The sequence below is a fragment of the Paenibacillus kribbensis genome (genome assembly GCF_002240415.1).
Lineage (GTDB): Bacteria > Bacillota > Bacilli > Paenibacillales > Paenibacillaceae > Paenibacillus > Paenibacillus kribbensis.
This window is the reverse complement of sequence record NZ_CP020028.1, coordinates 3,980,389-4,038,059: the sequence shown is the minus strand read 5'-3', so window position 1 is coordinate 4,038,059 and position 57,671 is coordinate 3,980,389. Positions and strand designations below refer to the sequence as shown.

Sequence of the window (57,671 nt, the reverse complement as noted above, 5' to 3'; positions counted from 1 at the left end):
CCATGAAGGAAACGGCAGCCGAGACAGGTGTTGCACTGGTTGATCTTAGCCGCTTGAGTGTAGAATATTACAATACACTTGGCCTGGAAGGAACACTCCCGCTATTTTTACATGTGGAGCCAGGGGTGTATCCTGCATTTCCTGATGGGGTGAAGGATGATACGCATTTTCAGGAGTATGGCGCGGAGCAAATAGCCCGACTGGTAGCTCAGGGCATTCGCGGGCTGAATATTCCTTTAGCCTCTTATGTGCGGACGGAGGATTCGCAATAAAACGCTATTTCCATCCATGATATACTTAGAAAATAAACTGGCCCTACCCAAGGATAGCATTGTTTACGGCTTGGGTAGGGCTTTAACGTTTTTAGAGTAAGAATACGGACGCAACAGGTGCAGTTACGGGAGGCTTGGCGGGGATTTATTAATACTTTAGTGCTTTTATTTGTCAGATTCAATCTTGGAATGGTAGTATAAGGGTAGATATTACTCTATTTGGGATTCTATTAATCTAAATCATATTTCTTTGAATGCCGATATATGGGAATGAGGCGAGAACATACTGTTATTATAGCCGCCCGAAAATGGATGTATATCATTGGGTTAGGAGAGTAGAAGAAGTGTCGGATTTATATACCAAAAAAGAAGTAGAGGAATATGTAACGAACACAGCTCTTGAACGACCTTTAGGTGTAAGCATTGCAGCTATTTTACTGATTTTTAATGGGGCTCTTCTGATGGTGACACAGCTATTGATACTCAATGAGTTGAATGAGGCTTCTACGTTGATAGGGATTTGCAGGGGGATGTTTCAAGGATTCATTGCTTTGCTTGGTTTGGCCGGAACGACTGCCGGTGTTGGTATGTTGTTTGGCAAGAAGTGGGCCTGGTGGCTGGCTGTATTTTATTTTACATATGAGACTATGTATTATGCGTGTGCCATTCTGTTCATTCCGGATGTCTCGCCCATATTGGGCGGTGTACAGCTGAGTCCTGCTCTATATTACGTAAAGTATGGTATGCGCATTATTTGGAATCTGGCTTTTACTTTGTTCATGTGCCAGGGAAAAGTGCCCGGATTTTTTCAAACAGATGAAGTCAACAAGTGGAGAGCATGTATTGCATTATTACTAATTAATGGAGTGCTGGTTGGAATTGGCTGGGGATTATTAAATTAGGTTCACCGTATAGAAGCCTTCATTGATCCAGATAACGAAGGCTCCAGATGGCTGCTCCTTAAAAGTGGTTTTACAAATATCCTTTATCCCCATAAGGCTGGAGTCGGTCAAGCCAAGTCTGCTCCAGCTTCGCCAGTGCATCTTTGACATCGAAGAACTCTGAATCCTTTTTCTTCAAAATGTCCAGCACTTCAAATTCAAACGCATCCTCGCCATACTCATTCCATTCCTGTTGCAGTTGTTTATTTTTAGATACGCCCATCTGCAATTCAAAACGACGGCCGTTCAGCGATTTTAAATTCGGCGTAGAAGCGACAAGCATTTTTCCATTGTGTGTATTGCGAATGCAATAGATTCCAGCCTCGGTTTTTATCTCCATGTACTGCTGTACCAGTTCTTTTCTTCGGTTCATTGTCGAATCCTCCTAATATATAAACGTTGTCCATTAATAATCTTTCAGCCAATATTCACTGCCATCCGGCTTGCGAGCCAATAGACCATATTCAATCATATATCTGCGCACCGTTACATAATCGTCATACACTTCCTGTAAAATCGCATTGATATCCTTCTCATGATACGTTTGTCCTTTTACGAAACGTCCCGCAATTTCACGCAGCACAACCAGCTTGTGCTTTTCTTGCATTTTGAAGGTTTTCAGACGCCCGTCTGTACCATTCGGAAAATACTTCTTGAGTATCTTTTGCTTTTCTTCTTCCGTAATGTTGTAGCGTTCGTCCACCATCCGTGCCCGTACCGGCACTTCGACGATGGAGGGAGCATGACGGTCCTTCTCCCTTAGCAGCTCCATTAATGTGAGAAATACCTTGGCCTGCCTTTCTTTTTCCTTGAGTCCAAAGCGGTGATTGCGGATGGTTGATGCACTGCCGATTCCGGTTTCCTTTTGAATATCCGCATCGCCCATGCCTTGATAAAATAGCTGAAGCAGCCGATTCTGATGATCCGTCAGCCCGGTCAGCTTTTTGTCCAGGCCGATCAAATATTCAAATACCGAACCATATGTCCGCTCAATATGAAGACGCATGTATCTCTCCGCATCATAAAATACCCCTTGGTCCTGATAGATGATACCTTGCTCGTATCGCTGTCCGTCCAGCAGGCAGACCACCTGCTCTCCCTGACGGATATATCCGCGCTTCAGTTCCTCGATTCCAGCATTCCAAAATAGCTCGGAATGGTCCATTTTAGCAAACACCTCGATTAAATGATGATTATTTTATAGACAATATAACATTTTGTTTGTTTTAAATCAATGAGTGGGATGAATGTAAGGGAGATTTCCAGTGACTCTGTCGCCAATTTATACACAGGAGAGCCAATCCACCTGAATACAGATGAATTCATTCATGAAACAATACTTATTTTACAGATGCTTGTAATTTACTTTCTTCTAATATTTAACTGTTAGTAGAATTATTGAAAAGTTATAATGCTAATGATTATCTGAGTGTACTTGGAGAAAAGAGGTTAAGAGATGATGTTGAAAAAATGGCCATTAATTTTGATGCTAGCCGTGCTGGTAGTAGCATCATTGGGCTGGAACGGTGGAGTATCTTATGCAGATTATCGTACTTGGGACAAGGACAAGGGTAGATTTTATTATACTTGGTACAAGTACAAGGGTACTGAGGTGAAGACATATAAACTGACTGAAGTACCTGGAAGACAAATAGAACTGGGTTTTGATATTGATAAACATTCAAAAGAAGGAGAAATGGAAGAGCGAAGGTTCTTTCAGGCTTTAAGCCAAACCCCAAATGTGTATGGAGACTTCACCGGCTACAAAACAGTGAAAACAACTGGAGTTGTCACCGAAAGTATAACGGATGGGGTTAGCAAATTTACAGTAATTGATTGGCTTTATAAGCAGGAGCCACAAATTGTAAAATACGTAAATCCAGATGTAACTAGAAAAGATTATTTTACTTGGCAATCAGGTAATGCTCTTCGAATTTTTATGAAAGGGTCAGATGCAACTTCTTTGTTTGAGCTGTTTTATAAGGGGGTACCAAGTGAAGAACGGCTTCATTTTAAAGCTAACGATATATATTTTGTTAGATTCTCCTCCAGATATATGACTGCTGAAGCGTTAACAGAGGAAGGGGCTCATACGTTTACCAACCGGGAGTTTGTAGGTCAGATAACAAGCGCAGATCCTGCAGAATATCCGCAAAATGGGATTTCAAGGGGTTACTATTATGTTTTTAAATGGTCGGATTCGGATGATCCCCATTATGTAGAACAACTGGCCAAAGCTACAGCAGCGGTAGCACAAGCAGAGACAACCCAATTACAGACGGATGTGAATGCAACTGTAGAGCTAATAAATAAGCTGCGAGATCCAGAAAAAGGTAAGCTTGTTGAAAGGGTAGTAGCCATACAGAAAATCATTGATGCAAAAGCTGCCTATACTGAACAATTAAAGACAGCTACGCAGGCAGTTGAAAAAGCAGAAGCTTCAAAATTACAAACTGAGATTAATATGGCCCGCACTTTACTAGTGCATCTCAATGATACAGACAAACAACAGCTTAATGACCGATTGGATCGTATACCGGCTATTGATGATTTGCCCAAGGATATAACAAGTCCTTCCAAACCTAAGAAATTAGTAGGTTCCAGACCTTCGCCTAACAGCATTACTCTAACCTGGGAAGCATCTACCGATGATGTTGGAGTTGTTGGCTACGATGTTTATCGTGATGGTCAAATGATAGGTAATACCAAGGAATTAACCTTTCAAGTAGACCAGTTAGAACCTCAGAAAATATATAAGTTCGCAGTAAAAGCCAAGGATGCGGCTGGTAACTATTCGGAGTTTAGCAATAGCATTAAAAGTGGCCTATCCAGAAAGTATAAATATATATATGACGCTAATGGAAGGCTTGAGCATATTGAACAGGATGGTCAGGTTGTTTTCCAATATCATTACGATGCTAATGGTAACCTGATACAGATTATAAAAATGAGCAACACCAAATAAATGATAAGTAACTTAATTTAAAGTCGGGAATGGAGAGAAGAACTTGCGATTTAGAACAACAAAACGTCATATAGCGATAATCATGATTATCACATTTATTTTCGGTACAATTAGCGGCTTTGTTCCTCCAAATGTGTTCGGTGCGGGGAATGACAATTCGCAATACTCGGTGGATCAAATGGCTGCCCGATTTGGAGTCACATCATCTTTTCTTTCGGAACAATTAAGAAAAGGTTATTCATTAAATCAAATTTATACAGCGTTATATATGGCTGAACAAGATCATATAAGCTACGAGCAGGCTGTAGCTTCGTTATTCCCTTCAGAAGAGAACCAATCGCAAGCCGTAACAAGCGATGTATACAATAAGCTATCGGATGCTCCATTAGATAACCTGATTTCTCATAGTGTTACAGATGATGTTTATCAAACAGATGACCTTGATCCTGCGAACACAGTCACCAAAGATGTATATAAAGTGGACTTCCTGAAACAAAGTCTCATGGCGAATGTGCCACAGCTCCCACCCATTAGAGAAGAAGCGCCAGTATACAATAAGTCTTCTTTTAATGAAGCTCCTTATTCTGTTGGCGATGATAAAGAATCGATATCCACTTTATCAGGCAGCTTATCGCTGCAAAATACAGATTTAACTCTGCCTGGACGAAATGGACTTGGTTTTTCCTTGACGCGTCAATATGATACGAATCGGGCTCAATTTTTTGACAAAGGCGCTGAAATTGTTGACAACAGTGCTGCTGTGCAAAACTATTATGTCTACTTTAAGGCGATGATGAAACCTGTTACCAAGTCGTACAAGGTGTCCTATCAGCAAAAAAGATGGGTGCAAGAGGACACAAATGGGGACGGGAATGTTGATGTGAACACCTATAATCTTCAGCCGGAAACAAAAGTTATAGGCAATTACACGACTTATGAAGCTGCCAGCCAAGCGGCGGGACAAAAAATAACCTATACTATACCCTCGGAATCTAGGACTGAGAAAGACTCCAGGACTGGAAAATGGGAGAAGGCTTTTCCGGACTCTATTAAGTATAGTAAAGATGGGTTTACCGGAACTTTAAGCAAAGATGGGCAAGCCAGAGTCATCAAGGGATCATATACGGCTCCTAGTTCAAAAAATATATACATGGAACAGTGCAGCGTTATGAATTTGTTCTATTATGATAGTACGGGCAACGCTTCGCGAACTTTTCCACGTAGTCCGGTATGTGGAGACTCTAAAATGCATTACGACAGGGATTCATATGTAGGGGATTTAACTTTATCGTCTTTACTTGTTTATCCAAGATGCCCCATGTACTCTCCTGGTAGAGCAATGTGTACAGAATCAGGAACAGCGTATTATTCCGGAACAGTCTACAATAAGGGAACTGCTGATACCCGGGAATGGAGGCAAGATTATAGCGGAACCGTTACTAAACCCGGTTATATAAGTGATATTGGTTATAGCGAGTGGACTAGCAACGGAAAAGGCGGAAGGACAAGAACGGCCTTTACCATGGAGGGCTCACCACAAATTGAAACGATTGTTTCTGAGGGGCTGGAAACGGCTGTTCGCCGACAGACAGCGCTGTTCACAACCATTGCTGAGGCTGAGTACTATAGGGATGTAATTAACAGCAGTCCTCAGGCTGAAATTCCGGGTGACGATGGGAATAAATACTATATTGCAGCAGATGCAGATGCTACCGTTTTTGCTGAGATTGTAGCCTATCAACCTTCATTTATCTTTCAAAACCGTACCTATCCTGCACTAGAAGATCAATTGAACCCTCTGGGTAAGGGGTGGTCCTGGAATTTGCCTTATGTAGAAACCAAAGAGGGCAAGCAGTATATGCACTTGGGGGATGGTGGCAGCTATGAAATTGAGGGCGACCAGCTCAAAGGTTACGACTGGAAAGGACTGACCTTCACTCCCGACACTTCAGTAACCGTTAATGGGGAGAACTCAGCTACTGTATTAACTTCTATTGATGGGGCGAAAAAACAATATTTTTCCAAAGACGGTCAGTTGCTGCAAATTGAAGATGCATATCATAACACGATAAAGTTCAATTATGAACTCAATGCTACTTATAAACGTAAATTGCTTAGTAAGGTAGAAGATGCGATCGGCAACTCGATTGATATTCAATATACGGCTACAGATGTTACTTTATCTAAAGGAAACCGCACTGTTGTTTATCATAAACATACAGAGCAAGGTGTTGAATTACTGGATTCAGTGACAGATGCCGAAGGCAGAAAAACCACATATTCCTATACATTGGCACCTGCCAAGTTTAATTTGAGTGCGTCACATCCTGAAAGACAAATCTCTAATCCGTACGCTTTGTTAACCAAAGTATTTCATCCTACGGGAGCCTCTACTTTGTATACTTACGAAGACCAGCCAGTAAAACGCTATATTGGCTCCAATTCGGTAAACGAGGCATATAGAGCGGTCTCACGTGTAGACCAAATCACATATGAAAACAATCAAACCGAAAACTATAATCGGGAAACGATTCATTATAATTCTGATATGGGTGAGAGCTATGTAAAAGATACTTCGTTCTCTACCGTAACAGACAATGGATTGGTTCGTTCAACATTCAATTATAATAAAAAGTTTATTAGTGCAGACACGCCACCACAGTATTATCTGGATCAATCTGTGGTTAAAGCAGGAGATTCTGAAAAAAGCACAGCTTATCAATACGGCAAGCAGGTGACAGGCAAAGCCTATACCGTACCTGTACCAACCCGTACTTCGTCCAGCAATAATCAAAATGGAGACGTTTTGACAACGACTGCTGAATATGATGATTACGGTAATATTACAAGCTCAGTGGATGAAAAAGGTTCTCAAACTGCGTATATGTATGACGACAAGCACAGGATTAAAACCGTTACGGAACCGATTGATTCCCAAAGCACTGGAGTTACAGAGTACACGCGTAACCCACAAGGGAAAGTAACGCAGGTCATCGTCTCCAAAGATCATTCCGGGGGAGAATTACTTCAAAAAGTAAATTATTCGGGTATCGATGCTTACGGAAATACAACGGTTCAGACGATTGCTAATGGTAACAAATCTGTGACTACAACAACGGAATATAGCAGCAGTTACGACCATGCTTTTCCAACGAAACAAAGTGTAGAGGTTACAAATATTAATGGTGAAAAATCTACAGTAACCATTCAGTCTGATTATGATAAGTCAACTGGTTTAATCACTTCCTCGCTGGATGGGAAAGGTCAGAAAACCGGGTATCAATACGATGCTCTTGATCGCGTAAAAGCCGTAACCTATCCGGACGGTAAAAGTATTCGTGTAGCCTATGATGATCTTGAGAACACCGTAACGGTTACGAATGAGCTGGGGATAAGAACCAAAACACGTTACAATGCTTTGGGCTGGAATATCGAGTCAGGATTGTTCGAAGGTAACGATTACGTGATCAAGTCCAAGTCAGCTTATGACGCTAACGGAAGATTAGTGTCCAGTGAAGATGCACTTGGGCATCTGACACGCTATGGCTATGACGCTTGGAGCCGTACAACCTCGACAGCCTATGCGGACGGTTCAGAAGCAGCAGTTAAGTATGATGATGCTCTTCGTCAAGTAATTCAACGAGACGGTGAGCTTAATGAACAAATTCAAATCTACGATAAATGGAACCGTTTGGTACAAAATAAAGAAAAATCAGCCATGGACGGTATTGAGAAAATAACTTCCAAGATAGAGTATGATGCTGTAAGCGATCAGATTTTGAAACAGACCGATGCGAATGGAAATGAGACTCAGTTTTCGTATAATGCCTTGGGTGACCAAACAGCGGTGACGGAGCCTAATGGCGAAACGACGAAGTACACTTACGATATGCTGGGTAATCTCACTCGGATCACATATCCGGATGGTCAAGCTAAAGTCAAGTCGTATGATGAACTGGGTAGAGTCATTCAAACCAAAGACGCGAAGGACCAGATCGAAAAGCGCTATTTTGATCTCAATGGGAACTTATCCAAGAAAATAGACCGCAACGGGAATGTAACTTCTTTTGAATACGATAGCCGTAATCGATTAAAGTCGCGTGTAGGTAAAGATGAGACTGTCAGCTACGTATATGATGCTGCAGGCAAACGCCTAAGCATGACAGATCAAACGGGTACAACATCCTATGCGTATGACCCGTATACGGAGCAACTGAACACCTTGTCTTACCCGGATGGGTTAAAGCTTTCTAATCAGTATGATTCGAATGGCAATCGAACTGAAATGACAGGACCATTTGGCGAACAAGTAAACTATACGTATGATCAATTGAACAGATTGAAGACCGTAGGCAACACAAGAAATAAGCCCGTTTCGGAATATACCTATACCAAAAATGGATTGCTGGATTCAACAGTATCTGCAAATGGTTATCGCCAGCAAAACCAATATAATGGGATTGAGTTAGTTGAATTAAAGCACACACGATCTGATGTGGAAACGAACAGCTTCCAATATAGCTATGATCCTGGTAAAAATATCACGAAGCGTATTCAAAATGGTGTAGAGGATGCCTTTACGTATGACAAACTGAATCGGATTGCTACCTCTACCGAAAATCAGGATGCTTATTCGTATGATGCCAGAGGGAACCGTCTTACGATGGAAACAGAGAGAGCTCCGCATACGAAGCCGAGGGAGAATAGCTTTGACGATCAGAACCGATTGACGCAAGTCAAGGTCGACGGAAAGCTCGTAGAGTACCGATACAACGGGGATGGATTACTGACAGACCGTATACAGGATGGCGTTCATACCCGATACTACTACGATGGAAACAGTGCGCAAATTATAGCAGAAGCTACGATTGAAAATGGAAAACCTGTTTTAAAAGCCAATTATATTCGAGGTCTCAAATTAGAGGCTATAGCTTATGCGGATCAAACGGAAGCCTATCCCGTCTACAATGGTCACGGAGATATTATTGAAATCAGGGATTCCTCCGGAGCCTTGCTAAATCAATATCAATATGATATCTGGGGCAATGAAGAGGTCAAGGAAGAAAAAGTCCACAACCCATTCCGATATTCAGGCGAACTATGGGATGATACAACGGAATTACAATATTTGCGTGCCAGATGGTATGATCCTGATAGTGGAAGGTTCATTAATGAAGATACGTATGAGGGTGAGCAGGATAATCCTTCGAGTTTGAACTTGTATACGTATGTGAAGAATAATCCTTTGAGGTTTGTTGATCCTAGTGGACATATGTATACTGAAATAGGTACTAACTATAGTGCAAATGATAGCGCCTCAATTAATAAGTATAAGGCTATTTTTCAACTTGGAGTTGTTCACAGAAATCCACTTATAATGCAAAGTGCACATGATGCTGCTAACTTTGTTAGATTGAAATATCAAACTTATGTAAATCGAACTAACTATTTATCTAATGTTTACTATCCTATTGTGAATAAGGATCAGTATAATGAATTACTTAAAGGTAGCGCAAATGAGGTTCCTTTTCTAGAAGATCCATTATTCTTTTTATTTGATGGTACATTTACTTTGTCTTATAAAGCTGCAGCCTCTCTTGCAGTTAAGACATTGGGTAAAAAAAGTGTAGAGCAAACTACGACTTATATGCTTAAGATGGATTTACAGCTATTTGCTAAAAAGGGAAAAGAATTTAGAGGAGGAGCAAAGTCAACCCGTGATAATTGGTATGGCTATAATGATAAAGAATTTCAAAAATGGTGGCACAGATCGGGCAAGAAAGAATATGGTGGTAATGATATCGAAGATAGTGCAGAGGCTAAAGCAATATATGAATACTGGACGTCGATTGGTAAGCCAAATGTAAAATAAGGTGGAGACGAAGTGAATAAATTACTTTTAGAAAATGTTATAAATAATGGGGATTTAATGGAAGCAGTGAAGATGATAGAAGAAGTGGGTGAAAAGAGAGATAATGAATTTACATCTATACTGATTAAGCATCTTGGATCAACTGATAGTCCAATATTAAGAAATGCAATCGCTATTGCATTAGCTGATATAAGGAATCAAGAAGCTATTTTACCACTTATCAATGTACTGAAACACCCAAAAACAGAAGGGAGTAGAGGAACGTTATTGTATGCTTTAGAATCTTTTGATATTGTTCCCCATATTGTTACAATAACAGATTTACTTGATGATAACTTTGAAGTCAGCAGACATTCTTTTCAATTGATAAGTGGCGTAGCTAATAATCTCTCTAGTACACAAAAGGAAATATGTAAACAATTGATAAAAGATAAGATAGCTGATGTGAAAAATGAAAATAATCGCACCTTTTTGTTAGATTCTCTGCGTCTTTTTAACTGATTTTTTTCGTGATAGTCGTTTGCGAACAATTAGAAGTTCTATAGGTAAAATACTCTGTAAAGACCACATGTGGAATATTTGCATGTGGTCTCTTTCTATCTCGAAATGGTGTAGAAGATTCCTTTACGTATGACAAGTTGAATCGGATTGTTACTCCACGGAAAATAATGAATGGGCTACATGGAAGCTACAAGAAGCATTTTTAGGCAAGATGCTGAAATGCAAGAAACGATCGAATCAATAGCTTTTGGGTCAATAACAAGAATTGAAAAAGCCACAAGTTTAATTAAAAATGAGGCAGGATTGGTAAAAGCAGCTCAACAAATGAGCAAGAATCCATGAGCTTGTGGCTAAATTCCTTAAGGGAAATGTTAATCCGGGAATTGGAACGAAAAATTTAACAAGAGATATTGGGGAAAGAAGGAGCAAGAGTATTTTTCAAAATGAATAATGGTCAAATGACCATCTTGGCTAAGGCTAATAAGGCTAACGAACAAATAGTTATTAATATTTTATACAAAGTTTACAGTAAATGAGGAGGTCCAAATGAGAATAAAAAAAATTGTTTATCCAACCCCACTCTCTCAGCTAGAAGATATTGAGGATGATAATATAGATGTATTTATTGAACTTGAAGATGAGACTAATATTTCTGTGGTTGTATGTACTCCAAAAAATCTAAATCAGTTATATGGCCAAAGAGAATATTAATTTTATTCCTGCATCGCCACCAGATATTATTGTGAAGTCATTAACAGAAGAGAATATTGAACAGGCAATTAACAATTATGCTCAAGAAGATGCTTTTTGGCTTAAGCTGTTTTTTGTAGCTGGTATTGATAAAACAGTCATAGATTTAGAAAAAATTGATTTGTGCCTTAAGGAAATTAAAAGAGTGAATCGCGAGCTCTTGAATGATTATAATTAACTAGTAAAGTTATTTTGACCACATGTGAGTATGAAAATGAAATTCCATGTGATTTCACTTTTGAAACTTAGTCCACAAGTACTAATGATTTTCTAAGGAGAATGTTGCGTGAAAATATCCAAGATTATTAAACAAACTATAGGGAAGAAACTAGAAAACCTGAATTTTGCCCACGAGTATTTAAATAATACATGGATTTTCACTAGGGTAGTCAATGGATTTAAGGAAACGATACAAATTGAAAAAAGCTATTGGTCAGAAAATGCGCTTCGGATTACTTTTATGACTGAGGCAGAGTCAGTTTATAGTTTTTATTTCATTGATGGATCAAAGATGGAGAAATTGCATTACTATGAGGATGAAGAGTCATTACGAGATATATTCATCACCCTAGAAGAGATTATTGATCAGCATGCTCTAAAATGGTTTGAAGAGAATGTGCCTAAAGATACGCTTCCTCCTGCAAATTTTTTGGATAAAGGATGGTTTGAGAAGCTACAGAAATTTGTTGAGGTAAATAACATAGACTTTAAAGATGAAAATTCATTAAAAACCATCGAATTTTTGCTAATTTCAGAGCCGACGGAGGAAACTATCGTATTATCAAGCTATTTCTTGGGAGAATTGTTTATTCAAACGTTAGATGGAGAATGGGATTACGATCAAAATTATGGTCCATATATTAAAAATATAGGAGGAATAAATAATTTTAATAGAAGACCTTATAAAACTATTAAGAATTTTGCTAATAATCCTCACCATGAATCTATTATCAGACCCTATCAGGCCATTGCTGGAACTGTAAAGAATGTTAAGGGTCAATAGGAAATAATAAAGTTAATTGAGAGCAAAAAACATGTCCGGTATTATTATTAGTCTAAGGTGATTCTTTAATAGTGAGTTTGTAATTTAACCACATGGATTAGCTCTGTGTGGTTTTTCTTTTCTATAAGTTTAAGAGGAGTTGGGACACTGTATTAATTGTACAAGTTTATACATCCAAAAGAAGGAACTAAAGGAGAAAAATATATAAATGAACTATGAATTAATGCAACCACCATTTGAGATGAAAGAATACTCAGAAATGAGTAAAAATGAAGCGAAAGAACATTTTAATTGGTTTAAACAACAAATACCTTCGCGTTTAGAGCAACTTGGCGCATTTTCACAGATACATCTGGATTATAGTGATCGTTCGCTAATAGATATTTGGGAATGGTATCTAAGGAATGTACAGATTCAAAGTAAAAGTGCTTCGGAATTAGAAGAGGAGCATTCAGAAACCGAAGAATGGTTGAAAAGCTATATATACGAAAAAAAACTCGACACAAAATCCCAAGCTTTTACACTGGACATCGGAATTTATCTGGGGGAAGTTGTAAAAAGTAATCATAGTGGGTTGGATTGGGGAGTTGTTTTTAAACCAAAGTCGTATGTTAGCGTTAATCGCCCTGTTATCACTGGTTTGACGAAGGAAAAAGATATGGATGTGATCATGATCGTAACGAATAAAATGTTTGCAGTATTAAAGGGACAACGTAACCCTAATGCATTATTTGATATTTATCATACATGGGAAGAGTTTATTTGAAATCGCTGATTATGAAGGATTTAACGATGATCGAATCAAATTCAGTGGGAAGATTGGTTTGAGTATTATATAAAAAATGGAGAGCCGGAAGTGTGTCAACGGCTCTCTTCGTCGTCTTCCGGTAAATATTCGATCTGTTCACCAGGGAGTCTAAGGATTCTAGAAAGTGTATTAATTTGCATCATCCTCTACATACTCGATTACATCTTGAACATGGCAGTCTAGAGCTTTACAAATTTTATCTAGCGTATCGAATTTCACGCCGTCTGTTTCTTCGTTGTAAAGTTTAGTTATTCCGTTTCTATGTAATCCAGTCATGCGGGAAAGCTCAGCAATATTTATTCGTTTTTCACCCATAATACGGGAAAGATGAATCTTTATCATATTTTCCTCCAGCCGAATGCACTCTATAGTGTTTAAAATTGATATCAAAGTATTGACAATATACATCACCTGATGTATATTGAGATTAACAAAAATAACACTACAGTGTGCTTTTAATTTATTATAATGTGCTTTATAAACGTTATGATAATATGCTCATCGTATCAAAACGTTTTAAAATTAGCAATAAATATTGTACAAACACCTATTTGTTAAAACAGCAATCAATAGAAGAAAGGACAGATAAATGCCATAAATAATAATGCTCACAACTTCGATTAATATTCTCCTGAAAAAATAAGCCAACGAATGGAGCGGGGATTTATGCTGGAATCGGTAATGGGATTGGAACGGGTATCCATGGTTCAGGGGCCGTATGATTTACCTCATATGTATGAGATATGCGAAGGAGTTCTTTATGACCGACAGTATTTCTTTTACCTTGAAAACGGTATACTGTGCTTGCGCCATGTGAAGAAGGTAGAACAACCATATCATACGCATCTTTACCTGGATGGAGAGAGTGGAGGTCTGCAACTGGCAGAGGGGGTACAAGGGGAGGTTATGCAAGTTGTTACGGAGATCATCGAGCGCTTGCGCGCCAAGGATGGGCTGACATTTTTATTCGACGAGCCGCTGTGGCTATATGGCAGGGGGCCTATTGAATTAAACCTTTTCAAAAAAGGATGAAGTGACTCTAGGCAGCCTACAACTTCTACGAAAAGTGATCCTGTTCGCTACATTATTGAATTTTCCAAATGAAAAAAGCTTACTGTTTCAGTGAATGTACCAGTTGTTGACTGATAAATACGAGTGGATTATGAGTCAATTTTGCCAATTCCAGCATCACAGCACCAGCAGAAGGGCTAAAGCCCCAATCACCTCCGAATAATGTGGTTTGCTGCTGTTCTGATGTAGGTGACTGAGGTTCTACCAAGCCATATTGCTCCGCTATTCTCTCTTTCGTTTCTTGATCAATGACAAGGTTCTCCTGTGCAAAGGTATAGCAGACAGGAACGCTTAACTGTATTAAAAGAAGTAAGGCTGCGGGTATGATTATTTTTTTGCTCTGCATGGTTCGCTCCTGTGAACTCAAGTTATTGGGCGCTTATTTTTTTGTATCAATCGATCTAAATAATCCCTTTACAGGCTTTTATGACCAGATTATAATGGTAAATAACAGCATCGATCTACATACACTGGTTTATCGGGGTATAGCGCAGCTAGGTAGCGCGCACCCTTGGGGTGGGTGAGGTCGTGGGTTCGAATCCCGCTACTCCGATTACAATCCAAATGTCCAGCTGACGCAGATATTGCGCCTGCCGGGCATTTTTTTATGGTTTGGAGCCCTGTTTACCAATAAGTACATACAAGAAATAAGAGGAAACATGTACTTCGTTATTTGAAATATTAAAGACCTTATCGGTCTTTGTTTCTACTGGATTTTTCGTGTGTTGTTTTTGACGCGCTAGTCGTATGCAACGAATGTACATGCTTGTGGAGCATGAGAAATTAGTTATCTCAGTTTCAGATAGAAGTGCTGATGTAGTGGATAACTTCAATGCCTCCATGTATGACTTCTTTTAATTTGCCTATAAAGATTCCTGAATGGCTTTAGAAGAAGTGTCGTAATCAGCATAACGGGGGAGCACAATAGTGTAGTATATTCCTACAATAACGGTACAGATCCCAACTAATAAAAACAAGACTTCAATTGAAATAAATGAAGGAAAGCTTACAGCAATGAAACCCAATGTAAGAGATTGGGACAGCATCATTAACGGATTAATTAAACCTTGCACACGTCCCATCATTTGAGGATCTACAATACAAGGCAGCCATCCTCCTATGCCGATATTAATGAACGGAAGTACCAGTGCAATGGCGAAGTCGATAATCAAAAAAACATAGAGGTGATTAACAAATCCAAGTATGCATATACCAATTCCGGCGACCAGAACTCCCGCTGCAATCATTTGGTGCAGCTTTAGCTTGGCGGAGATAAGGGAAGCGATTAAGGTGCCAAGCAACACACCTGATCCAAAAATAATACTTGTCCATACCATATACTGCTCATAGTTGTCTGGAGCTAGCTTATATTTAAGAATAAACATCGGTAAAACACTAAATCCCCCATTTAAAATACCGAACATAAAAAAGCCTGAAACCAACCAAATCAATAGTCTGTTGCGTAATATGTAAAGAAACCCTTGTTTAAAGTCATGCATGACCAGTTTGAATTTTAATTGCTTAAATTGATGTGCCCCGTTCGGAAGGCGTACTTCCTTTTGAATTTTGCAGGAACGAATAAGCAAAGCAGAAACAATAAAAGAAACAGCATCAATTAGGATGGCTCCAGTAATTCCAAAATGCCAGTAAACGACGGCCCCCAGAGTTGCTCCAAATAACATGAAAAGACTCCCTATCATTTGATTGAGGCCTGCTGCAATGGTGTAATCATCTTTGCTCAAGATTCCCTGTATAAGGGCACTTTCGGCTGGGAAAAAAAATTTGGAAGCAGCACTACGGATGAAGAGGAAGGCAAATATCAAAGGAATAGAATCAACCCAAATAAAAATGAGCAAACATAAGGATAATAAAGCGCTGATCCAGTCACAATTAACAGCGATTTTTTGTCGGTCCATCCGATCTGCAAGTACTCCAACTACGAGAAATACTGCCAGCATCGGGAGCGAATACATTAACTCGGCAAGCGTTGCATAGTATGGCTGATTCGTAAACCGTTTCAACAAATAAAACATGAATGCAGTAACCCCAATAATTCCTCCCAATTGTGAGGCGAACGTTGCCAGAAAAAGCCTGACATAATTCTTGTTTCTGAGTATTTGTTTTAATCCAGTCACAGTTCCATCCCTTTCGCTTTCAAAGCGGTTTTTAGATGCCTAATTAAAATAATAGTGAAAAGTAGGAATATTGTACAGAAAAGTGACTTTAATGTCACTTTAAGTTTGAATTTGCATCGTATCGGACCCTTTGGCTTTTAAGAGCAACATAAACTAAACAGCCAGCCGCCGCTTGATTCCGACGACTGGCTGTTTAACTTGCCAGGTGTTTTGGTTCCTGATTCACTTATGGGGGGAGTCCCCAATCTTAATTAAGCTAAATCCTCGCCATTTGTTGCGATTACTTTTTTGTACCAGTCAAAGCTTTTCTTCTTTTTGCGGTTAAGGGTTCCGTGACCTTCGTCATCCTGATCCACATAAATAAATCCGTAGCGTTTGGACATTTCTGAAGTGGATGCACTGATGATATCAATCGCTCCCCAACTGGTATAGCCCATCACTTCAACGCCATCCAGAATGGCTTCTTTTAATTGTCCAATATGTTGTCTGAAATAATCAATACGGTAATCATCTATAATAGAGCCGTCTTCTTCAATAGTATCCTTAGCCCCTAATCCGTTTTCCACTACAAATAATGGCAATTGATAGCGATCATAAAGTTCTTTCAAAACCGTTCTCAAGCCGATCGGGTCCAACTGCCAGCCCCATTCTGTTACCTTCAGATTTGGGTTTTTAACTGTACTGTACAGGTTACCTCCTGTAGATCCATATTTCTCCGGCGTAGTAGTGGAGATAAGGGATGTATAATAGCTGAAGGAAATAAAGTCGACCGTATTTTTTTTCAAAATCTGATCGTCCTCTGCTTCTTTTACAATATGAATCTGATGCTCCTCAAAATAGCGCTTAATGATTGGCGGGTAGCTGCCGCGGGCCTGAACATCGGTGTGCAGCAAATTCATCTGGTTGTCGAACTGAGCTTGCTGTACATCCTCGGGGCTGCTCGTAGCAGGATAATGGATCATTCTGGCTAACATGCAGCCAATTTGAAACACGGGGTTAATCTCACGTGCTCTTTTCGTTGCTAGACTACTGGCAACGAACTGATGATGTAATGCCTGATAGGACGCTTGCAGCAGGTTAACTTCTTTGTCACCGACAATTCCGCCGCCTGTGAACGGTTCAATGATCGTTGTATTGATTTCATTAAAGGTCAGCCAGTATTTTACTTTATCCTGATATCGGTTCATAACGGTCTCTGCATACTTTACAAAGAACGAAATGACTTTTCTGTTTGCCCAACCGCCATAATTCAATACCAGCGTCATCGGCATTTCATAATGGGATAGCGTTACCAGAGGCTCAATACCGTATTTGCGTAGCTCGTCGAAAACATTGTCATAGAATTGTAGGCCAGCCTCATTTGGCTCATGGTCGTCTCCATTAGGGAAAATGCGGCTCCAGTTAATGGAGAGACGGAATGTTTTGAAGCCCATTTCTGCAAACAATGCAATATCTTCTCTATAATGATGATAAAAATCAATTCCATAACGCTTTGGATAACCCGCGGCTGTTTTGGTTGTCATGGCCTCTGCAATCGTTTCGCTGGATACGTGCATGAGGGCGCTTAAGTTGGCATAGTCTTTTTTCTTATAATAAGGAACCATGTCTGCGGTAGACAAGCCTTTGCCATCTGCGTCAAATGCCCCCTCTGCTTGATTGGCGGCGATAGCACCTCCCCATAGGAAATGCTCTGGAAATACTTGTGTTTTACTCATGAGTGTATGCTCCTTTATCGGTTTTTAGATTTCTACCTTCAGCACAGGCTCCTTCATGGTGATGTCACCCAGCTTGATGGGAAAAACAGATTGATAGTCGCTTGTGTTGGTGACAACCATCGCTGTGGTGATGTCATAATCCTTAGCGATATGCTCCAGATCGAATGAGAGCAGCTTATCGCCAGCTTGAACTACATCGCCAGCTTGAACATGGGCTTCAAAAAACTGCCCACGCAGCTTAACGGTATTGATGCCCACATGGATGAGCAGCTCTGCACCGTCATTACTGCGAATAACCATGGCGTGTTTAGTCTTGAACACATTTAACACAGTGCCATTTACAGGAGAGGACAGTTCTCCAATAACAGGAACAAAGGCAACACCTTTGCCCATCAGTTCGTCACCGAATGTCGGATCATTCACTTCCTTCAGCGGAATCGAACGGCCTGTCATGGGAGCAAGAATCGTCTCATTGGTAGCTCGAATATTTAAATCTTCCTGCGGTTCTTTAGAGGAATCTGTCGAGTCGTCACGGTCTGTAGAATAAGTGGTCGTTTCGCTCGTGGTTTGCACAGCTTCGCCACTCTGTTCTTCGTTAATGCCGAGCAGGATAGCTGCGATTGTGGCTACCACGAATGCGATCAACATACCGCCCACTGCATACCAGAAGGTGGGTCCAATCAATGCAGGCAGCCCTGGAATTCCCCCGTTTCCTGCCAGCACATAGGCATTGGCACCAAAGGCAAGAGAGAACCCGCCGCCTGCAGCACTACCGATCATACCTGCTATAAAAGGTCGCTTATATTTCATATTCACTCCATACATAGCAGGCTCGGTAACACCCATAAGTGCTGTCACACTTGTAGAAAATGCCACAGATTTAAGTTTTTTATCTCTAGCACGGAAAAATACGCCCATGGTTGCTCCTGCCTGACCCATATTGGAGATGTAGGTTAGCGGCAGGAATTTGTCAAAACCCAGTTTAGCCAAATTACTGATGATGACTGGAACCAGCGCATAGTGCATGCCTGTCATCACGATCAATGCCATAGCCCCGCCCAAAATAATACCTGCAATCCAGCCGCCTTCCGAAATAAGCCAATTGATACCGCCAGACAGTCCACTACCGATCAGAGTACCCAGCGGACCAATGGCGATCAGTGTAACTGGAACGACAATAATCATCGTAATTAAGGGCACAAGCAGCAGCTTAAAAGATGAAGGAATGATACGGTCTACGCCCCTTTGCACATAAGACATCAACCAAATGGCAAGAAGGATAGGGATAACGGAGGACGCATAAGTAACAGCGGTAACCGGAACACCGATAAAAGAAACAGCATGACCACTTGATAATAACGCCCCCATGTCAGGGTACATGAGTGCTGCGCTCACAGCAACGGCCACATAAGGATTACATCCAAATTTACGAGCCGCACTCACAGCAATCAGTAAAGGTAAGAAATAAAAGACTCCGTCCCCGATCGCTGAGAAAATTCGGTACGTATCCGTCCCCGCTGTAAGCCAGCCTACGGATACGAGCAAGGCAATCAATCCTTTGAGCAAGCCCGCACCAGCAATGGCAGGTAAAATAGGGGCAAACACACCTGCAATAAACTCGAACAAGTTAGAGATCGCATTTTGTTTCTTTTTTTCAGAAGACTTCTTTTCGGTGGAGTCGTTCTTTAGGACAGGGTATAGATGCGCCATTGCATCGAATACTTTGCTGACTTCATTGCCGATAATGACCTGGAATTGATCTCCAGATACATTGGTTCCCATAACCTTATCCAACTTCTTTAATTCATCCTGCTTGACCTTACCGTTATCCTTGAGATCAAAGCGTAAGCGTGTAACGCAATGGTATACGGAGTTAATATTGTCTGTTCCACCAACAGAGTCGACAATTTTTTTGGCAGTTTCCTGCTGATCCATCTTGAATTCCTCCTATTTTTAGATAAAAAAAACCTGAATGAGCAGACCCACGTATCGTGAGCCTTTTCATTCAGGTTTTGCCTGATTTAACAGTTACAAGCCTGGATAATATTTTATTTTCTTTTTATGAGGCGCTCCAAATGAAGTGTCAGGTACAACTGCTCAGAGTGCGTCATGGTATACTCGTAATTCTTTTGAATAAACTTCTCAATTTTCCCAATGCATTTAAAAGTGCCCGCATAATTTTTTTTCACGACTTCATACAAATATTCTTCTGCATCGTCGTGGCTCGAGTGTGTAATCACGCGCTGGCAAAAATATTTGAGGTGTGTAATAAAACGGAAGTAATTCGCGCTATCCTCATTAAACTCCATATTAAAATGATATTTGATAATATTCATGATTTCCTGGAGCAGCTGCATCATATGAGTAACATCATTCATCGAATCATTAATTTCAGCATTCACGAAATGAAGGGCGATATTACAAATCTCTTCCTTTGGGAATTCAATGCCCAGACGTTCGCGCAAAAGTGTCAGTGATTCTTTGGCAGCGTCATACTCAGCTTTATAGAAATGCTGAATCTCCCATGACAGTGGATTGCGTACAATCATGTCATGCTCCATACGCTGAATAGCAAAATGAATATGATCTGACAAGGAGACATAAATGCCATCACTTATTTTTTTGTTCAACTGCGTGCGCGCCAGACTAACAATGTCATCGGTGACTTGTAAAATATCAATCGGAACTTCCATGACAGTGGCTTTAAACTTCTCATAAATATTTGCATCCTGCAGACGGAAAATTTTCTCAATCCGCTTCTCGTCAATCGGATCACCCGCACGGAAGTTAAACCCGATACCCCGGCCGAGGATAAGCAACTCCTGGTTTTTATCATCCACCGTGCTGACGATATTATTGTTGAAAATTTGTTTAATTATCACATCGAATCACCCATTTTGAGGAATAAAAAAAGGCAAAACTACAACAGAACGAAATATCATCTCTGTTGTGGTTTTGCCCGCATTACCGGTAACAAGCCTCACGAGATAAGTTATCATGATCTGAAAACGTTGTCAACTTTTTTTGTGATTAGGATATCCTTTTATGCCACATTCTAATCTTTAAGTGCTAAAGGCTACTATAACCCGATTGATCTCATTTACGCATGGATATGTTGAGAAAAAGGAAATGCTCATAGCTAGAAAAGTTTATACAATGGAAGAGAAATAAGAATTGTGAAATTCGACTTTTGATGTAGGATTTCATATAATGTGAGCATATTGTGAACAACTTAAATTGAAGGCTTAACAAAAAACAAAATTAAAAATGATTTCCGTCCAGCTATGAATTTCAAAATTTGACGGAGGGAACGAGATGACAATGGAAGAGAGCAGCAGACAGGTACCTTGGCAGACGTATTACGGGCCTAATCTAGGTTATGTGCAGGACCAGTATGAAAAGTATGTAGCGGACCCCGGAACGGTTGATCCGGCTTACCGCGAGCTGTTTGATCAATGGGGCGAGCCGCCGCAATCCGAATACTCGGCTGCTTCCATGATAGACTACAAATTGCAAGGACCCCCCGCAAGTGCTCTGGGGAGCCTCGACTCGAACACATTACAGAAAGCGGTTACAGCGGGGAAAATGGTGTGGAACATCCGTGAATACGGGCATTTGGCCGCCCAAATAGATCCCCTGGAACTGGATGCTGAGCAGGATACACGCTTGCTTGATCCAGCATCCTATGGCTTAACTGAACAGGACTTAAAGGCTTTTCCGGCCTCTTTAATATGGGATAACGCTCCTGCGGGAACACTTAACGGATGGGAAGCCATTCAACGGTTGCGTGTAGCATACACAGGGCCGATTGCCTATGAATTTAGTCACATTCATGATGAGGAGGAACGCCGCTGGTTGAACAGCTATGCAGAATCCGGCTGGTCCTCCAAGCCACTCACAACACAGGAACGCAAGGCGCTGCTGGGCAGATTGGTAGAGGTAGAGCAGTTCGAAGAGTTTTTGCATAAAACGTTTGTCGGACAGAAGCGTTTTTCCATCGAGGGCAATGATGTGCTTGTACCCGTACTCGACGAGATCATTCGACTCACGACGAATGCAGGAGCAAGCCACGTCCTGATGGGAATGGCGCACCGGGGCCGTTTGAATGTGCTGGCTCATGTGCTGGGCAAGCCTTATAGCAAAATTTTCTCTGAATTTCATCATTCTCCGAATAAGGATCTGATCCCGTCGGAAGGCTCTACCGGAATTAACTACGGCTGGACTGGAGATGTGAAGTATCATCTGGGTGCCGATCGGTTTGTAAAGGATGGAGAAGCGGTACAAGCCCGCCTGACATTGGCGAATAACCCGAGTCACCTGGAGTATGTGAATCCGGTCGTCCAAGGCTTTTCCCGCGCAGCGCAGGAAGACCGCAGTGAAGCAGGCTATCCGAAGCTGGATGTCAGCAAGGCGGCTACGATTATCATGCATGGCGATGCGGCTTTCCCGGGTGAGGGTATCGTGGCAGAATCGCTTAATTTTACAAATTTGCGTGGCTTCCGTAATGGCGGTACGGTTCATATTATTGTGAATAATCGTCTGGGCTTTACGACAGAGAGTGTTGATTCACGTTCGACCCGTTATGCCAGCGATCTGGCCAAGGGCTACGAAATCCCGATTGTACACGTGAACGCGGATAATCCTGAAGCCTGCATTGCAGCGGCACGTATGGCTGGCGAATACCGCAATCGCTTCAAGAAGGATTTTCTGATTGATCTGATTGGGTATCGTCGTTATGGTCACAATGAATCCGATGACCCGGAAACAACCCAGCCGCTGGTGTATCGCAAGGTGAAGAATCATCCGACGGTGAGCAAATTGTATGCTCAAAATCTGATGAAGCAGGGTATTGTGGATGAAGCATTTAGTGCCGGCCTCATTGAAAAGGTGCAAAACCGACTGAAGGAAGCGCATGAGCATGTGAAGAATCAACCGGAAGAGGAACCTGAGATTACGGCTGTTAAGGCAACAAAAAATCAGGGCTCTGCGGTCCGTACTGCGGTGGAATTGAAAAAGCTGCGGCAAATCAATGAAAACTTGCTCAAATGGCCAAAAGATTTTCATGTATATCCGAAGCTGGATCGCATTTTACAGCGTAGAAAAACAGCTCTGAACGAAGGGGAAAAGGTAGATTGGAGCTTGGCGGAGACGCTGGCCCTGGCTACTATCCTCGCAGATGGCAAGCCGATTCGCATGACGGGTCAGGATGCGGAGCGGGCGACCTTTGCTCACCGTAACCTCGTGCTGCATGAGCCTGAAACCGGCAATACACATTGCCCGCTGCATACATTGCCGGAAGCGCGCGCCTCGTTCAGTATTCATAATAGCCCTTTATCTGAGGCATCTGTGCTCGGCTTTGAATATGGGTATAATGTGTTTTCTCCTGAGACATTGGTCATTTGGGAAGCACAATTCGGCGATTTTGCGAACTGCGCTCAGGTTATTTTCGACCAATTTATTTCCGCGGGCCGTGCCAAATGGAGACAGAAATCCAGTTTGGTGATGCTGTTACCGCATGGCAGTGAAGGACAAGGACCGGAGCATACGAGTGCACGGCTGGAGCGTTTCCTCCAGTTGTCTGCACAAAATAACTGGACTGTCGCCAATCTGAGCAGTGCCTCACAGTATTTTCATCTGCTGCGCCGTCAGGCTGCATTAAGCGAAAGTGAGGAAGCGCGTCCGCTTGTGATGATGTCGCCGAAAAGCCTGATTCGCAACAACCGTGTCGCTTCGCCCGCTTCTGAGTTCAGCGAGGGAACATTCCGTCCTGTGCTGGAGCAGCCCGGCCTGGGTGCACGCCCGGATCGTGTAGAGCGCATTGTACTGTGCAGTGGCAAAATTGCGATTGATCTGGAAGAGGCTTTGGAGAAGGATAAAAATGAGGCAGAGGAGCGCCTGCACATTATTCGTGTGGAGCAGTTGTACCCCTTTCCGGAAGAGGAAATTCGAAATATTTTCAGCCGCTTCTCGCATGTTAAAGAATTCGTATGGGCTCAGGAAGAACCTAAAAATATGGGGGCCTGGAGTTACATTGAGCCTCGTCTGCGGAATGTTGTACCGCAAGGAGCGGAAATTCGTTACGCAGGCAGACCGGAACGTTCCAGCCCGGCGAGCGGCTATCAGCAAGTGCACAGCCTAGAACAGCAGCGAATTATTCAATCAGCGTTGAAGCAGGATTCCAAAAACAATATTACATTGGGGAGGTAGCGGCTGTGAGCGATATTTTAGTGCCGGCAATGGGAGAATCCATCACGGAAGGAACAATTTCCAAATGGCTTGTGAAGGAAGGGGATTCTGTAGGACAGGGGGATGTTCTACTGGAGCTGGAAACGGATAAGGTCAATCTGGAAATTAGTGCAGAAGAAGCGGGAGTCGTCCAGAAGATCCTTCGTCAGGAGGGAGAGACCGTGTCCATCGGTGAAGCTGTTGGCTTGATCGGAAGTGGTAGCGGTAACGCAGCAGCCAGCGCCGGAGAAGCAGCAGCGACCAAAGCGCCGGAGGCACCGCCCGTAGCGACTACGACGGCTTCTGCAGCAGCGGAAAAGGCCGCACAGCCTATTTCGTCTAATAATGATGTGGGAAATCAGACGGCATCTCCATCCGCCCGGAAGCTGGCGCGTGAACGCGGCATTGATCTGGAGCAGGTACAGGGAAAAGACCCGCTCGGACGTGTGTTCCAGGGAGATGTCAAAACGCATACGAACAGCGCTGAGGTTGCGCGTGCGGCATCGACTGCACCTGCGTCTCCCGCTGCCAACAAGCCTGCGGCTTCGTCTCCATCTCCAACGGAGTATAGCAAGCCTGTAGAACGCCAGCGGATGTCTCGTCGCAGAGCGACGATTGCCAAGCGTCTTGTTGAAGCGCAGCAAACAGCCGCTATGCTTACCACTTTTAATGAAGTGGATATGACCGCCATTCTCGATGTTCGCAAACGCCGTAAAGATAAGTTCAAGGAGAAGCATGATGTAGGGCTGGGCTTTATGTCCTTCTTTACGAAAGCAGTGGTTGGCGCACTCAAGCAATTCCCTACCGTGAATGCAGAAATTAACGGCGATGATATTGTACTGAAAAAATACTATGATATCGGGATTGCTGTATCTGCCAAGGAAGGTTTGGTCGTGCCAGTCGTACGGGACGCTGACCGTCTCGGCTTTGCTGAAATAGAGAAAAGCATTGCAGATTTGGCTGGCAAAGCACGCTCCAACTCGCTTTCGCTGGCAGATTTGCAAGGTGGAACCTTTACCATTACCAATGGAGGTATTTTTGGTTCCCTGCTGTCTACGCCAATTCTGAACACCCCGCAGGTGGGTATTTTGGGAATGCACAAAATCCAGCTTCGCCCGATTGCAATTGACGAGGAGCGTATGGAAAATCGTCCGATGATGTACATCGCCTTGTCTTACGATCACCGGATTATCGATGGCAGCGAAGCGGTTCGCTTCTTGGTAACGGTCAAAGAATTGCTGGAAGATCCGGAATCCCTGCTGCTGGAGGGATAATAGAGATCCAGCTGTATTCAGGCAGATGGATATGAAAAAAGCAGACTCTTGCGGGTCTGCTTTTTTTCCTGCATAGTTACACCATAAGATTCAGACCTAATAGACACTCAGATGCAGAGAAGGGCGGGGATTGTTTTGGACAAAGATTTGCGCTACCCGATTGGGCCGTTCGTCGTTCCGGATATGATTACAGAAGAACAGCTTCTGGCATGGATTCACGACATTGCTGAACTGCCTTCGCAGCTTCGTCAGGCGGTTGAGGGATTGAATGAGCAGCAGCTTAATACGCCTTATCGTGAAGGGGGCTGGACGATAAGACAGGTTGTTCATCATTTGGCAGACAGCCATATGAACAGCTATATTCGTTTTAAGCTGGCGCTGACGGAGGATACACCGACAATCAAGCCATACGATGAGGGACGTTGGGCCGAAATGCCAGACGCCAGGGAACTTCCACTGGAACCCTCGCTGCAATTGCTGGAAGGGCTGCATGAACGGTGGGCCACCGTGTTGCGATCATTAGGAGAAGATCAGCTGCATCGAACGTTTATTCATCCTGAATCAGGCCAGACGATCCGGCTCGAACGAAACATCGGCATCTATGCCTGGCACGGCAAGCATCATACAGCTCATATCACCTCCTTAAGGGAACGGAATGCATGGTGATTTTCAACATAAGCTGAACTGAAAAAAAAGAAACCTTTAAACTCACGTTAACCGTGGTTTTGAAGGTTTCTCTTATTAAGAGCTATTTATAAAGATGCCTTAGGGCCTCCAGACAAAACAGAAACAGAGGTCGTTGCTGCGTTAATATGACGGTCCAGCCAGTCAACAATGTCACTCATGACCTCATCACGGTTTGTTTCATGCAGCATCTCATGGCGGCCATCAGGGTAGAGGCGATATTCCAGATCCTGAAGCTCCAGGCTTCGGTACATATCGACCAGCGATAATACACCTTTACCGAACAATCCCACCGGATCACGATCCCCGGCAAATATGTAGACTGGCAGTTTAGGGTTAATGCTTTCCAGCGAGGAAGGCCAATGGATTTCCTGCAGCAGCCTGAAGAAATCAAGAAAAAAGCTTGTCGTACAGATGGCTCCACACCATGGATCATGTACGAATTGATCTACTTCCTCTGGATCACGGGATAGCCAGTCAAATGCCGTACGCACCGGACGAAAGGAGCGGTTAAACCCTCCGAAGACCATCGCATTGAGCAGCATGCTGCGATGATCCATTCCTTGCAGCTTGGCTTGTACCAAGGCGACCTGCTCTCCGAGCTTTAACAGACCACGCCGCCCGTTCGTTCCCGATAAAATAAACCCCTGATACACCTGCCTGTCGTCATACATTATTTTTTGGGTTAAAAAGGAGCCCATGCTGTGACCCAGCAAAAAACGAGGCTGATTTGGGAACTCCTTAGCCGCAATTTCGCCTAGCTCCAGCATGCCGTTTGCCATTCGATTGAACGCGTCTGCTCCCGGCATACCGAGCTTATCAAGATCACCAGCTGTACGCCCGTGACCGATATGATCGTTGGCATACACAACGTAGCCGGAAGCAGTGAGCTTATCGGCCAGTCGGATATAGCGGTAGGACCTCTCACACATGCCATGTGAAATTTGTACAATCCCCTTTAGGGGTATCTGCTGATCGGGCAGCCAGCGGTAGGCAAAAAGCTCGGTTCCGTCGTTTTCAACGATGGTGAAGGTGTATTCCCGCATGATTAGACATCACATCCTTTAAGCTTTAAGGAAGATAAGATCTAAGTACGGTCATTTTGTCATTCAATGTGTAACCGTTCAGATTGGCAGGCAGCAAGAAGCAATCTCCAGCTTTACAGGAAAGAGATGCAGCATTATCGCCCCATGTAAGGGTACCACTGCCTTCGCAAATGACAAGAATGGTAAAGCTGTCTTTCGTTGTGGAAAGCGACCAGCTTCCATCTACGATTCCCTTTTCTACGACAAAATACTCACAGGCTGCAAGCTGGAGCCATTCCCCTGGCTGTAAGCCGCCCGTTTTCATCGTTGTTGCGCCTGCACCTTCGTAAGAGGTCACATTGAGGGAATCCTCAATATGCAACTCACGGGGCTTGCCATCCAAACCAGGGCGGTTGTAGTCATATAACCGATAGGTCGTATCCGAATTTTGCTGGATTTCAGCAACGACAACACCCGCGCACAGCGCATGTACAGTTCCGGCGGGAATGAAAAATGTATCGCCTGCCTCAACAGGAACCTGACGCAAGCTGCCGAGGATGTCTCCGCTTTCAAGAGCTGTACGCAGACTTTCGCGCGTTACACCTTCTGTCAGACCATAAATGATTTTCGCATCCGGCTTGGCATCAAGCACGTACCACATTTCGGTTTTTCCAAGCTCTCCAGCTGGAAGTCCCTCATAATCATCTGTCGGATGTACCTGTACGGACAAATCATCATTGCAATCCAGCAGCTTGATCAGAAGCGGGAAGCGGCCACCTTTTTCCGATACTCCTTTGGCTCCAAGCCATTCCTGTCCATAAGCTTCACGGATCTCATCCAGCCCTTTACCTGCTAGCTCGCCATTGATGACCGTTGTTGTTCCATTCGGATGATCGGCAATCATCCATCCTTCGCCAATATGTCCTTCTGGTGGGGTTAGACCAAATTGTTCTAATGCTCGTCCTCCCCAGACTCTTTCTTTAAATTCAGGTTGAAATTGCAGCGGGTATGGCTTTAGCATAATTTCTCTCCTCCATGAATGAGTAATGAGTGCACAGCAGAATAACCCTTACGACTACGACTCACAAAATGATATATGTAAGGCGGCTGGAAAAAGCCGCACATAACCTGGATAAGTTGGCTTGATAAGCCGGTATGCTATTTTTTTTCAACCGCCACCAAATACGGCGAAGTGTCTCGTTGTAATTGACGATAAATGATACTTTGGCCGATGGAGACGGGGAGAGCAGAAGCCCATTGAAGGACGGCTTCCGCTTCTTCACTGCCTCCGGCGTGCCCTGGATATAATACGGCGGTCAGAATACCGCGTGGTCGCAGCAGCTGTAGGGCCGCTTCAAGCGCGGCGAGCGTACTGTCCGTATGCGTGATGACAGATGGATCGGCGCCTTCAGACGGCAGGTAGCCGAGATTAAACATAACCGCAGCGACCTTGCCATGCAGGTTGCCAGGAACGGCCTCCCTCATTTGCTCATGACCCTGCAGCAGCAGTGTTACCTCTGCCAATGAGGGAGAGGTATTTTCTTCCAGACGACGCCGGGCGAGTTGCAATGCCTCCTGCTGAATATCAAAGCCGTAGACACGGCCTCGTTTGCCAGCAGCCTTGGCCAGAAACAGCGTATCTGCCCCTGTGCCGACGGTGGCGTCTACAGCAGCATCGCCTGGCTGCACGCGCGCAGCCACCAATTGATGAGCATAGCTCAAGACAGACAGGAAACCCATTTATGGCTGCCTCCAGTATTTGCCCTGCCACGTTTCACGCGATTTCAGCTCATCATCAATGGCGTTAAGGACTTCCCATTTCTTGAGCGACCACATGGGTCCCATCAGCAAATCGCGGGGAGCGTCTCCAGTTAGCCGATGAACGATCATCTCGGGCGGCAAAAATTCCAGGGTATCGACGATCAGCTTAACGTATTCGTCCCTTTCCAGAAAGCGCAACAAGCCTGCTTCATACTGCTTGACCATCGGCGTTTTGCGCATAAGATGCAGCAGATGAATTTTAATGCCTTGCACGTCCATAGCCGCTACTGCGCGTCCCGTATCAAGCATCATTTCATGCGTCTCCTGCGGAAGACCATAAATGATGTGGGCACACACGCGAATATTGCGCTTGCGCAGCTTTTCCACCGCATCCAGATAGCATTGAGTGTCATGGGCACGGTTAATCAGCTCTGAAGTGGATTCATGGACGGTTTGCAGTCCCATTTCAATCCACAGGTACGTGCGCTCGTTCAACTCGGCAAGGTAATCCACCACATCATCAGGCAAGCAATCAGGGCGGGTAGCGATGGACAGTCCCACAACCCCCGGCTGCTCCAGAATAACCTCGAAGTATTCCCGCAGCTCCTCAACCGGGGCATACGTATTGGTATAGGCTTGGAAATAGCCGATATATTTGGCGTTTGGCCATTTTAAATGCTGACGATCCCGAATCGTATTGAACTGGGTGACCAGATCATCACGGCGGCGTCCGGCAAAATCACCCGACCCGCGTGCGCTGCAAAAAGTGCAGCCTCCTTTGGCAATAGAGCCATCGCGATTTGGACATGTAAAACCCGCATCCAGCATAACTTTGAACACTTTATTTTCAAATTGCTCGCGCATTTCGTAATTCCAAGTATGGAACCGTTTATCTCCCCATAGGAGAGGAGCAGGCAACAAATCTGTTTTCATGGGTGTACTCCTTTTTTTTACGATCACCTTATTGTAACAAAGATCAGTCTAAATTGGGAATCACTTGACAGAAAAGGCGATAAAAAGTGCGGATTTTACTGGATTCAGGATTGAAAAAGGTTACACGATATGTTATATTGTAAGCGGTACCAGACATACGATATAAGGATTGATTTCGATCCTGGAAATAAAAATTAGCTGTCGACTAATGATGATTTTTCAGGAAGGCAGCTATGCTGTTTCTATCGCCTGCTGTAGGGGAAGTGCACGTCGGTTCCAACACTAATAACCCGTGAGGTGATTTTTTATGAATACGCAGGATAAAACACGTATGAATAAAGTTACTGTTGAGCTAACCTTTGATGAGGCGTTGGCGCTGACTGGTGTCCGTTTTGGGCAGGATCGTCAGATTGGAACGGCCGCACGTCAGAAAATCAGAGCGGCTTGCCAAAAGACAATTGATTTTTCACCTGCTGATGCGGTAGACTATGAACAATTAAATTAGTTGGACCCCAATCCAAATATATTGAAAAAGGAATTTCATTTCCGTATCTTCAAGCGGGGGTGGAATTCCTTTTTCCTTGATAACAGAGTATATGGAGGAGTAACATGCGTTTACGCGGAAGAAAAGGAATAAGGGAAAGCTTGGAAGAACAACAGGATCTGGTCATCTTGGAGCCAGCACAGTATAAAGGAAATTGGCAGCAGCTTTTCGGCAATGATCGTCCGATTCATGTGGAATTTGGCATGGGCAAAGGACAGTTTATTAGCCAAATGAGCTTCCGGAATCCGGACGTCAATTACATTGGCTTTGATATGTACGATGAACTGGTACGACGTGCAACAGAAAAGTCTCGTCTGGCCTGGAGCGATACAGAGGTGGGTACACCGCCCAATATCAAATTGGCACTGGCAAACATTGAACAGATTGAGAATGTTTTTGAGCCTGGAGAAATTGAACGCATTTATCTGAATTTTAGTGATCCCTGGCCTAAAACCAAGCACGCGCGCCGTCGTTTGACGCATCCGCGCTTTTTGGACAAGTACCGTCAGCTTTTGAACAGCAAAGGGCAAATTCACTTTAAGACGGATTCGGAGACACTGTTTGAGTTTTCCTTGAATTCATTTGCCGACAGCGGTCTGCAAATGACGAATATTTCGTTGAATCTTCATCGTGAGGGGATTAACGAGGAGCATGTCATGACGGAATATGAACAAAAATTTATGGGCAAAGGCATGAATATCCATCGTGTCGAGGTGCTGATTGGCAAAGACGCTTTGGAAGAATACGAGAAAATGCGTCTTGAAAAGTACGGAAAGTAAAGCGATAGCGATATAGCTGTTAAAATAAAGCGGGGTGCTTCCTTTTTAGGAAAGCACCCCGTTTGGTTCCAGTATATCCAAAATACTCTGTGCGCTCTGAAGAGGATAGAATCGCGCTACATTATGGACGTGCTCCTGTCGCTTGCGAACGATTTCCGGAAAATCGTGTAGTAATCGGTTCATCCATTTAACGACAACATCCAGCGAAGTAATCGGTTCTCCGAAGCCTTGAGCCGTAAAGTATTGACAATTTTCCTCCTCCTGTCCGGGAAGAGGTTTGTGAAACAGCATCGGAATCCCTTTGGCTAACCCCTCGGTACATGTCATTCCGCCGGGTTTGGTAATAAGTAGATTCGATACCTCCATTAATTTGTCGATTTCCCGTGTGAATCCGAAAATATGAATATTCGGATGATTGAAACGGGGGTCCAGCTGCATTTTACGACGCATTTTATCATTGTGACCCAAACAAAAAATAAATTGAATGTTTTCTCTCCACTCGGTAAGCGAGCGATGAATGACTTCGTCGTTCATAAGTCCCCAGCCGCCGCCCATAACGAGTACGGTCGGGATAGGCTTAAGGCCAAATTGTTCCCGAATTTCATCGTGCCCCGGATGTTCCCAAAAATTTGGATGAACCGGAATACCGGTCACCTGGATTTTCGATACGGGTACTCCACGTGCTCGCAGCTTGCGCATGACTTCAGGCGTAGATACAAAGTACCGATCAACCTCGGGACTGATCCATGTTCCATGTGCATCGTAGTCTGTAATGACAGTACAAAGCGGAACATGTAAGCCTAAGCGCTTTAAGCGTGAAATCACCGCACTCGGGATAGGATGAGTACATACCACCAAATCGGGACGGAGCTGCCGCAGAATGTTTCGGGTCTGTGTGTAGAACAGACGGTGCAAAGCGAGCGTTGTAAGACGGTTTAATGATTTTTTGTACTGATGACGGTAAACCAATCCGACTAGACGAGGCTGCGATACAACGGTCTTCTTGTATGCTGTAATAATGAGCGGGGCCATTCTTGGATTCAAAAAGCTCCCCAGCTCCAGCACTCGGGTCTGCACATTCGGAGAAAGCTTCCGCAAGCTGCTTGAGAGCGCGTATGCAGCCTGAGTATGTCCGGCACCGAAACCTTCCGATAATAATAACACTCGTTTTTTAGCCACTCTCATTTCACCTGTTCCTGCTGGGATGTTCTCAATCATACCATATCGGCTTTAAGGCCAGAATGCAACCGTCCCTATTGCTGCAGAAGCTCCGATAACCGCTCCTGCAAGTACATCCGTGGGATAGTGAAGCCCTAAGTAAATCCGGGAAAATCCTACAATTATTCCTACAGGCAACAACGGCAGGGTAAGCATCGGTGACTGAAGCATAAAAGGAACAGTAGCTGAAAAAATGGCGGTTGTATGCCCTGAGGGAAAAGAATGGTCCGACAGGGGGTTGCGAAATGTATTTGTACCTGGTAGCGCCAAATATGGGCGAATCCGCGGATACAGCTTTTTGACAATCGCCACGGGGATATGACTGACCCCCAGGGCAATGGCTCCCTTCATAGCGGCATCCTTCCATGGATTCGGAGCGAGCCACCAAATAAGTAACGTAGAGGCTATTGTAAAAGTGGCCCCGCCCAAATGTGTGAGATAATAAAGCCAGAAGTTCAAAAAACGGTTGTGTAAGCGTCCGTTGATCCATTTGAACAACTGCTGCTCCAGGTTTATAAGTTTTACGACTAGACGTTGCATTTGGTTTCCTCCGGTTGCCGTTTCAGGGTAAAGTCGGCAAATATTTTCAATCACTTTGACAGAATCAGTCCATAAGTAATTATTCTCTTGCTCCCATCATATTTTTAAACGCTATTCATTTCAAGAATCACCACTCACTTGGTTCAATTCTACACAAAAATGTTTAAGGAATATAAGCTGAATTGTATAACTTTCTTTGCGTTCATCCGTCTAATAAGATAGAGTGGTTAGAAGTGGTTGCTAATTGCCCCACTAAAAGGAGGGACCAAAGAAATAAAAAGTTAGCAAATGGATGAAAATAAGACCTAAGCGTTATGAATGAGAGGCTCAGCGTTGCATTCCCGGATTAAATGGGAGTTTGTCGTGTTTTTTTGCTGCTGAGACCGGTTTTAGGGCTTTGACAAAAGATTGAAAACCAACGAAAATCGTAATGGCATTCCTGTGTCAGCCAAAAGGGGGCTGTGCACAGCCAATGAAGAAAGCAAGGGTCGGGTCAAAATTACAGAAAAAGGCGCACAAAAGCGCCGCAACTTGCGCTACACAGAGAGAAAACAAATAAACGCAAGATTTTTAAAGGGGTATAAAAAGGGGGTAACAAGAGATTATGTTAGACGCTATATTTGTGACACTCCAGATCATACTGGCAGTGATCGCTGTCTATCAGTTTGCATTCTCCTTGTTCGGATTGGTACGCAAAAAAAGAAAAGAGCAAGCAACTCCAGAAAAATCGTTTGCCATTTTAGTCGCTGCTCACAATGAAGAACAGGTTGTTGGAGCATTGATGGAAAACCTGAAGCAGCTTGACTATCCGAAGGAACTATACGATGTATTCGTGATTTGTGATAACTGTACGGACAAGACAGCGGACATCGTTCGCGCTCACGGTATGAATGCTTGTGAACGCACGAATCCGAATTTGCGTGGTAAAGGCTACGCTATTGAGTGGATGCTCAAGGAATTATGGGCTATGCCGCGCCAATATGATGCTATTGTCATGTTTGATGCTGACAATTTGGCGCATACCAATTTTTTGAGTGAAATGAACAATGATTTGTGCACAGGGGCCCGTGTTATCCAGGGGTACATTGATACCAAAAATCCTGAGGATTCTTGGATCACAGCGGCATACGGGGTATCTTACTGGTACATCAACCGTCTGTGGCAGCTGTCGCGTCACAACCTGAATATGGCCAATTTCCTTGGTGGTACAGGCATGTGCTTTGAAACGAATTTGCTCAAGGAAATGGGCTGGGGTGCAACAAGTCTGGTAGAGGATTTGGAATTCACCATGCGTTGTACACAACGCAATGTATATCCAAGATTTAATTACGATGCCAAGGTATATGATGAGAAGCCGTTGACGTTCAAAGCTTCGTCCAGACAGCGTCTGCGCTGGATGCAGGGCCACTTCACGGTCGCTCGTCGTTATTTCTTCCCATTGCTGTGGCAAAGTATCAAGCATAGAAGCCTGATTAAATTCGATATGGCTCTTTATGGTCTGAACGTGTATATCGTATTGTTTACCTTCTTGATGACAATGGTGATGTGGGTAGATATTGCGTTATTTGGTGGACCTAATATCGAAAATATCTATGTACAATTCCCTGCTTGGACCGGTTTTGTGGCTGTGAGTCTGAATATTATCACCTTTTTGATCGCGATGATCTTGGAAAAGGTTACGTTCAAAAAAGTATATCTGTACTTGCTGCTGTTCCCGGTCTATCTGGTTTCTTGGTATCCGATTACGTTCTATGCGTTCTTCACACAGAACAATAAGCAATGGAGCCACACTCAGCATACGCGTGTCGTTCGTCTGGAAGAGGTTCAGAGCAAGCAAGGATAATTGCAGAACGGTATAAATGTACCGAAGAGGCGAGGTGTCACTTGTTTCTTTGAAAGGTGTTGACACATCGTCTGCAAGATGATAAAATACATGAGTATGTTAATTGAAGAATATGGATTAACAAGCAGAAGGTCCGACTTCTCACCTGCCCGGTATTGCCGGCTGGTCATGATCCAATGATTTGTGAATTGAATTTTCATGATGAATTGAGTATCAGACAGGGATGTCGGCTGTATAGTCGTCATCCCTTTTTTGTGTCTACACACAAAATACAAAAATAACAGGTTCTGGAGGTGGAGGGTTATTAGTAAGGAACATATGATCAATGATGAGATTCGGGTGAGAGAAGTACGTCTTGTTGGTGCAAACGGGGAACAAATCGGGATTAAACCGACTCGTGAAGCTCTGCAAATGGCGATTGACGCAAACTTGGATCTCGTGAACGTGGCGCCTCAAGCGAAGCCGCCCGTGTGTCGGATTATGGATTACGGAAAATTCCGCTATGAGCAGCAGAAGAAAGAAAAGGAAGCCCGTAAGAACCAGAAGATCGTTGACATCAAAGAGGTATGGTTCCGTTCCAACATCGAGGAACATGACTACCAAACCAAGTTTCGCAATGTGGTGAAGTTCCTGAATGAAGGGGACAAGGTGAAATGCTCTGTTCGTTTCCGCGGTCGTGAAATTACCCATGCTAATGTGGGACAAAAAATTCTCGAGCGTGTGAAAACGGAAGTTGCTGATCTTTGTACCGTGGAGCGCCAACCCAAGCTCGAAGGACGCAGCATGATTATGATATTGGCTCCAAAGAGCCAATGATAAATTAAGGAGGAAGTTCAATGCCTAAAATGAAAACACATAGCAGCCTTAAAGGCCGCTTCAAGATTACCGGTACTGGTAAAGTAACGCGTTACAAAGCTTACAGAAACCACTTGCTTTCCCACAAATCCAAACGTGCAAAACGTGTTCTGGGTACTAACCCTGAGATGGCACCTGGGGACGTTAGACGTCTGAAACAAGGTCTTGCTAACCTGAAATAGCATATAGCTCGGCAATGAATAAAGCATAAACATTATTTGGGAGGTCTTTTGATATGGCAAGAGTAAAGGGCGGATTCGTCGTTCGTCGTCGTCATAAAAAAGTATTGAAGCTTGCTAAAGGTTATTTTGGTTCCAAACACCGCATTTTTAAAACAGCTAACGAGCAGGTAATGAAATCGCTTGTTTACGCATACCGTGACCGTCGTCAGACGAAACGTAATTTCCGCAGACTGTGGATCGTGCGTATCAATGCAGCAGCTCGTTTGAATGGTTTGTCTTACAGCAAACTGATGCACGGCCTGAAACTGGCTGGTGTGGACATTAACCGCAAAATCCTGGCTGATCTTGCAGTCAACGATATCAATGCGTTCAACTCTTTGGCAACTGTTGCTAAAGGCAAAATCAACGCTTAATTATTGAGCGTGGAGACCACGAATGTGGTAAAAGAGGTATCCCAAGCAGTACGCTGTGTAGGGATGCCTTTTTTTGTATATGTTTTGTGATGCGAAAAGGTATAATTTCCCCAAAATACGAATGAATATGACGTGTGATGGCAGAATGTATGTATTTTTTCAAGTTGTAACGCTTACATTTATGGGAATTCAAAAAAAATTGACCCAAGGTTATTAATTATCTAGATTTTAGCCGATCATAATTGTATAATCTCTAAAGTAAGTCTTCTGTACGATCTGTCTCGTCAGTAAATGACATGTATGGCATGTACCATTTTCAAAGAAAAAGAGGCAGTTCCAGGGATCTAACACTAAGGGGGAACAGTATCAGCATGAAGAAAATGTTCAGTATGTCTTTGGTTATGCTGCTGGCGATCTCGGTCATTCTCGCAGGCTGCGGTAGCAAAAACCAAGGTGCGTCCAACGCAAGTGGTGGGGACACAGGCAGTTCTGCCAAAACATCAAATGTCCAAATTGGCATGGTTACAGATGTGGGTGGAGTAAACGACAAATCGTTTAACCAATCTGCATGGGAAGCACTGCAAGCCACTGAGAAAGAAACAGGTGCTAAAGTTAAATACCTGCAAAGTAAATCGGATCAAGATTATATTCCTAACCTGAATCAATTTGTTAAGGGTAATTTTGACCTGACTTGGGGAATCGGTTTTAATCTGGCGAATGCGATTGGACAAGTAGCAAAAGATAACCCGAACAAAAATCTGGCGATCATCGACAGTGTTGTAGATGCGCCTAATGTAAAATCGGTTGTTTTTGCTGAAAATGAAGGTTCCTTTCTGGTAGGGGTTGTAGCTGGTAAGCTTACCAAAACAAACAAAATTGGTTTTGTGGGTGGACAAGACAGCCCGCTGATCAAACGTTTTGAAAAAGGCTTTGAAGCAGGGATTAAAGCTGTAAATCCAAATGCGAAATTGGAAGTAAACTACACTGGTGCATTTGATAAGCCGGATCTCGGCAAGGCTGCTGCTGCAACGATCTACAACGATGGTGCAGATATTATTTTCCACGCGGCTGGCGGCTCGGGTACAGGCGTATTTAACGAAGCACTCGCACGGAAGAAACAAGGGCAGCAAGTATGGGTTATCGGTGTTGATAAAGACCAATCCCTTGAGTTTGGTGACGATGTAACGTTGACCTCCATGGTGAAACGTGTGGATGAAGCTGTAAAACGCGTATCTCAAGAAGTTGTTGATGGTAAGTTCAAGGGTGGTATTGAAACACTGGCTCTGAAGGATAACGGAGTTGGTCTGGCGGATACATCAACGAAAAATGTCCCTAAAGACGTACTTGATCTTGTAGAGCAATATAAGCAAAAAATTATTAAGGGCGAAATTACAGTTCCTTCGAAATAATCGTGTTTGAAGAACATAGAGGTGGCGGCAAGGCTGGTTCATAAGACTAGCCTTGTTCTTACGTCTGGAGTTATACGAATCATAAAGATCAGTCAGCTCATTGGAGCACATACTATAAAGTGTATAAGGGTGATTTCATGGATGCAGCGACCCCCGTCGTTGAGTTGAAGAAAATTACAAAACGATTCCCAGGCATCGTTGCCAACGACTCCATCAGCATCAAGCTGCATAAGGGAGAAATTCATGCCCTTTTGGGTGAGAATGGTGCGGGCAAATCTACGCTTATGAATATTCTTTTCGGACTGTATCAGCCAGAAGAAGGGACGATTGAAATCGGCGGTAAGCCAGTGCAGATTGATAGCCCCAATAAGGCGATTGATCTGGGGATCGGCATGGTGCATCAGCATTTTAAACTCGTACAGCCGTTTACCGTTACCGAGAATATTGTCCTGGGCTCCGAGCCGCGTAAAGGTCTGAAAATCAATTATAAAAAGGCTGCCGCCGAAGTGCAGCGGTTGTCTGAGCAATACGGGCTTCAAGTGAATCCGAATGCCAAAATTGAGGATATATCCGTTGGTATGCAGCAACGTGTGGAAATTATCAAAACGCTTTATCGCGGTGCAGATATTCTTATTTTCGATGAGCCGACAGCAGTGTTAACACCACAAGAAATCACCGAACTGCTGGACATTATGAAGCGCTTGGTAGCTGAGGGTAAATCCATCATTCTTATCACGCATAAGCTCAAAGAAATTATGCAAATTGCAGATACGGTTACAATTATTCGTCGAGGTCAGGTTGTTGATACGGTCAAAACGTCAGCAACAACACCGAATGAACTGGCGGAGAAAATGGTAGGTCGTCGTGTGTCCTTTAAAGTGGACAAGCAGCCTGCCCAGCCAGGACAGACTGTACTCGAAATGAACCATGTGGTCTCTAAAAACAAGGATGGCATTAGTGTTCTGGATGAGTTGGACCTGAAGGTTAAGGCGGGTGAGATTCTGGGAATTGCTGGCGTAGACGGCAATGGACAGAGTGAGCTGATTGAAGCCTTGACAGGCTTGCGCAAGGTCGATGGTGGAAGCATTCAATTGCTTGGGCAAGAGATTGCAAATCAGCCGCCACGCAAAATTTCCGAGGCAGGTGTTTCGCATATACCGGAGGACCGCCATAAACATGGATTGGTGCTCGATTTTTCCATGAGTGAAAATATGGTGCTGGAGACGTATTATCAAGCACCTTACAGTAAAAATGGCTTTTTGAATAAAGAGGCTATCGATAAACAGGCAAAAAGCCTTATCGAGAAGTTCGATGTAAGAACACCGGATATTCACACTAAGGCAAGAGCGTTGTCTGGGGGAAACCAGCAAAAGGCTATCATAGCGCGTGAAATTGATAAAAATCCGGATCTTCTTATTGCAGCGCAGCCTACACGCGGTCTGGATGTCGGAGCCATTGAGTTTGTCCAGAAACAGCTAATTGCTCAGCGGGATCAAGGTAAAGCGGTCCTTCTTATTTCTTTTGAGCTGGACGAGATTATGAATGTATCTGACCGTATTGCTGTCATCTATGAGGGCAAAATTGTCGGAGAAGTGTTGCCGGAAGAAACGAATGACCAGGAATTGGGACTTATGATGGCAGGAAGTGCAGTGAAGAAAGGAGCAGAGAATGGCTAACCTATTGAAAATATTTACGAAAGACTCCTTTGTTCTGGCACTGGTCTCTATTATTTTGGGTCTTCTTCTGGGTGCTGTCGTCATGCTGATTGGCGGATATGATCCGATTGTGGCCTATTCCGCATTGTTTAGCCGTGTATACGGAGATTCATACAATTTTGGTGAGGCTATCCGTGAAATGACCCCATTGATTTTAACGGGTCTGGCATTTGCTTTTGCGGCTCGCGCCGGACTGTTTAACATTGGTGGCGAAGGTCAGTTTCTGGTAGGTATGACAGCCGCCTCAATTGTGGGTATCAAGCTCCATGGACTGCCTGCCATAATTCATGCTCCGCTGGCTGTGATTGCAGGGGCGGTTTTTGGTGGCCTGTGGGCTGCGATTGCGGGCTATTTGAAGGCCAAGCGAGGCGTAAATGAAGTTATTACCTGCATTATGATGAACTGGATTGGCCTGTATTTGGCCAATTTGGTGATTAATCAGTTCGCACTATTGGAAGGTGAAAACCGTTCTGTGGACATTCAGCCTTCCGCTTCCATCTCCATCGAATGGCTGTCACAGATGATGGGAAATGCCCGGGTTCATTGGGGTACAGTCATTGCTTTGCTGGCGGCGGTATTTTTCTATATTTTCATGTGGAAAACAAAGCAGGGCTACGAGCTTCGGGCTGTCGGATTTAATCAGGATGCATCCCGTTATGCTGGTATGAATGTAAATCGCAATATCGTAAAAGCGATGTTCATTAGTGGTGTTTTTGCGGGATTGGCGGGTGCATTTGAAGTGTTGGGAGTATTCCATTACCAATCCGTCATGGCTGGATCACCGGGAACCGGCTTTGACGGTATCGCCGTGGCTCTGATCGGGATGAATAATCCGTTCGGTGTGCTGCTGGGCTCTGTTTTGTTCGGAACGCTTACGTATGGTTCGGCAGGGATGAGCTTTAGCGCGGATGTACCGCCCGAAATTATCCGGGTGGTCATTGGCTCGATTATTTTCTTCATTGCGGCCCAAGGAATTGTGCGTTGGGTTGTGAAGCCGCTCTACTCCAAGCGGAAGAAAGAGAAGGTGTTGTAAAATGAGTTGGTTAACACTTGGTGAATTAATCCATACAACGCTCGTTTTTGCGACGGCGATTATATTTGCGTCTCTCGGCGGAGTTTTTTCAGAAAAATCCGGTGTAACGAACCTCGGTTTGGAAGGACTAATGGTATTCGGGGCGTTTGCTGCTGGGGTCGGCGGATTTTATGCCGAGCAAGCGGGACTGGGAGGCACCTCTGCGGCTTGGGTAGGCGTACTGTCGGCTGCAGTGTTCGGTATTCTGGTTTCGTTGATTCATGCTGTAGCCTCGATTACGTTTAAAGCCGATCAAGTCATAAGCGGGATTGTCATTAACTTTCTGGCGGCAGGTAGTACGCTATACATGGTCAAGCTTTTATTTGAAGGTGATGGTGACACCGGTCGCATTCAAGGTTTTAGTGAAATATCCATTCCTTACCTTGTAGATATTCCAATTGCAGGGAAAGCTTTTTTCCAGGCATATCCAACGACGTATCTGGCTATTTTGTTAGTTATTATTGGATATTTCACCTTGTATAAAACTCCATTTGGCTTGCGTTTGCGTTCGGTTGGGGAGCATCCGGGTGCAGCGGATACAGTAGGTATCAAGGTTAATCGCCTTCGTTATATCGGTGTCATGATCAGTGGTGCGTTGGCAGGTATTGGTGGAGCTACGATCACCCTGACTACAACCAATATGTTCTCGCACAATACAGTTTCCGGTCAGGGATATATTGCTATTGCCGCTATGATTTTCGGCAAATGGAATCCGCTCGGTGCTTTTGGCGCAGCCGTATTTTTCGGCTTTTCACAAGCGATTCGCAACTATGTACAGTTGTTTGCATGGTCGCAAAGTATTCCCCAGGAAATTATTTTTATGCTGCCGTATCTCTTGACGATTATTGTACTGGTAGCAGCTGTAGGCCGGTCACGAGCTCCGGCTGCTTTGGGTCAGCTTTATGATCCTAGCAAGCGTTAATAAGTCATCAACAGCTGACAGTTTTATGTTTTAAAACTGTAATTGACATCTCAAAAATCTGGTATCTGCATCTGCAGGTGCTAGATTTTTTTAGGTTGTGCAGGCATTTAAACATACGCTTCTGGTATGAAAAGAATAGAATGTGCTATGCAGATTGGACGGACGCTCGGCCCCTGTCAGCTCCGGTCTATTTTGTGGTGGTGGTGAGCTATCAAGGAGCCGTTCAATCTGTCCATTCGTTGAGAAAGAAGGAGGAAATACGATGAAACAGGCAGTAACCAGAAAGCAGGTGGAGAAGCTTGTTGGCAAAGTCATCTTCGCTACTCGCAAGGATGGTTCCCAGGTCAGCGGCAAGCTGATCCGCATTTCGGGTAACCGACTGGTTCTCCAACCAAACTGCAAGAAAAAAGTAAACACGAAGGCGATTATTCCCCTGGTGCTGTTTGACTTGCTTGCCATCGGCACGGCTCCTTATGCCTACGGCGGATATAATGGCTACGGACCAGGCTATGGATACGATCCTAAACCTGCCCCGTATACCAATGGGGGGTATCCCGGATTAGGTTATCCGTTTTACCCTAATTTATTTTAGGATAACAAGATCAGCATCCCAAGAAGCCGGTTTTTCACAGTGATTTTTCAAGTTCGTGGCATCGGCTCAGGGCTACGTAGCGCAATATTTGATATTGGTGACGCAGATAAAAATGGATTCCCCGGATATTGTCTTCGTCTACCATGACTTTGACCCGCTTGCAGCGTCGTATTCGTCCGTAGTGCTCGGCATATTCCAGCAATTTTTTTCCGTAGTGCTTACCTTGATGAGCCGAAGAAATTGCGATCAAATCAATGTATAACAATTCCCCGTGCAGCATAACATGAATGAAGCCAACAACCCGTGCATTATCCGGCCTGCAAGCTACAAAAGTGATGCCCCGGTTTAAGCGCCGGGGTAATTCTTTACGTATTTGCTCCATTTCCTGAGAGCTTAAATGTGATAGAGGGACAAGCTCCTGCTCGATCAGACGAAAGATCACCGTATCATCCTGAGCGATGCGTTTGCGAATCATAAACGGGCCTCCTTTTCTACCCAGTTAACAAGACAAGACGTGGTTTTGGAGGTATGCACCCGTCTTACCGTGTGGTCTTTTTATCATATGCGGGCATCGGTTACATGCGTGCGACTTTGAGGTGCTTCAAAAGATAAACATAAATTTTTATGAAATCTGGGTATTGACTATCCCAGATGGGGGACATATAATGTGTCTAAACATTTGAAAGAATGACATGAACACAACGGCAATGAAGAGGACGAAGTGATTAGGGCTCTTTTGTTCAGAGAGTGAGGCATTAGCTGCAAGCTTCACCAAAATCCCTTTTTAACGAGCTCACCTCGGAGCTGTTTTCCTGAAAAGTATTTGGGCCCAGTGAATTTTAGCGGTGCACCGATTTACCTATTAGGGAAAATCGTACGGTCTACGTTACAGACGCCAGATATGGAAATCCTTTGTGATTTCTGTACCTGCCAAGGTTCGATATTGTGAGATATCGGGCAAACACGGGTGGTACCACGGAAGCTACAGCCTTTCGTCCCTCAGTAACAGCAAGTCTGTTCTAGGGATGAAAGGTTTTTTTGTTTTCACAAATGTCAGCTGTATGTAAATTTTGTAAAGGAGGATGACCAATGAGTGCACAAATTCCTGAAGTTCGGTCAACCGATGAATTACGTCAAAAGTGGATGGAACCTGAAGTGATTACAGGTTCGGAAATTTTGCTCCGTAGCCTGTTGCTGGAGGGAGTAGAATGTGTCTTCGGATATCCTGGTGGTGCAGTGCTTTATATTTATGATGCCATGTATGGCTTTAAGGATTTCAAGCATGTTCTCACCCGTCACGAGCAAGGAGCAATTCATGCGGCAGATGGTTATGCACGGGCAAGCGGTAAAGTTGGGGTCTGTATTGCAACATCCGGACCTGGTGCGACAAACCTGGTAACTGGCATTGCGACGGCTTTTATGGATTCGGTGCCGTTGGTGGTCATCACGGGTAATGTAGTATCCTCCCTGATCGGCACGGATGCTTTCCAGGAAGCTGATATCACGGGAATTACAATGCCGATTACGAAGCACAGCTATCTGGTAAGAGACGTAGAAGAACTGCCGCGGATCATCCATGAGGCATTTCATATTGCCAACACAGGCCGCAAGGGACCGGTGCTGATTGATATCCCGAAGGATATTTCGGCAGCCCAAACGCTGTTTGTTCCACAAACGGGACCTGTGACCATGCGGGGCTATAACCCGACAGTGCTGCCTAATAAGATTCAACTAGACAAGCTGACTCAGGCTATATCAGAGGCAGAACGTCCGTTCATTCTGGCCGGTGGCGGGGTTGTATACTCCGGTGGACATGAGGCACTTTACGAGTTTGTTCGTAAAACGGAAATTCCTATTACGACAACATTGTTGGGACTGGGAGCTTTCCCAAGCGGACACGAGCTGTGGACGGGAATGCCGGGTATGCACGGAACGTACACCTCCAATCAGGCTATTCAACAGTCGGATCTGCTGATCTGTATCGGTGCTCGTTTTGATGATCGGGTGACAGGCAAACTGGATGGATTTGCTCCACAAGCTAAAATCGTCCACATTGATATCGATCCTGCTGAAATTGGCAAAAACGTAGCGACCGATATTCCAATTGTAGGCGATGTGAAGGCGGTACTGGAATTGCTGAACCAGGATGTGAAACGCACAGATCGGGCAGATGCATGGAGAGCACAAATTCAGCGATGGAAGAATGAAAAGCCTTATTCTTATAAGGATTCCGATGCAGTGCTCAAGCCACAATGGGTTATTGAACTGCTGGATGAAACGACCAAGGGCGGCGCAATCGTTACGACGGATGTGGGCCAGCATCAAATGTGGGCAGCACAGTATTACAAATTCAATCAGCCGCGCTCATGGGTGACATCTGGTGGACTGGGGACGATGGGCTTTGGTTTTCCTTCAGCGATTGGCGCTCAGGTGGCCAATCCCGACAGATTGGTAATCTCGATTAACGGAGACGGCGGTATGCAAATGTGTTCGCAGGAATTAGCCATCTGCGCGATCAACAATATCCCGGTCAAAATCGTAATCATTAACAATCAGGTGCTTGGAATGGTTCGCCAATGGCAGGAATTGATCTATAACAACCGGTATAGTCACATTGATCTGGCTGGAAGCCCGGACTTTGTGAAACTAGCTGAAGCATACGGTGTAAAAGGTCTGCGTGCTACGAATAAGGAAGAGGCACGTCGGGCTTGGCAGGAGGCGCTTGATACACCCGGACCGGTCGTTGTCGAGTTTGTAGTCAGCAGGGAAGAGAATGTATATCCGATGGTGACGCAAGGTTCGACAATTGATCAAATGCTGATGGGGGACGAGTAAAATGACGACTAAAAATACCATTGCTGTACTGGTAAATGATCATCCCGGCGTTTTGCAGCGTGTGTCCGGTTTGTTCGGTCGCCGTGGCTTTAACATTGAGAGTATAACCGTTGGTCAATCGGAAGAAGTCGGATTATCCCGTATGGTCATTGTAACTGTAGGAGATGAGAATAACCTGGAGCAGATTGAAAAGCAGCTGTATAAGCTGGTTGATGTAATCAAGGTCATCGATCTCAGCTCCAAGCCGATGGTTGCCCGTGAATTGGCAATGATCAAGGTAAAGGCGGAGCCACCTCAGCGGCCGGAAATCATGGGTGTGGTGGAAACGTTCAGAGCAGCTGTAATTGATGTTGGGACAACGAGCTTGATCGTTCAGGTTATTGGCGATACCGAAAAAATAGACGCCATGATTGAATTATTAAAGCCTTACGGCATTCGTGAGCTGACCCGAACCGGGGTTACAGCGATGGTACGTGGCAATGCTTAATATGGAGCTTTAACGAATTACCGCTTATAGCCATTACATCAATAAAGACCGCCCGCATAAGAGCGGGGGCTCGAGGAGATTTTTAGATCCAATTTACGAACAAAGTCAAATCTCTTGGAGTACCCGCTCATTATGAAGGGTCCAATTAAAAGGAGGAAATTAACCATGGCAGTTACAACGTACTACGAAAAAGATGCAGAACTTAGCGTATTGAAAGGAAAAACAGTTGCCGTTATCGGTTACGGTAGCCAAGGACATGCTCAAGCACAAAACCTGCGTGACAGTGGTGTGAATGTTGTTATTGGTTTGCGTGAAGGCAAATCAGCCGATGTTGCAAGAAACGACGGTTTTGAAGTTCTGAACGTAGCTGATGCAACAAGCCGTGCAGATGTGGTTCAAATTTTGTTGCCAGATGAAACACAAGCTTCTGTTTACAAAAATGAAATTGAACCTAACCTGAAAAAAGGCGCAGCTCTTTTGTTCTCCCATGGTTTTAATGTTCATTTCGGACAAATCGTAGCTCCTAAAGATAGTGATGTATTGCTGGTTGCTCCAAAATCCCCAGGGCATATGGTACGTCGTACCTATGTAGAAGGTTTTGGTGTACCGGGTCTGATCGCAATTGAGCAGGATGCAACGGGTCAAGCCAAAGAAATCGGTCTTGCTTACGCCAAAGGCATCGGTTGTACACGTGCGGGCGTAATCGAAACCTCCTTCCGTGAAGAAACGGAAACGGATCTGTTCGGTGAGCAGGCGGTATTGTGTGGCGGCGTGAGCGCACTCGTAAAAGCAGGCTTCGAAACATTAACTGAAGCAGGATATGCTCCTGAGATGGCTTACTTCGAATGCTTGCATGAGCTTAAGCTGATTGTTGACCTGATGTATGAAGGCGGATTGGCAACGATGCGCGATTCCATCAGTAATACAGCAGAATATGGTGATTATGTAACTGGACCACGTGTGGTAACAGAAGATACGAAGAAAGCAATGAAGGAAGTATTGACTGATATTCAGCAAGGTAAATTTGCTCGTGACTTTATCCTTGAAAATCAATCCGGACGCGCATTCCTGACGGCTACTCGTCGTAACGAAGCTAACCATCCGATTGAAGTGGTGGGCGGACAATTGCGTGAAATGATGCATTGGATCAAAAAGTAAGCTCTTTTTGTACTATGTGTTCGACAATATGATTCATTTATAAAGTTTATCTTACAATGCGGCCCTGCTTATTGCGTGAGCCGCATTGTAAATTTAAAGGTCCTAATCCTGAGGGAGGTGTATTACGTTGCGCAAAATATATATATTTGACACAACGTTGAGAGACGGAGAACAATCACCGGGCGTGAACTTGAATACCCGTGAGAAAGTAGAGATCGCCCATCAGTTGGAAAAACTGGGGATTGACCGTATGGAAGCAGGATTCCCGGCTGCTTCACCGGGGGATTTGGCCGCTGTTAATGCGGTTGCCAAGGCTGTCAAAAATTCAACAGTCATCGGGCTTTCACGTGCAAGGGAGCAGGATATTGATGCGGTTCGCGAGGCGCTCAAGGGAGCACAGGACCCATGTATCCATATCTTTTTGGCAACCTCGCCAATTCACCGTCAGCATAAACTGCGGATGGAGAAGGCACAGGTATTGGAGACTGCCCGTTCAGCCATTCGCTACGGATTGAAATATTTGCCCAAAGTAGAATTTTCTTTGGAGGATGCAGGCCGTACAGAGCTTGATTTTGTAGTCGAAATGGTCACCATGGCTGTACAGGAGGGTGCGTCTGTCGTCAATATCCCAGATACGGTGGGTTACTTGACACCTTATGAATACGGTAACATTTTCAAGCATATCAAGGAAAATGTAGTTGATGTAGATAAGATTCAACTGAGTGCGCATTGTCACAATGATTTGGGCATGGCTACCGCTAATACACTGGCTGCAATCCTGAACGGGGCGGATCAGATTGAGGGAACCATTAACGGTATTGGCGAACGCGCCGGAAATACAGCTATTGAGGAGATTGCGATGGCGCTGGAAACGAGACAGGAATTTTTTCAGGCCAAAACATCTCTGCAATTGTCAGAAATTTCCCGTACGAGCCGTCTGGTCAGCCGTTTGACAGGGATGGTGGTGCCAGGGAACAAGGCAATTGTTGGTGCGAATGCTTTTGCACATGAATCAGGTATTCATCAGGACGGCATGCTGAAGGAAAAAACCACCTATGAAATCATGACGCCGGAAAGTATCGGTCTGAAGGAAAGCAAGCTGGTTCTGGGCAAGCATTCCGGGCGTCATGCCTTCCGCGAGCGTTTGATCGAGCTGGGCTACGAATTGAGTGAAGAAGAGCTGAACCGGGCTTTCGGGCAGTTCAAGGACTTGGCTGACAAGAAGAAGGAAGTATCGGACGATGACATCCTGGCATTGCTGGAAGAAAAACTGGCAGATACACCTGAGGTCTTCACATTGAAAACGATGTTCGTAACCTTCGGCAATGAGACTACGCCTTCTGCCAAAGTAAGTCTGGTTAACGAAGAAGGTCAGGTTATTGAGACGGAGGCTGAAGGGAACGGTTCTGTCGATGCGATTTACAATGCGATTGATGAAGCCAGTGGCGAGAGCGTTGTACTGTCGGATTACTCCATCAAGTCTGTTACCCATGGTAAAGATGCTTTGGGTGAAGTGCACGTGGTGCTGACGCAAAACGGGCTGTCTGTACAGGGGCGTGGTGTAAGCACCGATATTCTGGAAGCAAGTGCCCGAGCTTACGTGGATGCACTGAACGGTTTGATCGACAAGCGTAAAAACTACAGCAATCGCGTAGATTATAATTCCTAAAAGAACATTTTGCATAAATCCCCAAAGCGATTTTAATTCAGCAATATATAGATCGAGATGGTTTGGTTTGTCTATATATTGTACTTTCGAGCATTGCAAATCAAATGATGCAAAATGCTGACAGGATCGGGTCTTCCCGGTCCTGTTTTGTTGTTTCCAACGAAAAATTCATCTTATAGGCTAAGCCTATTGAATTGATAGATTCTATATCTTAGTCAAAGCCCTGCCGTATATGTTACAAAGAAAGTATGAAAAATACACCCGTATGGCTGTATAACAAGAGGAGTGTACGTGATGGCAGACGTGAAAAAGATTGCGGTAATAGCTGGTGATGGAATCGGACCGGAAGTGGTCGCTGAGGCGGAGAAAATTTTGAAGCGTACGGAAGAAGTGTTTGGTCTTTCATTTGAAACAGAGCATGCGCTGTTTGGCGGAATCGCAATTGATAAAAAGGGGACGCCATTGCCGGAAGAAACACTGGCTGTATGTCAATCTGCAGATGCCGTATTGCTGGGGGCGGTAGGTGGACCTCAATGGGACAACAATCCCAAGGAACTTCGTCCTGAAACGGGTCTGTTGGGTATTCGCAAAGAGCTTGGCCTGTTTTCGAATCTTCGTCCCGCTGTCGTCTTTGATTGTCTTAAGGATGCTTCTACACTGAAACCAGAAGTGTTGGAAGGAACGGATCTAATCGTCGTGCGTGAGCTGACGGGCGGCATCTACTTCGGTGAGAAGTTCAGACGTGAGAGTGCTCAGGGTGAGGAGGCAGTTGATACCTGTGCATATAATGTAACGGAAGTTGAGCGGATTGTTCGCCAATCTTTCGAGATTGCACAAAAACGCCGCAAAAAGCTCGCATCGGTAGACAAGGCTAACGTACTGGAAACTTCCCGTTTATGGCGGGAAGTAGTTAACCGGGTCGCTGTAGACTATCCGGATGTAGAGCTGGAGCATGTATTGGTGGATAACTGTGCGATGCAATTGCTGCGTCGTCCATCCAGCTTTGACGTCATCGTGACGGAAAATATGTTTGGGGACATTCTAAGTGATGAAGCAGCTATGCTGACCGGGTCTATCGGTATGCTGTCCTCTGCATCACTCGGAGAAGGCAGTTTTGGTCTGTACGAGCCAGTGCACGGTTCGGCCCCGGACATTGCAGGTCAAGGATTGGCCAATCCGATTGCAACGATTTTGTCCGTTGCTTTGATGTTCCGCCTCACCTTCGGGTATGAGAAAGCAGCTGACGCTATTGAGAAAGCGGTAGCTGAGGTACTGGATGCAGGACATCGCACAGCGGATATTGCGGTGGATAAATCTCAAGCCATCTCGACAACTCAAATGGGCGATCTGATCGCAGCAGCTATTCGCTAAAGACTCCAAAACGCACCTGTTCTGAAAAAAAGCTTCCTATTATATAGTAAGGTTATACAATGAATTATATCGTAGGCTTTTACAATCCATGTTTGGCACAGCAGCTCCTGAGCAATCAGGAGCTGCTTGTGTATCAGTAAGTGTAAGATATTCAAGATGTGTATAAGTTGTGAATTTTTCATCTAGTTTAAAATAATTATAAAAAAGTAATGGTTACAATATTGACTTTGAATTGTACGAATGATAACATTTATCAAGTAAGTTGTTTAATACAATACAGATGATTGGGAAGAACACAAACGGTGTTTTTCTTACATATTTTAAAGGAGGATTTCATGTTATGGCAGAAAGATTGGTAGGAAGACCTGCACCTGATTTTGCATTGGAAACCGTGAGTGGGGACGGTCAAGAATTTGGTTCGGTGAAGCTTTCTGATTACCGTGGCAAATGGCTCGTATTTTTCTTCTATCCACTGGATTTCACTTTTGTGTGCCCAACGGAAATTACAGCATTGAGCGATGCTGCTGACCAATTCAAAGAGCTGGATACTGAAATTCTGGGTATCAGTGTAGACTCTGTACACAGCCACAAAGCATGGATTAACACAGCTAAAGAAAACAACGGTCTGGGCAAACTGAACTTCCCGTTGGCCTCTGACATCACCAAAAAAACAGCAAGTGATTATGGCGTTCTGATCGAAGAAGAAGGCATTGCTTTGCGCGGCTTGTTCATCATTGATCCAGAAGGCGAATTAAAATATCAAGTAGTTAACCACAATGATGTGGGTCGCAGTGTAGAAGAAACATTGCGTGTACTGCAAGCCCTGCAATCCGGTGGCTTGTGCCCAATGAACTGGAAACCAGGCGACAAAAACCTGTAATATCAGATTCACAAATTTATATTCAACAAGCGAGCCCCCAAAACGGTTTTTTATGCCGATATTGGGGGCTTGCTTGCCTGTGGTTATGTAGTACAAATATTAGAGTAAGTTTGTTTGTATGGAGTAGTACAGAGTGAGTAACAAATAATTATGGAAATGTTGTTGTGCTCTGGAGGAATTTTGGTAGACGAAAGCGAATAAGGTAGTGTAGAAGATAACAAGGCAGAACAGGTTTTGTTCAGAGGAGGCTGAGCCCGGATGAGTTATTGCTGTGGAGCAAGCATGGTAGGAACCAAGGGAACGCTGAAGCATTACCGTACCCAAGTCCATAATGTTCCTTTGCTGTTTTGCCCGGTATGTCGTCGCATTGAAGTTCATTATAAAGTCGAAAATGAATATGAAATTTTGGCTGAATATGCACATGGAGATGGGGCAAGCGAGATTGATTTTCAGGATTATGTCATGGAAGATGATGATACGATATTTGAAAACTGTGTAAATCGTGAGAGTGAAGATGCATTTGAAATTGTGAAGCGCCAAATTGACATGTCACTTGATTTATTGATGGTAGCCAAACAGATGAATGATGAAAAATGGCAGGGAGAGCTTAAGAGAAGACTGGCTGTGATGAGCCAAAGACGATCCCGGCTTCAACATAATAAGAGCGGCAGTTGACTTCCTACACACCAAAGAAGCTCTCAATTCTCGAGAGCTTCTTTGGTGTGTAGGGCGCATATTCCTAACTTATTCTTTCGTTTTGGTAATGTTGCGCAGATATTATGACGAAAGAAAACAGGATAAAAGTATGGATTCGACACTTTTTCCGATTGACTCGAATCCTTGATCTTGTCTATCATGAAATAAGACTCGAATTGGAAAGAGTTGGTCGGAGTTTTGTGAATCTGTTTTCTACACCATTGAAGGGTAGTCGATAGATTGTCTTTCTCTTCTTCAAGAATGTTACGCGTCCGATACGGCCAGTTTATCATTCCGAAACAAGGGGGAAGCCTGGCATGATCAGTGAATTCCAAGAAGCCTTGCTTGATACCGTGGGAGCTTGCCCTCCCACACAGATCGCCAATAACAAGTATGAGAATGTGCTGGAGAACCTGGATAGTGGTATCATGCTGTTTGACAGTGACGGGGTACTGACCTTTATTAACGTGCAAATGGCGAAATTGCTGGAATTACCACGTAGTTCGCTGGCGGGTCGCAACCTGATGCAGATATTGCATCTTCCTGAGTTAAGTCGGTTTAAGAAGAAGAGAATCATGCGGATTTATAAAGAAACTATCTTTCATAGAAAGCGCTATCACGAGTTAATTGATGAGTATGGTCGGCATTGGTTGATGACAGTGACCTACGGGGATCAGATGGATGGCGATTTTTTGTTTAGCCTCAAGGATGTGTCGGATTACAAGCAGATTGAGCAAACGGCATACCAAAATGACAAGCTGGCGATGCTGGGACGAATCTCTGCTTCCATAGCCCATGAAATCCGTAATCCGCTTACTGCAATCCGGGGTTTTATTCAATTGCTTCGACCTCATTTGATGGAGTTGGGCAGGGATGAGTATGCCCGCATTATTTTAACCGAAATTGATCGTGCGAACGACATTATTTACGAATTTTTGAATTCGTCCAAGCCTTCGGCTCCGCAAAAAACGGCTGTATCTGTGATGGGATTGCTGAAAGAGGTTGTGATGCTGACAGAAAGCGAGGCATTGATGAAGGGCTGCCAGATCGCACTGGATGAAAATGACGAGCTTATGAAGGTTTCCATTGATGTAAAGCAGATTAAGCAGGTTATTCTCAATATGATTAAAAATGCGATGGATGCCATTGAAAGCATCGGCGGGGAACGAGAGGGATGTATTGATATCCATACGGTGCTTGAGGGCTCCTATGTCCACATTTGTATTGAAGACAACGGATTGGGTATGGATCACAATACATTGTCGCGTTTATTCGATCCTTTTTTTACAACAAAAGAAAGTGGAACGGGTCTGGGATTGGCTGTGAGCTATCGAATTATCAAAAATCATGGAGGCTTTATTCATGTAGACAGCCAGCATGGAATGGGGACACAATTTAAAATCACGCTTCCTGTGGTTTAAAAATGCACAGTTTTTTGCAAAGGAGTGCTGTGTGCAATTTCTTTTGCGTTGTGCAGCGTTGGAGCATAGGTATCACTTAGTTGAAAAAGGTCGGTTGGAGCGCATGATCTGAAGAGATCATGCGCTTTTTTGGGGCTGTAAGCTCTTTTTTTTGCGTGAATGCGAAAATGAATTCGTGAATATAAGACTAAAAAAAGATTCACCTTTCACAGATTAAATGCTATTATATACCAGAATACAACATTATTTTTGAGACTATAGACTTAAACAACGGCTTCCAAAGCTGTCAAACGTCTTAGAAATCGGAATCTCCGATATGCAGGGGGCTGAAGAGGCTGGATGAGTATACGACTGGAAGTAAAGAAAACGATAGGTATCGGCATTGCTGCGATAGGTTTGTTTGTCTTGGTTCAGTTATTTCATGTAACTTTGAATAAGTTATACTCTCATAATGTTTTTTTCTTGGTATATCCGGTTATAGGATTTGCCTGCGCTGCGATTTGTTTTTCTATTTTTTATCAATCCTGGTCCATTCTGCTGGAGCAATTATCCTTGCAGAGACTTTTTATTGCGCCGACATTTCTAGTGGCTGGTCTGCTTTACCTTGTTCATATCGTTTCGGTTAGTTTCCTAAGCTTGACCGACTTTGCTTTGTCTTCGAGTATTTCGTTATGGCTTTTGTTTGTGAATCGAGTCTTTACTGCTGTTATGTTCTTAATCATTTGTTTGCTCCCCTATAGAAAAATGAAGTCTGGATACAAGACAGTTGCTTTGTGGGCGGGTATAGGCTGTACTTTGCTCATCCTGGGGGTTATTAAGGTTTGTGGTGCAAGATTGCCGGATCTTCGTATAAGATATGAAGCGGACATTCTCGGATGGATCTTGAATCTGGCTATCATGTTTCTGCTCGTGTCTACTATGGTCTTAGGGGTGCGAAGATATCGCGAATTTCACCAGGAGGAACATGGCATGTTGCTTATGATTCGCGGGACTGGGCTTTGTGTTGTGAGCCAGCTGTTCTATATGTCTTCTGAGCAAATGAGTGATGTTAATCACCTTATGGGGTTTTTAACCAATACGATGGCGTTTTATATTCTGCTGAACGGTTTGGTCCGGCAAATGGTTCTCGTTCCCTACCGGGAAAAGCAGGCTGCAGAATCTGAATTTAATTTCATTGCCTATACTGATGATATAACAGGACTTCCGAACCGTCGCCGGCTGTCCCAACGTCTGGATAAAATGCTGCGTGATTCATTAAAGCCTGATGAGACAGTAGCGCTTTTAGTGCTGAATATAGATCGTTTCAAAACGATTAATGATTCGCTTGGACATATGGCAGGAAACTATCTGTTGTATGCGGTAGGCGAACGCCTGAGGCACTTTAGCCATGAGGGGGAAGAGGTCTTCAGCATGGGTGGAGATGAATTTGCATTTCTTCTAACAGGGTACGAAGATATGAGGGCCATGAGAAATCGGATTGATGATATGGTGAAGCTGTTCGATCAGCCCTTTCATATTAATGGAGAGTCTTATCATGTAATGGTGAGCGTAGGTATAGCTTTGTACCCATTAGATGCGGATCAGAGCGAGCAGCTCATTCAGAATGCGGATACTGCGGTTCATAGTGCGAAGGAGCAAGGAGTGAATTTTCAGCGGTATACCAGTGTGATGCAGATGCGGGCGCATGAAAGACTCCAATTGGAAAATGATCTGCGGCGCGCGCTTGAAAATGAAGAATTTTCATTGGTGTATCAACCGCGTGTTCACCTGCAAAGTGGTGAGTTGACCAGTTTGGAGGCACTAGTGCGTTGGAATCATCCCCAGCGTGGGATGGTGATGCCGGGAGATTTTATTTCGGTAGCCGAAGAAAGTGGTCTGATCGTGCCGCTGGGAGAGTGGGTGCTACGGGAGGCATGTCTGCAAAACAAGCGCTGGCAGGAGGCCGGATATCAACCGATCCCGATATCGGTCAATTTATCCATGCGCCAATTTCAGCAAAAAGAACTGGTGGATGTCATTCAGGGCATTCTGGCCTATACAGAACTGGAACCATGCTATCTGGAGCTGGAGATTACCGAGAGTATGACCTTTGACAAGGATCGGGCCTTCGAACAGTTGAAAAAAATAAAGGCGATCGGGGTTGCAATCAGTATCGATGATTTTGGTACAGGCTATAGCTCGTTGCATTATTTAAAAAATCTTCCGATTGATCGTCTTAAAATTGATCGTTCCTTTGTAAATGAGGTACTGGTCGACAGCAAAAATGCGGCCATCGTATCTACCATTGCCTCCATGGCTCATCATTTAAAACTGAAGGTTACGGCAGAAGGCGTGGAAAACGAGGAACAGCTTCATTTTTTGCAGGCCCAGGAATGTCATGAAGGGCAGGGGTATTACTTTAGCCGTCCTATTCCGGCAGAAGCCTTTGAAAAATTATTTTTACGCGAGCCTATGAATTGGCTGTCTCAGGATAGTATGTAGTTTACTTGCATTTTGCAAACGGGTGAGTTATACTATATAACATCCTGATTCAGTTGTTTGACAATAGCTTGAGTTTGTCTACATTAGAATTGAGATATTTTAAAATGCGGGTGTAGTTCAATGGTAGAACTTCAGCCTTCCAAGCTGATAGCGTGGGTTCGATTCCCATCACCCGCTTTCTTGTTTTAAGGCGTTAAAAACCCTTGTACTGCAAGGGTTTTTGTTTTGCTCATAATTAGATGAACATACTTTAGCCGGGGGGCCATTGGGTATCCCGGTTTTTTTACGTTCTTATGAACCATATTTTACACTATTATACAAAACAAAAATCCAAATATTTCGCTTACATGCTATAAATAAACAGATACAAAGAACTATTTACCGTTCCCTAAAAAATAAGTATAGTCACATTAATGGAATATAATACAAAAAAAGGATGGTGTACCTGTGATGAGGAAAATTTCTTTTCTTTTTTTAGCCTTAACATTTGCGCTCTTCACCTTTCCGGTAAGCTCTACGTTCGCTGCGGCTGATTTTCCGAATACGTCGACGAATGGATTGACTGGCTTTGCTGGACAGGCTAAAAATGAAAATGGGGCTTCCAAGCCTAGTACAACCGGGGGGAAAAATGGGCAGGTTATCTATATCAACAATCTAAATGATTTGAAAAATCAGTTAGGGGATTCCACTCCAAAAATTTTGGTGATTGAAAAGAATATTTCTGCTTCCTCTAAAACCGTCGTCAACATTGGCTCCAATAAATCACTTATTGGCTCTTACGCGCAAAACAAGCTGGTCAATATTCATTTGAAAACAACAGCTAACTCCGGAAATGTAATCTTTCAAAATTTAACCTTTGAGCACAGTGCCAACATTAAAGGCAACGATGACATCCAGCTATATCTTACTGCGGGTACTAATTATTGGATTGATCATGTTACTTTTGCGGGTCACAATTATGATCCGAATGGTTCGGATTTGGACAAGCTTTTGTATGTAGGACAATCAGCCGATTATGTAACCATCAGTAATTCGAAGTTTGCTAATCACAAATATGGTCTCATTCTGGGCTACCCTGATGATAGCAATAAAAATTATGATGGCATGCCCCATATCACAATCGCCAATAATTATTTTGAAAACTTGCTTGTCCGTGGTCCAGGGCTTATGAGATACGGATATTTCCATGTTAAAAATAACTATATCAATAATTTCCAGTTGGCTTACACGATAGCTACCAATGCAAGAATTTATTCGGAGTACAACTACTTTGGCAAAGGTAGTGAAAAGGGTGGAATTCTCGATGATAAAGCCAATGGCGAGTTTAAAGATGTGGGTAGTTATCCCGCCATCAAGAACCAAAAATCGCCTGTAACCCGTTGGAATCCAAGCAAGAACTACAGCTACCAGGTTCAAACTCCTGAGTATACCAAAGAGTTTGTAACTAAATATGCTGGTTCTTCTAATACAACTTTGGTATTCGGAAAATAACTCTAAATTTATTTGCAAATCTATTTTGTTCTGTTATACTGACTGCAAGCAAGTATCCCATAAAAAGGAAGGTAACCATACGTCTGATGAAGTAAGCACACTGATTTTCCCATTTAACTGCACAGTTACTGGCAGGCGGCTGTAAGCTGCAACGGGGAAAGTGTGTCTGAAATGAGAGTTGGGACGTATACGTTTATTCCGGAACGGGAGTCGTTTTTTTCCCTTCATGGTTTTATTTGTTCATGAGCGTATGTTCTGAAACGATTCATAGCAGTCATTCTGTATTCCTTGTATGCAAGCCGCAGCCTTCTGCGGCTTTTTTTATTGCTTCCGGCATAAAAGCCGGGCTGGGAAAGGATGATCATGGTATGAAAACGATTTTACGTGTTCGCAATGTAATAAAGGAATGGAACGGAACCACTTTGTTTGAGAATGTGTCGATGGATGTGACGGAAGCGAGAACGGTGCTGGGCTGCTTTCTTTTTGCCAGAGAAGATGTGTTCAAAAGGATCGGGACGCTCAGTATGGGGGAGAAATGCAGGGTAGCCTTTCTACGCTTGTACTTTAGTGGAGCCAATCTGCTGGTGCTGGATGAGCCGACAAATTACTTTGATATTGAAACCCGTGAGATTGTCGAGGATTCTTTGCGCAGCTATGACGGGGCGCTGGTGCTTGTCTCACATGACCGGGAACTGGTGCGGTGCACAGCAACCCGGCTGCTCGATATGAAACCGGGAGGCGGATATGAGATCTATGAGGGAACAGCCGACGAAAAGCAAGAAGACGAGCGAAGCCGTCAACGGGAGCCGGAGGATCAGGAGCAGCGCGAGGAGCGTCTGCGATTACAGTTGCGTCTGACGGAACTGATGGGATTGACGGGGATGATGGATGAGAATGATGAGCATCTGAGCGAAATCAGACACATTCGTGCCAAGCTGGATCGGCTGGATTTTCCCGGCATCCACAAGAATGAAGTGTAGGCCCTGCTTGCCAAAGCGCGGCAGTTTGCATATAATAATGAACAATAGTTCGAAATTAAAAATGTCTTGATGGAGAAGAGTAGGCAGTGTCCGATTGAACAGGGAGGAAGCGCCGTAGGATTGAGAGCGTTTCTGCAAATAATGGGCTGTTGAAGTTCGCTCCGGAGCAGTTCCTTGAACCTC

51 protein-coding genes and 2 tRNA genes (1 of these 53 running past the window's edge) are annotated in these 57,671 nt (G+C 44.0%); 38 read left to right on the top strand and 15 right to left on the bottom strand.

Translation table 11 applies throughout. The features are described 5' to 3' along the window. Together B4V02_RS17985 and B4V02_RS17980 are read left to right on the top strand one after the other, a co-directional pair. Positions 1–272: the final stretch of a rhamnogalacturonan acetylesterase gene (locus B4V02_RS17985; RefSeq protein WP_094155817.1), read on the top strand. The gene continues 940 nt to the left of window position 1, outside the view; only the last 272 of its 1,212 coding nucleotides appear in the window; its start codon lies beyond the left edge, outside the window; the stop codon is at positions 270–272. A 344-nt stretch (positions 273–616) separates the two neighbouring features. After that, positions 617–1,174, top strand: a complete 558-nt coding sequence (locus tag B4V02_RS17980; RefSeq protein WP_007429489.1) for a hypothetical protein — start codon at positions 617–619, stop codon at positions 1,172–1,174. Between the two features lie 70 nt (positions 1,175–1,244). Here the strand turns inward: B4V02_RS17980 and B4V02_RS17970 are convergent, their stop codons facing one another. Together B4V02_RS17970 and B4V02_RS17965 are read right to left on the bottom strand one after the other, a co-directional pair. Beyond that, positions 1,245–1,586 carry a GIY-YIG nuclease family protein gene (locus B4V02_RS17970; protein WP_094155816.1) on the bottom strand — a complete coding sequence of 114 codons (342 nt, stop codon included), beginning with the start codon at positions 1,584–1,586 and terminating at the stop codon, positions 1,245–1,247. Positions 1,587–1,619: 33 nt separating this feature from the next. Then, entirely contained in the window at positions 1,620–2,378 is a 759-nt protein-coding gene (locus B4V02_RS17965; RefSeq protein ID WP_094155815.1) for a DUF2087 domain-containing protein, read from the bottom strand. 291 nt (positions 2,379–2,669) lie between these two features. On the opposite strand from B4V02_RS17965, the gene B4V02_RS17960 reads away from it, so the two are divergent. The 8 genes from B4V02_RS17960 (at position 2,670) to B4V02_RS17930 (ending at position 13,070) form a co-directional block, all read left to right on the top strand. Then, on the top strand, positions 2,670–4,178 hold the full coding sequence (locus tag B4V02_RS17960; protein WP_244188357.1) for a fibronectin type III domain-containing protein: 1,509 nt from the start codon (positions 2,670–2,672) through the stop codon (positions 4,176–4,178). Between the two features lie 82 nt (positions 4,179–4,260). Continuing rightward, positions 4,261–10,050, top strand: a complete 5,790-nt coding sequence (locus tag B4V02_RS17955; RefSeq protein WP_341865693.1) for an RHS repeat-associated core domain-containing protein — start codon at positions 4,261–4,263, stop codon at positions 10,048–10,050. Between the two features lie 12 nt (positions 10,051–10,062). Next, positions 10,063–10,551, top strand: coding sequence for a HEAT repeat domain-containing protein (locus B4V02_RS17950; protein ID WP_094155814.1), 489 nt, complete (start codon positions 10,063–10,065; stop codon positions 10,549–10,551). Positions 10,552–10,722: 171 nt separating this feature from the next. After that, positions 10,723–10,893 carry a hypothetical protein gene (locus B4V02_RS25940; RefSeq protein WP_167383766.1) on the top strand — a complete coding sequence of 57 codons (171 nt, stop codon included), beginning with the start codon at positions 10,723–10,725 and terminating at the stop codon, positions 10,891–10,893. Positions 10,894–11,097: 204 nt separating this feature from the next. Then, positions 11,098–11,262, top strand: a complete 165-nt coding sequence (locus B4V02_RS26755; RefSeq protein WP_244188355.1) for a hypothetical protein — start codon at positions 11,098–11,100, stop codon at positions 11,260–11,262. Continuing rightward, positions 11,243–11,479, top strand: coding sequence for a hypothetical protein (locus B4V02_RS26750; RefSeq protein WP_244188354.1), 237 nt, complete (start codon positions 11,243–11,245; stop codon positions 11,477–11,479). Before B4V02_RS26755 ends, B4V02_RS26750 begins: the two co-directional genes overlap by 20 nt. 108 nt (positions 11,480–11,587) lie before the next feature. Next, complete coding sequence (locus B4V02_RS17935) at positions 11,588–12,304, top strand: hypothetical protein (RefSeq protein WP_094155813.1); 717 nt, start codon at positions 11,588–11,590, stop codon at positions 12,302–12,304. A gap of 208 nt (positions 12,305–12,512) precedes the next feature. Next, positions 12,513–13,070 carry a hypothetical protein gene (locus B4V02_RS17930; RefSeq protein WP_094155812.1) on the top strand — a complete coding sequence of 186 codons (558 nt, stop codon included), beginning with the start codon at positions 12,513–12,515 and terminating at the stop codon, positions 13,068–13,070. A 171-nt stretch (positions 13,071–13,241) separates the two neighbouring features. On the opposite strand, the gene B4V02_RS17925 is transcribed toward B4V02_RS17930, so the two are convergent. Beyond that, a complete protein-coding gene (locus B4V02_RS17925; RefSeq protein WP_094155811.1) occupies positions 13,242–13,454 on the bottom strand; it encodes a helix-turn-helix domain-containing protein in 213 nt (70 codons plus the stop codon). A gap of 324 nt (positions 13,455–13,778) precedes the next feature. Between B4V02_RS17925 and B4V02_RS17920 the strand changes: the two genes are divergently transcribed. Then, complete coding sequence (locus B4V02_RS17920) at positions 13,779–14,144, top strand: hypothetical protein (RefSeq protein ID WP_094155810.1); 366 nt, start codon at positions 13,779–13,781, stop codon at positions 14,142–14,144. 79 nt (positions 14,145–14,223) lie between these two features. Here the strand turns inward: B4V02_RS17920 and B4V02_RS17915 are convergent, their stop codons facing one another. Then, entirely contained in the window at positions 14,224–14,529 is a 306-nt protein-coding gene (locus tag B4V02_RS17915) for a hypothetical protein (RefSeq protein WP_094155809.1), read from the bottom strand. Between the two features lie 133 nt (positions 14,530–14,662). Here B4V02_RS17915 and B4V02_RS17910 point away from each other — a divergent pair. After that, positions 14,663–14,736 (top strand) — tRNA-Pro (locus B4V02_RS17910). 310 nt (positions 14,737–15,046) lie between these two features. Here the strand turns inward: B4V02_RS17910 and B4V02_RS17905 are convergent. The 4 genes from B4V02_RS17905 to licT all read right to left on the bottom strand — a co-directional run bounded on the left by B4V02_RS17905 (position 15,047) and on the right by licT (position 20,915). Then, positions 15,047–16,318: an MFS transporter gene (locus B4V02_RS17905; RefSeq protein WP_094155808.1), complete on the bottom strand. Its 1,272-nt coding sequence runs from the start codon at positions 16,316–16,318 to the stop codon at positions 15,047–15,049. 251 nt (positions 16,319–16,569) lie between these two features. Beyond that, complete coding sequence (locus B4V02_RS17900) at positions 16,570–18,033, bottom strand: glycoside hydrolase family 1 protein (protein ID WP_094155807.1); 1,464 nt, start codon at positions 18,031–18,033, stop codon at positions 16,570–16,572. A 24-nt stretch (positions 18,034–18,057) separates the two neighbouring features. After that, entirely contained in the window at positions 18,058–19,968 is a 1,911-nt protein-coding gene (locus tag B4V02_RS17895; RefSeq protein ID WP_094155806.1) for a beta-glucoside-specific PTS transporter subunit IIABC, read from the bottom strand. A 113-nt stretch (positions 19,969–20,081) separates the two neighbouring features. Further along, positions 20,082–20,915 (bottom strand): BglG family transcription antiterminator LicT, encoded by an 834-nt coding sequence (licT, locus tag B4V02_RS17890; RefSeq protein ID WP_010349261.1) that lies wholly within the window; start codon positions 20,913–20,915, stop codon positions 20,082–20,084. A gap of 433 nt (positions 20,916–21,348) precedes the next feature. Here licT and B4V02_RS17885 point away from each other — a divergent pair, with 433 nt between their 5' ends. From B4V02_RS17885 to B4V02_RS17875, 3 genes are all read left to right on the top strand, one after another. Next, the gene (locus B4V02_RS17885; protein ID WP_094155805.1) at positions 21,349–24,240 is read left to right on the top strand and encodes a 2-oxoglutarate dehydrogenase E1 component; all 2,892 of its coding nucleotides are present in this window, start codon (positions 21,349–21,351) and stop codon (positions 24,238–24,240) included. Between the two features lie 5 nt (positions 24,241–24,245). After that, positions 24,246–25,532 carry a 2-oxoglutarate dehydrogenase complex dihydrolipoyllysine-residue succinyltransferase gene (gene odhB / locus B4V02_RS17880; protein ID WP_094155804.1) on the top strand — a complete coding sequence of 429 codons (1,287 nt, stop codon included), beginning with the start codon at positions 24,246–24,248 and terminating at the stop codon, positions 25,530–25,532. 135 nt (positions 25,533–25,667) lie between these two features. Then, entirely contained in the window at positions 25,668–26,198 is a 531-nt protein-coding gene (locus tag B4V02_RS17875; RefSeq protein ID WP_007429505.1) for a YfiT family bacillithiol transferase, read from the top strand. Positions 26,199–26,284: 86 nt separating this feature from the next. Here the strand turns inward: B4V02_RS17875 and B4V02_RS17870 are convergent, their stop codons facing one another. From B4V02_RS17870 to mnmL, 4 genes are all read right to left on the bottom strand, one after another. Then, positions 26,285–27,262 carry an alpha/beta fold hydrolase gene (locus tag B4V02_RS17870; RefSeq protein WP_094155803.1) on the bottom strand — a complete coding sequence of 326 codons (978 nt, stop codon included), beginning with the start codon at positions 27,260–27,262 and terminating at the stop codon, positions 26,285–26,287. A 25-nt stretch (positions 27,263–27,287) separates the two neighbouring features. Next, a complete protein-coding gene (locus B4V02_RS17865; protein WP_094155802.1) occupies positions 27,288–28,262 on the bottom strand; it encodes a type I phosphomannose isomerase catalytic subunit in 975 nt (324 codons plus the stop codon). 137 nt (positions 28,263–28,399) lie between these two features. After that, positions 28,400–28,981, bottom strand: a complete 582-nt coding sequence (mnmM, locus tag B4V02_RS17860; protein ID WP_007429508.1) for a tRNA 5-(aminomethyl)-2-thiouridylate-methyltransferase MnmM — start codon at positions 28,979–28,981, stop codon at positions 28,400–28,402. Then, on the bottom strand, positions 28,982–29,935 hold the full coding sequence (mnmL, locus tag B4V02_RS17855) for a tRNA modification radical SAM protein MnmL/YtqA (protein ID WP_007429509.1): 954 nt from the start codon (positions 29,933–29,935) through the stop codon (positions 28,982–28,984). Between the two features lie 307 nt (positions 29,936–30,242). Here mnmL and B4V02_RS17850 point away from each other — a divergent pair, with 307 nt between their 5' ends. Both B4V02_RS17850 and trmB read left to right on the top strand, forming a co-directional pair. Further along, a complete protein-coding gene (locus B4V02_RS17850; RefSeq protein ID WP_007429510.1) occupies positions 30,243–30,440 on the top strand; it encodes a hypothetical protein in 198 nt (65 codons plus the stop codon). A gap of 104 nt (positions 30,441–30,544) precedes the next feature. After that, positions 30,545–31,258: a tRNA (guanosine(46)-N7)-methyltransferase TrmB gene (gene trmB / locus B4V02_RS17845; RefSeq protein WP_094155801.1), complete on the top strand. Its 714-nt coding sequence runs from the start codon at positions 30,545–30,547 to the stop codon at positions 31,256–31,258. Between the two features lie 45 nt (positions 31,259–31,303). On the opposite strand, the gene B4V02_RS17840 is transcribed toward trmB, so the two are convergent. Beyond that, complete coding sequence (locus B4V02_RS17840) at positions 31,304–32,437, bottom strand: MGDG synthase family glycosyltransferase (RefSeq protein ID WP_411829278.1); 1,134 nt, start codon at positions 32,435–32,437, stop codon at positions 31,304–31,306. Between the two features lie 51 nt (positions 32,438–32,488). Continuing rightward, on the bottom strand, positions 32,489–33,016 hold the full coding sequence (locus B4V02_RS17835; protein WP_007429513.1) for a phosphatase PAP2 family protein: 528 nt from the start codon (positions 33,014–33,016) through the stop codon (positions 32,489–32,491). A 604-nt stretch (positions 33,017–33,620) separates the two neighbouring features. On the opposite strand from B4V02_RS17835, the gene B4V02_RS17830 reads away from it, so the two are divergent. The 9 genes from B4V02_RS17830 (at position 33,621) to B4V02_RS17790 (ending at position 42,019) form a co-directional block, all read left to right on the top strand. Further along, positions 33,621–34,859, top strand: a complete 1,239-nt coding sequence (locus B4V02_RS17830; RefSeq protein WP_094155799.1) for a glycosyltransferase family 2 protein — start codon at positions 33,621–33,623, stop codon at positions 34,857–34,859. 318 nt (positions 34,860–35,177) lie between these two features. Continuing rightward, positions 35,178–35,675: a translation initiation factor IF-3 gene (infC, locus tag B4V02_RS17825; RefSeq protein ID WP_007429515.1), complete on the top strand. Its 498-nt coding sequence runs from the start codon at positions 35,178–35,180 to the stop codon at positions 35,673–35,675. A 20-nt stretch (positions 35,676–35,695) separates the two neighbouring features. Next, a complete protein-coding gene (rpmI, locus tag B4V02_RS17820) occupies positions 35,696–35,896 on the top strand; it encodes a 50S ribosomal protein L35 (protein ID WP_007429516.1) in 201 nt (66 codons plus the stop codon). A 53-nt stretch (positions 35,897–35,949) separates the two neighbouring features. Beyond that, positions 35,950–36,309, top strand: a complete 360-nt coding sequence (gene rplT / locus B4V02_RS17815; RefSeq protein ID WP_007429517.1) for a 50S ribosomal protein L20 — start codon at positions 35,950–35,952, stop codon at positions 36,307–36,309. 371 nt (positions 36,310–36,680) lie between these two features. Beyond that, on the top strand, positions 36,681–37,718 hold the full coding sequence (locus tag B4V02_RS17810) for a BMP family lipoprotein (RefSeq protein ID WP_094155798.1): 1,038 nt from the start codon (positions 36,681–36,683) through the stop codon (positions 37,716–37,718). 137 nt (positions 37,719–37,855) lie between these two features. Next, positions 37,856–39,394, top strand: a complete 1,539-nt coding sequence (locus B4V02_RS17805) for an ABC transporter ATP-binding protein (RefSeq protein ID WP_094157029.1) — start codon at positions 37,856–37,858, stop codon at positions 39,392–39,394. Further along, the gene (locus tag B4V02_RS17800) at positions 39,387–40,466 is read left to right on the top strand and encodes an ABC transporter permease (protein ID WP_007429520.1); all 1,080 of its coding nucleotides are present in this window, start codon (positions 39,387–39,389) and stop codon (positions 40,464–40,466) included. Before B4V02_RS17805 ends, B4V02_RS17800 begins: the two co-directional genes overlap by 8 nt. A 1-nt stretch (position 40,467) precedes the next feature. Beyond that, positions 40,468–41,427, top strand: coding sequence for an ABC transporter permease (locus tag B4V02_RS17795; protein ID WP_007429521.1), 960 nt, complete (start codon positions 40,468–40,470; stop codon positions 41,425–41,427). A 262-nt stretch (positions 41,428–41,689) separates the two neighbouring features. Beyond that, the gene (locus B4V02_RS17790) at positions 41,690–42,019 is read left to right on the top strand and encodes a hypothetical protein (protein ID WP_094155797.1); all 330 of its coding nucleotides are present in this window, start codon (positions 41,690–41,692) and stop codon (positions 42,017–42,019) included. 34 nt (positions 42,020–42,053) lie between these two features. Here B4V02_RS17790 and B4V02_RS17785 read toward each other — a convergent pair whose 3' ends face one another. Continuing rightward, complete coding sequence (locus B4V02_RS17785) at positions 42,054–42,494, bottom strand: GNAT family N-acetyltransferase (protein WP_094155796.1); 441 nt, start codon at positions 42,492–42,494, stop codon at positions 42,054–42,056. 614 nt (positions 42,495–43,108) lie between these two features. Between B4V02_RS17785 and ilvB the strand changes: the two genes are divergently transcribed. The 12 genes from ilvB (at position 43,109) to B4V02_RS17725 (ending at position 57,488) form a co-directional block, all read left to right on the top strand. Then, the gene (gene ilvB / locus B4V02_RS17780; RefSeq protein WP_094155795.1) at positions 43,109–44,854 is read left to right on the top strand and encodes a biosynthetic-type acetolactate synthase large subunit; all 1,746 of its coding nucleotides are present in this window, start codon (positions 43,109–43,111) and stop codon (positions 44,852–44,854) included. 1 nt (position 44,855) lies between these two features. Then, complete coding sequence (gene ilvN / locus B4V02_RS17775) at positions 44,856–45,341, top strand: acetolactate synthase small subunit (RefSeq protein WP_007429525.1); 486 nt, start codon at positions 44,856–44,858, stop codon at positions 45,339–45,341. Positions 45,342–45,506: 165 nt separating this feature from the next. Next, positions 45,507–46,499, top strand: a complete 993-nt coding sequence (ilvC, locus tag B4V02_RS17770; protein WP_007429526.1) for a ketol-acid reductoisomerase — start codon at positions 45,507–45,509, stop codon at positions 46,497–46,499. A gap of 127 nt (positions 46,500–46,626) precedes the next feature. After that, positions 46,627–48,168, top strand: a complete 1,542-nt coding sequence (locus tag B4V02_RS17765) for a 2-isopropylmalate synthase (protein ID WP_007429527.1) — start codon at positions 46,627–46,629, stop codon at positions 48,166–48,168. A gap of 294 nt (positions 48,169–48,462) precedes the next feature. After that, the gene (gene leuB / locus B4V02_RS17760) at positions 48,463–49,539 is read left to right on the top strand and encodes a 3-isopropylmalate dehydrogenase (RefSeq protein ID WP_007429528.1); all 1,077 of its coding nucleotides are present in this window, start codon (positions 48,463–48,465) and stop codon (positions 49,537–49,539) included. A gap of 340 nt (positions 49,540–49,879) precedes the next feature. Continuing rightward, positions 49,880–50,419, top strand: a complete 540-nt coding sequence (locus tag B4V02_RS17755; RefSeq protein WP_007429529.1) for a peroxiredoxin — start codon at positions 49,880–49,882, stop codon at positions 50,417–50,419. Between the two features lie 258 nt (positions 50,420–50,677). Continuing rightward, positions 50,678–51,094 (top strand): hypothetical protein, encoded by a 417-nt coding sequence (locus tag B4V02_RS17750; protein ID WP_007429530.1) that lies wholly within the window; start codon positions 50,678–50,680, stop codon positions 51,092–51,094. Positions 51,095–51,432: 338 nt separating this feature from the next. Then, positions 51,433–52,536, top strand: coding sequence for an ATP-binding protein (locus tag B4V02_RS17745; RefSeq protein WP_094155794.1), 1,104 nt, complete (start codon positions 51,433–51,435; stop codon positions 52,534–52,536). Positions 52,537–52,875: 339 nt separating this feature from the next. Next, positions 52,876–55,017: a putative bifunctional diguanylate cyclase/phosphodiesterase gene (locus tag B4V02_RS17740; RefSeq protein WP_094155793.1), complete on the top strand. Its 2,142-nt coding sequence runs from the start codon at positions 52,876–52,878 to the stop codon at positions 55,015–55,017. Between the two features lie 106 nt (positions 55,018–55,123). Beyond that, a tRNA-Gly gene (locus B4V02_RS17735) sits at positions 55,124–55,194 on the top strand. Positions 55,195–55,467: 273 nt separating this feature from the next. After that, positions 55,468–56,508, top strand: a complete 1,041-nt coding sequence (locus B4V02_RS17730) for a polysaccharide lyase family 1 protein (RefSeq protein WP_094155792.1) — start codon at positions 55,468–55,470, stop codon at positions 56,506–56,508. Between the two features lie 368 nt (positions 56,509–56,876). After that, on the top strand, positions 56,877–57,488 hold the full coding sequence (locus tag B4V02_RS17725; protein ID WP_279628211.1) for an ATP-binding cassette domain-containing protein: 612 nt from the start codon (positions 56,877–56,879) through the stop codon (positions 57,486–57,488). The last annotated feature ends 183 nt before the right edge of the window (positions 57,489–57,671 follow it).

Bases quoted from the DNA above. Each gene is read 5' to 3' on its own strand.
- B4V02_RS17920 (WP_094155810.1), top strand. From the start codon at position 13,779: ATGCTGGAATCGGTAATGGGATTGGAACGGGTATCCATGGTTCAGGGG.
- B4V02_RS25940 (WP_167383766.1), top strand. From the start codon at position 10,723: ATGGGCTACATGGAAGCTACAAGAAGCATTTTTAGGCAAGATGCTGAA.
- rplT (WP_007429517.1), top strand. From the start codon at position 35,950: ATGGCAAGAGTAAAGGGCGGATTCGTCGTTCGTCGTCGTCATAAAAAA.
- B4V02_RS26755 (WP_244188355.1), top strand. From the start codon at position 11,098: ATGAGAATAAAAAAAATTGTTTATCCAACCCCACTCTCTCAGCTAGAA.
- rpmI (WP_007429516.1), top strand. From the start codon at position 35,696: ATGCCTAAAATGAAAACACATAGCAGCCTTAAAGGCCGCTTCAAGATT.
- B4V02_RS17790 (WP_094155797.1), top strand. From the start codon at position 41,690: ATGAAACAGGCAGTAACCAGAAAGCAGGTGGAGAAGCTTGTTGGCAAA.
- B4V02_RS17800 (WP_007429520.1), top strand. From the start codon at position 39,387: ATGGCTAACCTATTGAAAATATTTACGAAAGACTCCTTTGTTCTGGCA.
- B4V02_RS17830 (WP_094155799.1), top strand. From the start codon at position 33,621: ATGTTAGACGCTATATTTGTGACACTCCAGATCATACTGGCAGTGATC.
- mnmM (WP_007429508.1), bottom strand. From the start codon at position 28,981: ATGGGTTTCCTGTCTGTCTTGAGCTATGCTCATCAATTGGTGGCTGCG.
- B4V02_RS17725 (WP_279628211.1), top strand. From the start codon at position 56,877: ATGAAAACGATTTTACGTGTTCGCAATGTAATAAAGGAATGGAACGGA.
- ilvC (WP_007429526.1), top strand. From the start codon at position 45,507: ATGGCAGTTACAACGTACTACGAAAAAGATGCAGAACTTAGCGTATTG.
- B4V02_RS17865 (WP_094155802.1), bottom strand. From the start codon at position 28,262: ATGCTAAAGCCATACCCGCTGCAATTTCAACCTGAATTTAAAGAAAGA.
- B4V02_RS17810 (WP_094155798.1), top strand. From the start codon at position 36,681: ATGAAGAAAATGTTCAGTATGTCTTTGGTTATGCTGCTGGCGATCTCG.
- B4V02_RS17795 (WP_007429521.1), top strand. From the start codon at position 40,468: ATGAGTTGGTTAACACTTGGTGAATTAATCCATACAACGCTCGTTTTT.
- B4V02_RS17895 (WP_094155806.1), bottom strand. From the start codon at position 19,968: ATGGATCAGCAGGAAACTGCCAAAAAAATTGTCGACTCTGTTGGTGGA.
- B4V02_RS17925 (WP_094155811.1), bottom strand. From the start codon at position 13,454: ATGATAAAGATTCATCTTTCCCGTATTATGGGTGAAAAACGAATAAAT.
- infC (WP_007429515.1), top strand. From the start codon at position 35,178: ATGATCAATGATGAGATTCGGGTGAGAGAAGTACGTCTTGTTGGTGCA.
- B4V02_RS17870 (WP_094155803.1), bottom strand. From the start codon at position 27,262: ATGCGGGAATACACCTTCACCATCGTTGAAAACGACGGAACCGAGCTT.
- B4V02_RS17900 (WP_094155807.1), bottom strand. From the start codon at position 18,033: ATGAGTAAAACACAAGTATTTCCAGAGCATTTCCTATGGGGAGGTGCT.
- B4V02_RS17750 (WP_007429530.1), top strand. From the start codon at position 50,678: ATGAGTTATTGCTGTGGAGCAAGCATGGTAGGAACCAAGGGAACGCTG.
- B4V02_RS17740 (WP_094155793.1), top strand. From the start codon at position 52,876: ATGAGTATACGACTGGAAGTAAAGAAAACGATAGGTATCGGCATTGCT.
- ilvB (WP_094155795.1), top strand. From the start codon at position 43,109: ATGAGTGCACAAATTCCTGAAGTTCGGTCAACCGATGAATTACGTCAA.
- B4V02_RS17785 (WP_094155796.1), bottom strand. From the start codon at position 42,494: ATGATTCGCAAACGCATCGCTCAGGATGATACGGTGATCTTTCGTCTG.
- B4V02_RS26750 (WP_244188354.1), top strand. From the start codon at position 11,243: ATGGCCAAAGAGAATATTAATTTTATTCCTGCATCGCCACCAGATATT.
- B4V02_RS17745 (WP_094155794.1), top strand. From the start codon at position 51,433: ATGATCAGTGAATTCCAAGAAGCCTTGCTTGATACCGTGGGAGCTTGC.
- B4V02_RS17965 (WP_094155815.1), bottom strand. From the start codon at position 2,378: ATGGACCATTCCGAGCTATTTTGGAATGCTGGAATCGAGGAACTGAAG.
- B4V02_RS17915 (WP_094155809.1), bottom strand. From the start codon at position 14,529: ATGCAGAGCAAAAAAATAATCATACCCGCAGCCTTACTTCTTTTAATA.
- B4V02_RS17955 (WP_341865693.1), top strand. From the start codon at position 4,261: ATGATTATCACATTTATTTTCGGTACAATTAGCGGCTTTGTTCCTCCA.
- B4V02_RS17835 (WP_007429513.1), bottom strand. From the start codon at position 33,016: ATGCAACGTCTAGTCGTAAAACTTATAAACCTGGAGCAGCAGTTGTTC.
- B4V02_RS17805 (WP_094157029.1), top strand. From the start codon at position 37,856: ATGGATGCAGCGACCCCCGTCGTTGAGTTGAAGAAAATTACAAAACGA.
- B4V02_RS17730 (WP_094155792.1), top strand. From the start codon at position 55,468: ATGAGGAAAATTTCTTTTCTTTTTTTAGCCTTAACATTTGCGCTCTTC.
- B4V02_RS17970 (WP_094155816.1), bottom strand. From the start codon at position 1,586: ATGAACCGAAGAAAAGAACTGGTACAGCAGTACATGGAGATAAAAACC.
- B4V02_RS17930 (WP_094155812.1), top strand. From the start codon at position 12,513: ATGAACTATGAATTAATGCAACCACCATTTGAGATGAAAGAATACTCA.
- B4V02_RS17885 (WP_094155805.1), top strand. From the start codon at position 21,349: ATGACAATGGAAGAGAGCAGCAGACAGGTACCTTGGCAGACGTATTAC.
- trmB (WP_094155801.1), top strand. From the start codon at position 30,545: ATGCGTTTACGCGGAAGAAAAGGAATAAGGGAAAGCTTGGAAGAACAA.
- B4V02_RS17850 (WP_007429510.1), top strand. From the start codon at position 30,243: ATGAATACGCAGGATAAAACACGTATGAATAAAGTTACTGTTGAGCTA.
- ilvN (WP_007429525.1), top strand. From the start codon at position 44,856: ATGACGACTAAAAATACCATTGCTGTACTGGTAAATGATCATCCCGGC.
- B4V02_RS17960 (WP_244188357.1), top strand. From the start codon at position 2,670: ATGATGTTGAAAAAATGGCCATTAATTTTGATGCTAGCCGTGCTGGTA.
- leuB (WP_007429528.1), top strand. From the start codon at position 48,463: ATGGCAGACGTGAAAAAGATTGCGGTAATAGCTGGTGATGGAATCGGA.
- B4V02_RS17755 (WP_007429529.1), top strand. From the start codon at position 49,880: ATGGCAGAAAGATTGGTAGGAAGACCTGCACCTGATTTTGCATTGGAA.
- mnmL (WP_007429509.1), bottom strand. From the start codon at position 29,935: ATGAAAACAGATTTGTTGCCTGCTCCTCTCCTATGGGGAGATAAACGG.